This is a genomic window from Ferrithrix thermotolerans DSM 19514, assembly GCF_900128965.1.
Taxonomy (GTDB): Bacteria; Actinomycetota; Acidimicrobiia; order Acidimicrobiales; family Acidimicrobiaceae; genus Ferrithrix; species Ferrithrix thermotolerans.
In genome coordinates this window covers 1-57,671 of sequence record NZ_FQUL01000003.1, presented here as the reverse complement: position 1 = coordinate 57,671, position 57,671 = coordinate 1, and the positions used below count along the sequence as shown (strand labels likewise).

The following is a 57,671-nucleotide window of genomic DNA, read 5'->3' as shown; positions in this document are numbered from 1 at the left end:
CGTAAGTTACCTGTAGGGCCTGATAGCCGTCGGACTGTTCAGTCTTTGCCCGCACAACGCGAACCGGCGTCACCTTGACTACGGTGACCGGTATGAACCGATTCTTCTCATCCCAGATGTGGGTCATACCAACTTTTTCACCCACGATAGCCTTAGCTGCCATTTGAGTAATCCTCATCCAATACTGGTGCCAAATAGCACCTGACACAAATAATCCGCCAGAGAGGCGGAACTAAACTTTTGCCGATAGGTCCCCTGTGCAACAGGGCTCAACCGGACTTCAGAGTAAAACCTAGGTAATTCTAACCCGTCTTAATCAAAACCCCTACCCATCTAGGGCTATTTTGACTCCTATTGAATCTTGATTTCAATATCCACGCCCGCCGGAAGGTCTAGCCTTTGTAGTGAATCGACCGTCTTTGGGGTGTGGTCCACAATATCGAGCATCCGCTTGTGCACTCGCATCTCAAAGTGCTCCCTCGAATCCTTGTGTTTGTGTGGAGACCTGATGACCGTATACCTGTGAATCTCCGTCGGCAACGGCACTGGACCCACAACCTTGGCTGAGGTACGAAGAACAGTGTCCACTATCTTCTTAGTGGAACTCTCAATTATTTCATGATCGAACGCTTTAAGACGAATCCTTATTCTCTGCTTGCCTGACTCTGCCAATTTCATTCACACCTTAGATCAGTAAGAGGCCCAGGACAGATGCCCTGGGCCTCAGCATGTAAAACTAACTACTTAATAATCTTCGTTACGGCTCCAGCACCAACGGTGCGTCCGCCTTCACGAATAGCGAACCTCAGACCTTCGTCCATGGCTATGGGCTTTTGAAGTTCAACGGTCATGGTAATATTGTCGCCCGGCATTACCATCTCAGTCCCCTCAGGGAGAGTAATCGTTCCGGTAACATCGGTCGTTCTGAAGTAGAACTGTGGACGGTAGTGGTTGAAGAAAGGCTTATGACGCCCACCTTCTTCCTTTGAGAGCACGTACACGTTTGCTTCGAACTGAGTATGCGGTGTGATGGAACCAGGCTTGCAAAGAACCTGACCACGCTCCACATCAGTCTTCTTAACACCTCTCAAAAGCGCACCAATGTTATCACCGGCGATGCCTTCGTCGAGGAGCTTGTTGAACATCTCAACACCTGTGCAAACCGTCTTTTGGGTGTCCCTGAGACCGACGATCTCAATTTCATCACCAACTTTGAGTACACCTTGTTCAACCTTACCGGTTACAACAGTACCACGACCAGATATGGTGAACACATCTTCGATTGGCATAAGGAATGGACGATCGATCGGACGCTGAGGCTCAGGTATGTAATCATCTACTGCCGCCATAAGCTCGAGGATCTTGGCTTCCCACTCTTTATCACCTTCGAGAGCCTTTAGGGCCGATACACGAACCACAGGGGTATCGTCACCAGGGAAGTCATACTCATTGAGGAGTTCCCTTACCTCAAGCTCTACAAGATCTAACAACTCCTCGTCGTCGACCATGTCAGATTTGTTCAATGCCACGACGATGTAAGGAACGCCTACTTGACGAGCCAAAAGCACGTGCTCACGAGTCTGAGGCATAGGGCCATCGGTGGCGCTTACGACCAAGATAGCTCCATCTACCTGTGCTGCACCTGTAATCATGTTTTTGATATAGTCAGCGTGACCCGGCATGTCGACGTGAGCATAGTGACGCTTGTCAGTCTCATACTCGACATGGGAGATAGAGATTGTTATACCTCTAGCCCTCTCCTCGGGGGCGTTATCGATCTGGTCGAAAGGCTTGAACTTAACGTTAGGGTTGTTCTCCGCCAAGACCTTGGTGATCGCCGCAGTCAAAGTTGTCTTGCCATGGTCGATATGTCCCATGGTTCCTATGTTCAAGTGAGGCTTACTCCGCTCGAACTTTTGCTTGGCCATTTTATTGCTCCGTTATACCTAGTTGCGTCTCTCGACGGCATGCACGACTATTACAGGCTGATACAGTCTATTCACCACGTACTCGAGCTACGATCTCTTTTGCGATCGAATCTGGTACTATTTGGTAAGAGCCGAACTGCATTGAGTAGGTAGCACGTCCCTGGGTTCTAGACCTCAAGTCTGTAGCATACCCAAACATCTCAGAGAGCGGTACCTGTGCTCGAATAACCTGAGCATTACCCCTCTGATCCATTCCTTCGACCCTTCCACGCCTGGAGGAAAGGTCCCCGATAACGTCACCCATGTACTCTTCAGGGGTAACTACTTCAACAGCCATAATAGGCTCTAGAAGCACCGGGCTCGCAGCCCTGGCTGCCTTCTTGACAGCCATGGAACCAGCGATCTTAAAGGCCATCTCCGAAGAGTCGACCTCGTGGTATGAACCGAAGACCAACGTTGCGCGAACGTCTACCATAGGATAACCGGCTACCACACCACTTTGTAACGCTTCCTGAATACCGGCGCCAACCGCAGGAATGTACTCACGGGGAATCACACCCCCGGAAATCTTATCCACGAACTCAAATCCACCACCCGGACCGAGCGGCTCTAGATTGATGACGACATGCCCGTACTGACCACGACCTCCGGACTGGCGAACATACTTCTCCTCGATCTTCTCAACCGCTTTGGTAATAGTTTCGCGATAGGCAACCTGAGGCTTACCAACGTTCGCCTCCACCTTGAACTCCCGTAGCATACGGTCAACAAGAACCTCAAGATGGAGCTCACCCATTCCGGAGATAACCGTCTGACCGGTCTCCTCGTCTGAGCGGACCCTAAAAGTTGGGTCCTCCTCCGACAGCGCAAAGAGGGCGCGACTCATCTTTTCCTGGTCAGCCTTGGTCTTAGGTTCAACCGCCACGTGAATCACTGGCTCAGGGAACTCAAGCGCCTCCAGCACAATAGGGTTGTCAGGGCTACAAAGAGTGTCACCAGTGGTTGTGTGCTTCAACCCGACCGCAGCAACGATATCACCCGCATAGACGGTATCGATATCTTCCCTGTGGTTAGCGTGCATAAGCAGTATGCGTCCAATGCGCTCCTTCTTGTCCTTGGTAGAGTTTAGGACCGTAGCACCCTTCTCCAAGGTTCCCGAATAAACCCTAAAATAAGTCAACTTTCCAACAAATGGATCAGTCATGATTTTGAAAGCCAGAGCTGAAAAGGCCTCTTTGTCATCGGGTCTGCGTACCAGTTCATCATTCCCCGACATAGAGACACCCTGCGCTGGATCAATATCCAAAGGAGAGGGTAGAAAATCCACAACTGCATCAAGCATGGGCTGAACGCCCTTGTTCTTGAAGGCCGATCCACACAACGTCGGTACTGCATGACCGGCTATCGTTACCCTTCTAACCACCTGTCTCAAAAAATCAGGGGTCATGGGCTCTTCGGAGAGATAAGCCTCCATCAACGGATCGTCGTAGCTGGAGAGAACATCGATAAGCTCGTGATGCGCTGTCTCAGCCGCTTCTTTCAGTTCCTCCGGTATCTCAATAACTGTGTACTTCTCGCCAAGCGCATCTTCCCAGACTTTCGCCTTCATCTCTATAAGATCGACGATACCTTTAAAGTCACCTTCCGATCCGATGGGAAGCTGTATAACAGCCGGCACCGCCTCAAGGCGATCTTTGATCATCTCTACACATCGGTCGAAGTTGGCACCTACACGGTCCATCTTGTTTATAAAGCACATCCTTGGCACACCATATTTGTTTGCCTGCCGCCAAACCGTCTCCGTCTGTGGTTCCACCCCAGCTACTGCGTCAAAAACGGCTACCGCTCCGTCAAGAACTCGAAGCGATCTCTCCACCTCAACGGTAAAGTCAACGTGCCCTGGAGTATCGATAATGTTTATTCTGTGATCCTTCCAAAAGCAGGTCGTAGCTGCGGAGGTTATAGTAATACCGCGCTCCTGCTCTTGGGGCATCCAGTCCATTGTGGCTGCACCTTCGTGAACCTCGCCGATTTTATAGTTCTTGCCGGTGTAGTACAAAATACGCTCTGTAGTCGTCGTCTTGCCGGCGTCGATATGCGCCATGATGCCGATATTTCGTATCCTCTCAATTGGATACTCTCGCTTGGTGCTCATTTTTACTGTGCTTAATCCCTTTTCTTAAAATCTCAAGCTATCGCTCATACCTAAAACCCTGCCGAACAAGACGCCGGTTAGCTACCACCTATAGTGTGCAAACGCCTTATTGGACTCAGCCATCTTGTGCAGGTCCTCTTTACGTTTAACCGATGCCCCGATGCCCGAGGAAGCGTCAAGGATCTCGTTAGCCAACCTCTGAACCATCGTCTTTTCTCTTCTTGCTCGGGAGTAGCCCACGATCCAACGTATCGAGAGAGTCGTTCCTCTTCTGTTTTTGACGTCCACCGGAACCTGATACGTCGCACCCCCGACTCGCCGCGACCTGACTTCAAGCTCTGGTTTGGTATTTTCAACCGCTCTTTTTAGTACGGTCAAAGGGTCATTACCAGTCTTTTCTCGAATCTCTTCCAAGGCACCGTAGACGATGTGCTGCGCTAAAGTCTTTTTACCCCTGGACAGAACCTTGTTAGTCAACTGGGTTACCAGTACGGAGTGGAACACTGGATCTGGCGCCAACTCTCTGCGCTCTACTGGACCTTTCCGTGGCACGTCTTTACTTCTCCCTCTTTGCGCCGTAGCGACTTCTAGCTTGCTTTCTGTTCTTAACCCCTGCAGTATCTAAGGTTCCTCTAATGATCTTGTATCGCACTCCAGGAAGATCCTTCACACGACCACCACGAACAAGTACTATGGAGTGTTCCTGAAGGTTGTGTCCCACACCTGGAATGTAGGCGGTTACCTCGACACCGGAGGTAAGCCTCACTCGAGCTACCTTTCGAAGCGCTGAGTTGGGCTTCTTTGGTGTAGTGGTATACACCCTTGTGCAGACCCCACGCCTTTGAGGCGACCCCTTTAGAGCCGGAGTCTTCGTCTTAGTTCTCTTGGTCTCTCGACCTTTGCGCACCAGTTGAGCGATCGTAGGCACGACAATCCTCTCTCAAAATTTTCATTGAGTCTGCGGCAGACATCTTCCACCGCGACAAACCAAAGTTACATAATATGCGGACGGCCTACTCTTCGGTACAAAAACCGTGTCCGCCCGCATAATTTTATCCACAATTACCCTACAGTTCACCGGTAAGGTCCGGTGGAGTATCTTCGTTGTAGTCGAAGTCCTCGACATCATAAGACACATCGAACCCTTCGTCTACTACATCAGACGCCCTATACTCGCCGTAAAATCCGTAGTCATCATCGTAGTCCTGCGACGACCAGAAAGAAAGAGGCTTCGCATCAGGAGCACTCACCTGGAAGGCTCTGTAGCTCTTCATTCCGGTTCCAGCAGGTATTAATTTCCCTATAATGATGTTCTCTTTCAACCCAAGAAGAGAATCAGACTTACCTTCGATCGCTGCCTCCGTGAGAACCCTGGTGGTCTCTTGGAAGGAAGCTGCCGAAAGCCAAGACTCAGTCGCCAAAGACGCCTTGGTAATACCCATAAGCTCAGGCCGGCCTTCTGCAGGCTTTCCACCACGGGAGACAACCGCTCGGTTCGTGTCTGCATACACACGAGCATCCACGCGCTCTCCAGGTAGAAAATCCGTATCACCCGGCTCAGCCACCGTTACACGCCGCAACATCTGACGAACGATGAGTTCAATGTGCTTGTCGTGTATGGAAACACCTTGGTCTCGGTAGACCTTCTGCACCTCTTCTACGAGATACTGCTGAGTCTCCCGGATGCCTTTGACCTCAAGAAGTTGTTTGGGATCCTTTGGACCCTCTACCAGAGCGTCACCCGCTTCAACCTCTTGACCGTCAACGACCTCAAGGTGGGTACGAAGAGAGAGGTCGTAGCTCTCTTCTTCCCCTTCATCCGATACCACGGTCACCCTACGAACAGCTTCGCCCTCCTCAATACGCACCACACCCGAGGTGTAGGACAGGATCGCTGCGCCCTTTGGCGTACGAGCTTCGAATAGTTCAACGACTCTCGGAAGACCATGGGTGATGTCCTCACCTGCAATACCTCCTTGGTGGAAGGTACGCATCGTGAGCTGCGTGCCGGGCTCCCCGATCGACTGTGCAGCTACGACACCGATCGCCTCACCCAGTTCAATTTGACCTGCCCCAGCGAGTGCCTGACCATAACACATTGCACACACACCGTGTTCGGTATCACAGGTTAGAACTGAACGAACTCTAATTCGATTGACCCCCTCGTCGTTTCGAAGCTGGGCCACAAGCTTATCGGTCAGAAGCGTTCCAGCCTCCATCACCGAGCCATCCGATAGAGCCACGGACTCGGCTAAGACTCGCCCATACGCACGTGTCTCCAGATAGTACCGCTTTCCGGCCTCATCAGGTCGAACGTCTTCTATCCAGATACCGCGTGAGGTCCCACAGTCGAGCTCCCGTACGATCAGTTCTTGCGCCACATCGACGAGTCTCCTGGTGAGATAGCCAGAGTCCGCAGTCCTAAGCGCAGTATCAGCAAGCCCCTTTCTGGCTCCGTGGGTCGAGATAAAATACTCCAGGACCGATAGACCCTCTCGGAAAGAAGACACGATCGGTCGGGGTATCATCTCTCCGCGAGGATTAGAGACAAGACCCTTCATACCCGAGATCTGCCTGATCTGTTGTGCGTTACCACGCGCTCCAGAGTCAACCATCATATTTATAGGATTGAAGGTATCAGAAGCTATCATCTGATCCATCGCCCGGCCTATCTCCGAGTTGGCAGCCGTCCAGATCTCAATCTCTTTTTGCTTGCGCTCATCATCGGTGATGATTCCACGCTTGAACTGTTGTTCGGCCTTTTGGGCCTCTTTTTCATGTCGATCAATAATCTCAGCTTTATTTGCAGGAGTACGCACGTCGTTGATCGAGATCGTCAAGCCACTTTGGGAGGCAAACCGAAATCCAATCGCTTTGATTTTATCGAGAGACTCCTGTGCAACTCCCTTGGGATAGTTGTTGGCGATCTCTTCAACGATTGCACCGATCGGAGTCGCCTTCTTGCCGATAAGTTCATTGACGAATCGGAATCCTTTTGGAAGAGTTTGGTTGAAGAATATACGCCCTACCGTCGTCTCGATGGTCTCGTAAAGCGGCGTACCCTCCTCATCCTGCCCAACGGCTCGCCTGTATTTGACCTTAGTGTGAACGGTGACTTCCTTTGCTTCATAGGCCATCTCCACCTCATGCAGGTGTCTGAAGACCCTACCCTCACCGATAGACCCAGGTACCTCGGTCGTAAGGTAGTAGATACCAAACACCATATCCTGAGTAGGAACAGTGATCGGGCGCCCCGTAGCAGGAGAGATTATGTTGTTCGCTGAGAGCATGAGCACCCTTGCCTCAGCCTGAGCCTCAGGCGAGAGAGGTAGGTGTACAGCCATCTGGTCACCGTCGAAGTCAGCGTTGAATGCAGCACAAACGAGAGGATGAATCTGAATTGCTTTGCCCTCTACAAGCACAGGCTCGAACGCCTGGATTCCTAGTCTGTGAAGCGTGGGAGCACGGTTGAGCATCACAGGATGCTCTTTGATGACAGAGTCCAAAACCTCCCAAACCTGAGGTCTCCGGCGCTCTACCATCCTCTTAGCAGACTTGATGTTCTGCGCATAGTCCAGATCAACCAAGCGCTTCATCACGAATGGCTTAAATAGTTCCAAAGCCATCTGCTTTGGTAGGCCGCATTGATGCAACTTCAGCTTCGGGCCAACAACTATTACGCTTCTACCCGAGTAGTCAACACGTTTCCCAAGCAGGTTTTGCCTAAAACGTCCCTGCTTGCCCTTCAACATATCCGAGAGGCTCTTTAGAGGCCTGTTCCCAGGACCCGCAACAGGACGCCCACGCCTTCCGTTATCGAAAAGGGCGTCAACCGCCTCTTGAAGCATTCTCTTTTCATTGTTGACAATGATCTCTGGAGCACCAAGCTCAAGGAGTCTTTTCAATCGGTTGTTTCGATTTATAACTCTGCGGTAGAGATCATTGAGGTCCGAGGTAGCGAAGCGACCACCATCGAGCTGCACCATCGGACGAAGATCCGGTGGAATAACCGGAACGACCTCAAGTATCATTGCACCAGGGTCATTAATTCTTCGATTGTTTTCGTCGCGCCGATTAAACGCCGAAACGATCTTCAGTCTCTTGATCGCCTTTTGCCGCCTCTGAACCGACAAAGGTCTCTTACTATCGATCGGCTCTATCATCTCCCGGAGTTTTGCTTCCTCCTGATCAAGATCAAGCCTTTCGATCAGTTTAGCGATGGCCTCCGCTCCCATGCCGCCTTCAAAGTAATCACCGTAGCGATCCTTGAGCTCACGCCATAGAAGCTCATCCTCGATGATCATGCGACCATGAAGCTCTCTGAACTCTTCGAAGGCACGCCGATACAACTCTATCTTTCCATCAAAACGATCCCTGAGGTAAGCGATCTCCTTATCCGCCTGCTTTTGGCGGGCTCGTAAGTCAGCGTCTTTAGCCGACCCTGCCTCAAGCTCGGCTAGGTCTCGCTCAAGGTCTTGAAACTGCTTTTCGATCGCTAGATCTCTCTGACTTTCAAGTTCTTTGAGCTCCTCCAAAAGCTCCGCCTCTAGGTTGGGAAGATCCTCATGCCTGCGATCAACATCGACCCAGGTAACCAGGTTGGCAGCGAAATATATCACCTTTTCAAGCTGCTTTGCCTTGAGTTCTTCTTTGGTGGTAGTTCCCATCAGAAGATACGCCAGCCAGGATCTTGTGCCTCTTAGGTACCATATATGAACGACTGGTGCCGCCAGCTGAATATGGCCCATACGTTCTCTACGTACCTTGGAGCGGGTTACCTCAACTCCACATCGCTCGCAGATGATACCCTTGAAACGAACTCTCTTATACTTACCACAGGAGCATTCCCAGTCCCTTGTAGGACCAAATATCTTTTCGCAAAACAAACCGTCTTTTTCTGGACGAAGCGTTCTGTAGTTGATGGTCTCAGGTTTTTTCACCTCACCATGCGACCAGGTAAGAATATCCTCGGAGGTAGCTAGGCCTATACGCAGCTGTTCAAAGTTGTTTAAATCAAGCATTAAAGACCCCCGTCCTCGCTTCTGTAACCTTCACCGTAATCAGACCCTCTCTCTGGTCTTGAGATATCGATACCAAGTTCCTCAACGCTACGATAGGCATCTTCATCAAGTTCCCTTATCTGGATCTCTTCACCTTGCGCAGAGAGAACCTCTACATTTAGACAAAGAGACTGCATTTCCTTGATCAACACCTTGAAGCTCTCTGGAATACCTGGCTCGGGAATGTTTTCTCCCTTAACAATGGATTCGTACACCTTCACACGTCCCACCACGTCGTCTGACTTAATGGTCAAGAGCTCCTGCAGGGCGTATGCAGCACCATAAGCCTCGAGCGCCCAAACTTCCATCTCTCCAAATCGCTGGCCACCAAACTGAGCTTTACCTCCCAATGGTTGCTGAGTAATCATGGAGTAAGGACCAGTAGAACGGGCGTGTATCTTGTCATCCACGAGGTGAGCCAACTTCAGTATGTACACGTAACCGACGGAAATTGGGTTGTCGTAAGGCTCTCCGGTTCGCCCGTTAAATAAAGTAGCCTTACCATCGATCCCTATCTGACGTCGTCCATCGGCAGAGTCTGGGTGCAGATCCTCAAACACCTGTTGAATCGTTGGGTGTCGGCCCGATTTGCTTTCCTCGTCCCAGTGAGCTCCGTCAAACACGGGTGTTGCCACCCACGTAGAAGGCTCAGTCCGAGGTCTGGTCTTATACTCTGTACCTTTGACGGGAAGGCTCGCTAGTTCGTTTGACTTCCATCCCCAACGGGCAGCATATCCTAGGTGGGACTCAAGCACCTGTCCGACGTTCATTCTTGAAGGAACACCAAGTGGGCTCAAGATGATGTCGACCGGCGTTCCATCTGATAGGTACGGCATATCCTCGACGGGCAGAATCTTTGATATGACTCCCTTGTTGCCGTGTCGTCCAGCAAGCTTGTCACCTTCAGTAATCTTGCGCCTTTGGGCCACATACACTCTCACGAGCTGATTTACCCCTGGAGCCAGCTCCGTGGAGTCCTCTCTGGTAAAGACCTTTACGTCGATCACCTTTCCTGACTCACCGTGTGGAACCTTGAGTGAAGTGTCTCTAACCTCCCTCGACTTCTCGCCGAAGATAGCTCTGAGCAGCCTTTCCTCCGGTGTTAGCTCAGTCTCGCCTTTAGGTGTCACCTTACCGACGAGGATGTCACCAGGCCCCACCTCTGCACCGATCCTGACTATACCCCGTTCGTCGAGATCAGCAAGGATCTCCTCCGAGAGATTGGGGATATCCCGTGTGATCTCTTCCGCTCCAAGCTTGGTATCCCTAGCATCGGTCTCATACTCTTCGATGTGAATCGACGTCAGCACATCGTCCCTCACGAGCCTCTCCGAGAGGATAATTGCATCCTCATAGTTGTAGCCTTCCCAAGGCATAAAGGCAACAAGAAGATTCTTACCCAAGGCAAGCTCACCGTTGTGAGTTGCGGGGCCATCGGCCAAAAGGTCTCCCTTTTCAACCTGTCGCCCTACTTCAACAAGGACCTTTTGATTGAGGCAGGTATTTTGATTTGATCTCTTGAACTTCGATAGTCTGTAGACCTTTCTTCCAAGAGCATTTCCGTATCTGTCGCCTTGTCCTGGGGAGTATTCGACTACGATCGTCTCTCCCGAGACCTCTGTTACTACTCCTGTACCCTCCGCTAAGATCACATCCCCTGCATCTTGGGCAGCTCTGGCCTCAACACCTGTTCCGATATAGGGAGCCTCAGGAACAACAAGCGGAACCGCCTGTTTCTGCATGTTTGCCCCCATTAGGGCCCTGTTCGCATCGTCATGTTCGATGAAGGGTATCAGGGAGGTTGAAACCGAAATGATCTGCTTCGGAGAGACATCCATTAAATCTACTTCGGAGGCTGGCACGACATCTACCTCTGACGTAGATCCGTAGGACACTGCGTTTGCCCCAACCCTAACCACTGCTCCTTGTGGCGCCCTTCTGACCAAGACCCTGTCTTCCAAGAATCTGCCCTCTGAGTCTATCTTCGCCGACGCCTGGGCAATAACATACTCTTCTTCTTCGTCGGCAGCGAGATAAACGATCTCGTCGGTTACGCGCCCGTCAACTACCTTTCTATAGGGAGTCTCTATAAACCCATGGTCATTTACCTTTGCAAAGGTTGCAAGGGCTCCAATCAAGCCGATGTTAGGGCCCTCCGGGGTTTCGATTGGGCACATACGCCCGTAATGTGAGGAGTGGACATCTCGTACCTCAAATCCAGCCCTCTCCCTCGAGAGACCTCCGGGGCCAAGCGCAGAGAGACGTCGCTTGTGTGCAAGACCAGATAAAGGATTGTTCTGATCCATGAACTGAGACAGCTGAGAAGTCCCGAAAAACTCTTTGATAGCGGCGACGACAGGTCTTATGTTTATGAGAGTCTGCGGAGTGATCGCTTCTACGTCTTGAGTCGTCATTCTCTCTCGTACGAGTCGCTCGAGTCGAGATAGACCCATCCGAAGTTGATTTTGTATAAGCTCGCCAACGCTCCTTACGCGCCGATTCGCAAAGTGGTCCTGGTCGTCAAACCGATACCCTGGAACGCCAGAAGCCAAGTGAAGCATGTACGATGCCGTCGCAAGAATCTCCGCTCGCGACAGTACCGTGGGATACTCTGGGTCCGCAACAAGCGGAATCTGCAGTATCTCAGAGAGCTTTTGGATCTCGGGGCCTAACTTACGGTTGAGCTTGTATCTACCCACCTTCGTGAGGTCGTAGCGTTTCGGTGAAAAGAACGCCATCTCGAAGTAAGACCTAGCCGTATCGGCAGTAGGTGGCTCGCCCGGTCGAGCCCTTCGGAAGATCTCTATAAGCGCAGCATCCTCTCTGGCTTTAGCCAAATCTGCATCTCGATCCTTGTTCAGTAGCGCAGTTTCCTCTTTTGCGTAGTCCGCCTTCTCCTTCTCCCACTGTGCCTCAAGGAAGTCAAAGTGACGAACGAAGCGATCGATAATTTCAGGATCACCGTAACCTAGAGCTCTCAGTAACGTGAAGATGGGCAGACGACGTTTCCTGGCCACCCGAGCCCCCGCCGTAATATCCCGACCAGGCTTGCTTTCAACGTCAAACTCAATCCACTCCCCACGGTATGGATTGATCGTAGCGGTCACAATCGTCTTGGAGTCTCTACCTTCTTGGAACAGAACCCCCGGAGAACGAACGAGTTGCGAGACCACAACGCGTTCAGTTCCATTGATTATGAAGGTACCCCGATTGGTCATCATCGGGAAGTCACCCATAAACACGGTTTGCTCTTTAATTTCGTATGTGGCCTTATTAGAGAACCTCGCACGCACGAAGATAGGAGCCGAATACGTCATATCCTTTTCTTTGCACTCTTCGACAGAGTACTTCGGCGGGGGACGGAGATCCGGATCGTCCGGATCAAACTCAAGCTCTAAAGAGAGCTGCCCTGTAAAGTCTTCTATCGGGGAGATGTCCCTGAAGGTTTCGACCAGCCCCTCACGTAAAAACCACTCAAACGAATCACTTTGAATAGATACCAAATCGGGCAAGGGCAAAACCTCGTCCACATTGGCAAATGAATATCGTTCCGGAGACTTCGAACGGAAACTCAACGAGCAACTCCTCTAAATTTAATGAAAGTCACATCCACCTCATGGTCGTGAAAACCGAACGCGAGGGGGCTAGGCAAGAAAATAACCTAAAGACAGAGACTCTACGCACGACAATAGTAAGTATAGAACAACAACACTAAAACTCAGGCGCGCAAATAAGCAAAAAGCCGGAGGCTCAAGTAGAGACCTCCGGCTTTAACTTTAGCACAAACTACTTCAGTTCGACTGTAGCTCCGGCTCCTTCGAGAGCAGCTTTGGCTTTCTCGGCATCTTCCTTCGAAACCTTCTCTAAGACGGTCTTGGGAGCACCGTCCACAAGATCCTTTGCCTCTTTCAGTCCTAGATTCGTAAGGGTACGAACTTCCTTGATAACCTGAATCTTTTTATCTCCAGCGGACGTCAGGACCACGTCAAACTCATCTTGTTCCTCAACCGCAGCCTCTGCCGCTCCGCCACCTGCTGGCACAGCCGCTGCCACAGCCACTGGAGCAGCGGCAGTTACTCCGAACTTCTCTTCGAACTCCTTCAAAAGCTCCGATAGCTCAAGCACGGTCATCGACGCTATCGCATCCAAAATTTCTTCTTTACTTGCCAACTGAGATCAACTCCTTACACTGCCCCTCCGGGCCTACCAATAAAACAACTAAACGCTGAGACGAAGCGGAACTAACCCTGCTCACTCTTACTGTCGATTAACGCCTGAAGAGCATAGGCAAAGTTTTGAGGAACTGCCTTGAGAAGAGACGCAAACTTCTGCATCGGCGCACTAAGTGCTCCAGCAAACTGCGCAAGCAAAACCTCACGGGAGGGGAGATCAGCCAGAGCAAGAGTCTCTTCGACACCTAGCTTCTTCCCACCCATCAGGCCGCCCTTTAGAACTAGGGCTGGCTTTGCCTTTGCAAACTCCCTCAAAGATTTGGCGATAGCCGCAGGATCATCCTTGACGAAGGTTAGTGCTGTCGGACCCTCAAGCAGAGGCTCTACAACTGAGTTACCGCTTTGCGAGGCTGCAATTCTTACCAAAGTATTCTTGAATACTTTGATATCTGCACCCTTTGCTTTGAGCTCCCGACGCAACTCTTCAAGCTCCGACACCTTTAGTCCACGGTACTCGGTAACGAGAACCGCTGCTGAGCTGTCAAAGCGCTCCTTCAACTCCTCAACAATTGCCACCTTTTCAGGTCTTGGCTGTTCCATACTTCTCCTCGAGTGCTTCAATTGCCCACTCACCCGACTCGGAGAGATCGCTTCATCAGGCGGAAAACCTTTAAGCTCGTCGAGCACCGGACCTCTTCAGCGAATCAGAGCTGAGTTGAACGAAAAACTAATCTACCATAACGTGGAGCAAACCCCTGCGATTACGCAGCGCTTTGAGCCACATCTTCATCTGTCAACCTCAACTTGTTTGTGTCTACCTTGATACCTGGGCCCATAGTTGAGGAAAGACTCACGCTTCTAAAGTAACGTCCTTTCGCAGACGCTGGTTTAGCTCTTTGCAGTTCTTCGATGACTGCCCGGAAGTTCTCTGCGAGCTGATTGGTTGAGAACGAGACCTTACCAATTCTGACGTGTACGATCCCAACTTTGTCGGTTCTGTATTCGACGCGGCCTCCTTTGAACTCGGTTACCGCTCGGCCGACGTCGGTAGTAACCGTTCCGGTCTTTGGGTTTGGCATAAGACCGCGTGGACCCAGTACGCGACCCAGTCGTCCTACCTGGGGCATGAGATCGGGTGTCGCAATAGCAACGTCAAAGTCCAAAAACCCCTCTTTTTCTACTCTGGCTACAAGGTCGTCTGCTCCAACCACGTCTGCCCCTGCTTCCCGTGCCTCAGCCGCAGCGTCTCCAGCAGCAAATACTGCGACCCTCACATCCTTGCCGGTTCCTGAGGGAAGAGCTACCGTACCCCTAACTATCTGGTCTGCTTTTCTCGGGTCAACACCCAAACGTACGGCCATCTCGACAGTCTCGTCGAACTTGGCTTTCGCTGCCTTTTTGACAAGCTCTATAGCCTCGATAGGAGTGTACAGCTTTTCTGGGTCTACCAGCTGACTCTGAATCTTTTGAACTTTAGTAACTTTCATTATTTAGGATCTCCCAATCTTTCGCCGCGTCAATCGACGACGGCTATTCCCATGGACCTAGCTGTACCTTCTATCTGCCTGATAGCAGCGTCGAGGTCGTAAGCGTTAAGGTCCTGCATCTTGGTTCTAGCGATCTCAGCAACCTGCTCTTTAGTCACTGTACCAACTTGTGTTTTTTTGTTTGTAGCCGAGCCTTTCTCAATTCCAGCAGCCTGGCGCAAGAGAACAGGCGTGGGTGACGTCTTTAGGACAAAGCTGAATGACCGATCGTCGTAGATAGTAACCTCAACCGGAACGACCTGTCCCCTCTGAGCCTCCGTAGCTGCATTATACTGCTTCACAAACTCCATGGTCTGGATTCCATGGGGTCCGAGAGCTGTACCTACAGGTGGGGCTGGGGTAGCCGCTCCAGCATTAAGATTAATCTTCACAACCGCAGTTACTCGACGTTTTGCCATTTACCCTTCACTCACTTCCGAAATACAAGCCCTTAGAGCTTAGCAACTTGTGTGAACTCAAGCTCCACCGGAGTCTCTCGTCCAAAGATATTTACCAAAACCTTGAGTTTCAGCTGGTCTTCGTTGATCTCAGATATCTGTCCGGAGAAGTCAGCAAAGGGGCCTTCTTTGACTCGTACAGTCTCGCCGACTTCAAAGTCCACAGTTGGTCTTACCCGTTTGACCTCACGAATCCCTGTTGCACTAGTCCTGTCGAAGGCAAACATGGCCTCCACCTCTTTGCGTGGCAAGGGCGTTGGTTTAGAACCGAGACCGACAAACGAAGTTACCCCAGGTGTATTGCGAATCAGGGACCATACATCGTCATCCATATCGCAACGCACCATGATATAGCCCGGATAAACCTTCTTAGCCGATGTAACAGGCTTCCCGTTTTTGATCTCGGTTACATCCTCAACAGGAATAACCACCTCATAGATACGCTCTTCCATATTCAGCGACTTCGCACGTGCGAAGAGGTTAGATTTCACCTTGTTTTCGTAACCCGCATAAGAGTGGATCACGAACCAATCACCTGGGCGGTCATAGGGGCTCTCAACTAAGACTTCTTCTTCGAACTCATCGTCGCTCTCTGAAGCGTTATCGATGCTTTCAGGCTGTTCTTCCTGGCCCATAAACTCCTCCACTCCCCTCTTCACTAGGTCAGAACTACTCAAAGCCTCAGATCCGTTCTCACTTGAAAAGGAAAAACACTAATTTGGAGAAGACAAGGTTCAGACCAAAGATAAACGCTATCACTAGTACCAAGACCACAAACACCAGGGAAGAATAGCTGACTACGTCCTGTCTCGAAGGCCATTTCACCTTCTTCAGTTCACTTTTTACGTCGTTAAAGTACTTCTTGATGCCACCTCGGCGTGCTGGATCAGCCTTCGATCTTGCCTGAGCTGGTACAGACTTTACAGGAGCGGCGGGTTCACCGCTCTTATCTAGCTGTCCCTGTCTCTGCAGCATCCGCTTAGTTTCGCGGTTCACCTTCTACCTCTGTCTTAAAACTATAAACTATTACGAGCAGGGCAGGAGGGACTCGAACCCCCAACCCCCGGTTTTGGAGACCGGTGCTCTACCAATTGAGCTACTACCCTATGTCAACCAAAGTATCCTACCACTGCGTCAGGACAAATAAGTCATCTGTTCATTCCACGGAAAGAATAAGACCGTTACGACCCTTTAGGAAACTCTTTTATTCGACCTTGAACTGCCACGCTCAAGATCTTGGTAAAAGTCATCTTCGCAGTTTCTCTTGGCCACCAATACCTCTACGATTTTCTTTCTAGCGCGATGGAGCCAGACCTTTGCAGTTCCTTCCGTGATCGATAACCTCTCGGCTATCTCTCTATGAGACATCCCATAGAAGTCTCTCAAAATCACTACCGATTTGAATCTAGGGGGCAACTTCGCCATTGCTCTCTCAATGTCGATGACCGTGGCGCTGAAGGAGTCATCGTCAACGTTTTGGCTCTCTCCTGGTTCATCAAAGAGCTCGGAACCTTCCCGCACCGACCTCTTTGACCTAACAGCACGGAACGACTTAGCCGTGTTCACCACTATGGTGTGAAACCAGGTTTCAAAGGAAGACTCGCCACGAAAGTTACTTATACCCTTACAGGCTCTAATGTAGGACTCTTGGATGACGTCGCTTGCGTCCTCCAAGTTTCCAACAAATTTCAACGCCAAAGAGAGAGACGATTGGTAGCATGAAGAAAAAAGCTCCTCGAGCTTTGAACCCTTACCGCCTTCGATCAGCCTGAGTTCAGGCGACCTGAAACGATCTTGCTCATCGACGTTGTACAAAGACGTTCCTTAGCCTATCTGGTCTCTTTATGGAGCGTGTGTCGTCTGTCCCACTGGCAGTACTTCTTCATCTCGATACGCTCTCGATCGTTTTGGCGATTCTTCACCGTGATGTAGTTTCTTCGCTTGCACTCTTCACAAGCTAAAGTCACTTTGATTCGTTTCTCGTTCTTCGCCATCTACATAACTCCATTTCGCCGAGGACTGTCACGATCCTTGAGCCTACTTCTTGCCTACAAAGTAGCGGCGGTCGGACTCGAACCGACGACCACACGATTATGAGCCGTGTGCTCTAACCAACTGAGCTACGCCGCCTTGGAGCCCCCTGTCGGAATCGAACCGACGACACCAGCCTTACCATGGCTGTGCTCTGCCTACTGAGCTAAGGGGGCGACTTGGCAAAATACTAGTCTGAAATAGTGTACAGTCAAACCGAAATGTAACCTCTAGTTGAGACCTTTGAACCTCCTACAAAGATGAAATCTATCCAGGACATCTCCGACACTCCCATTTTCGTGTGAAACGGTCGAAGTTTTTGAAAGGGCCAACTTAGAGAGCGGGCTATAGGGCGACGGCAATCATCAGCAGATAGGCGTCATAAGGTCTCTGACTATTCGTTTCTTTAGTGCTTCAGTCGGAGCCAGATCACAAATGCCAACTGTCTCAGTCAGGCTAGAGATATCATCGGCAAAGGAAAGACGGTACTGAGCAGGGATAGCGCTCTGTGATCAGATCGGTCTCCCTGTAATTTCGACATTTACGTTTCTAGACGTCAAGATTGCGATCAGAGCCGCGCCTTAGCGGTGCCGACCGAGTGTCATCGGAGGCTCCTTATGCAATCTACTCGCTAAATTAGTTACGATGAACATAAGAACAGCGAAATGTGACGACTCCGAGCAGATTCGTCAGATATACAACCATGAGGTTTTGAACTCGATGGCAACGCTTGATCTTATACCTCGTTCTGAACTAGCCCAAAGAGTCTGGATGGACGAACATCAAGGAGTACATACCGTGATCGTAGCCACCGAGGGTGATCAGGTTATAGGCTTTGCGTCAATTTCTCCCTACAGGCCAAGACCTGGTTACTCCTCAACGGTGGAGAACTCTATCTACGTGCACAAAGACCACAGAGGCAAGCACGTAGGCACGAAGTTGCTGTTAGCCCTGATCGACGAGGCTGGTAGGCTGGGGTTTCATTCGATAATTGCGCGTGTCGTTGCCACTCAATCTTCCTCCATCGAACTGCACCGCAGATGCAGATTTGAGGTGATTGGTGTAGAGCGAGAGGTGGGTAGGAAGTTCGGTCAATGGATAGACATCGCACTTCTTCAGCTTCTACTATGACGGTCTCGAATCTACCTGGGTTCCTCTTGATTTAAATTCGCTCTCAAAAAACCATTTCGCCCTAATCAGGTATTCATCGATCACCAAGCGCATCTGATAGGGCAAACTCTGCTTCCGATACAACACAAAGACGATCAAGACGACTGCGAGCAGAAGATAGGTTACTAACGCTACGAAGGACTGGCCTCCCGGCATCGACAGCGGGAAGGCTAAGATAGATGAGCCAACGACTGCTGTTCCCCCATAACGTCCAACACTGCAGGCCAACAAAGCTATAGCCCAGCTAAGGTACCATGGCCATATGACCGGACCAAGAAGGACAACTACTAAGAGGCTTAGCCCCAAATTCCGCAACCAGTTCTTTTCGTTCGAGAGTAAAAGTAGGTAAAGAGCTATTACACCGGAGAGAAACAGAGCGAGCAGTCTCATCGCAGACAGGTAAAGGTAGGTCGAGACGGGGACTCCCACTAACGAACCCACCTCGTGAATCAAGGTAGCGGCGGCTGTAACGGGATCCGCAGGGGAAATAGATGCGCCCGGCGTTGACAGAGACCTAATCCACCCCACTCCCAGGCCGGTAGCTACACCCAGAACCACCGTCGTGATCGCCCCAATCAAAAGGGCGTAGCTGCCATAGCGAATCTTCCTCCTGAGCGACCCAAAACCACCCCAGAGCACACCGATAAAGACAAGAGCTGCAAACGCCGGTGCCTTGACAAGTCCAGCGAGGGTAACTACGACACTAGCCCAGACAAATCGGCCTGTGTAAGCAAGATAGACCCCAAACACCATAAGTCCAACCATCCAGGCGTCGTTGTGTCCGGCGGATGCCAAATCATAGAGAAATATAGGGTTTAGTGCAGAGAGAACAAACGCTGCATCCTTGGAGTATCCGTTTATGGATGCGATCCTTGGTGCATAGATCCCAGTAAGAATAACACCGGCGAGTGCGGCTACTCTGAGCAGAACAACAGTTCCAAGTGGGGAGTTACCTGCGAGATGAACAAAGAGGTCACCCACGTAGAGGAAGACCGGACCATAAGGAGCTGGAGCCCTCATCCAAAGTGGATCCACTGTCGGCAGAAACGGTGAGTGTCCAAGAGCTATGGGTCCTTGAAGATACGGTGAGATCCCGACACGCACCATCTCGGCCTGGGCCGCATAGGAATATACGTCACGCGATAGAAGTGGACCTGAGAGCATCAGAGGGGTTATCCACAAGGCAAACATGGTCCAGAGGTAAGTAGATCCGAAGCACTTACCGTTGTAGATATCAAACACCGTTTTCGACCAAACATAAAGCCCAATAGCCATCCCCAGATACACGAGCCACCGTGCGACAAGTTCCAAAATAGCGTTGCCCTGAGACGGAGAGTTTGAGACGCCTATGAACCAGGACCCAGGGATCTTAGAGACGAAGGGAGAGTTAGACTGCCAGGTCCCCAAGAACACCATCAACGAGCCGACAGTCCCCCACATCATGGGGTCGAACTCAAGGAACATCGATAAAATACGGTGCGGACTAACTCCACCAGGAACGAGCTTCTCTCGAGTCGACAGCCCCACCTAAATCCACCTTACTAAAGACGCCCAATATGTAATCGTCTTCAATGTAGATCAACGCTCATAAAAATAATCTAAACACCAAGAAAAACTGTGGGCCGGGAGGGATTCGAACCCCCGTAGGCTGAGCCGGCAGATTTACAGTCTGCTCCCTTTGGCCACTCGGGCACCGACCCTATGGGCAACATGATAGTCTGTTAAACCATGCCTACCTTCGATGTTGTTTCAGAAGTTGATATGCAAGAAGTAAAAAACGCTGTTGACCAGGCAGCTCGAGAAGTGAATACCCGCTTCGACTTCAAAGACACCAACTCATCGATCGAGCTATCGGGAGATGAGGTGAAACTCTCGTCATCGACAGAAGATCGGCTAAAGGCCCTTACCACGGTACTTGAAGAGAAGCTAGTGAAGCGTAAAGTATCCCTGAAATCACTTGAGCGGGGCAAGGTCGAGGAGGGTTCGAGAGGATCCGCACGGCAAACCATAAAGATCGTTGCAGGTATCGACCAAGAACACGCAAAGTCGATATCGAAAACGATCAGAGAACAGGGCCCCAAGGGGGTTACGGCCCAGATACAGGGGGACCGGCTTCGAGTCACCTCGAAGAAACGAGACGACCTCCAGCAGGTGATCGAACTGCTAAAGGCCCAAGACTTTGGAATACCGTTGCAGTTCAATAACTTTCGAGACTAGAGATCACCTAACCGAGATCTCCACAAATCCGTGATGCCCTTGGCACCGGCTGATTTGGCCTTATGAAGATCGCAGACAAAACACCCTTTGACGTCGCTTACACCTATAGCAAGTGCAACTTACTTTACAAAGCTACCGACAAAAAGTGATGTACCTGAGTTAGAGTATCCCCTTAGATGAACATTATCAAGCCTCTCGTCTGCGAAGTGCAAAAAGGTCAACGGCTGATGATCCTTGCGCATCTAGCCCTAACCACTCCGAGCAGTGAGAGCTCAGTAAAGCTTGGTTCCCTCACTTCACTATGCGCAGAACTAAGGAAGCAACAAGATCTTGACACCCTTATCTTCGCAGGTAATCTGTTTGATCTTACACTTAAAACTAACTCAGATCTCCTCGATATAGTGAGGGGCCACCAAGAGTTATTTGATACCTTGGGAGAGCTGAGAAATCATCTGGGCACCAGGTTCATCCTCATCCCGGGAACGCTTGACGCAAAGGTCGCCGATGCGCCAGATCTCCTAGAAAAAGCTGTAGAGACCTACGTCGAGATAGAGTTGGCTTCTTCAGTCACGTTGCGCCTTGAAAGCGGGGTAAATCCACAGGAGCTACTGATAACCTCAGATGCAGGTGGGTACGGGACGAAAGATGAGAACTCAATAGCCCAAACGGAAGCAGCCGTTCGACAGGTCACGAAGAAGATCGCTGACGAGTACAAGGTTCTCCATGGTGCTGACAGACTGGAGAATACCAACGATATCTCCGCTTTCGTTGTATCACGTCTGATCTACCGGAGGGGATTACGTTACCTACCTCTGGCCTTAGCTCCTATCTTTGTCGCTCTCGCCCTAAAGATTCCCTTAGTCCTAACTCTTCCACTCCTATCAAGACTAAAGTCTCACCGTCACCTGCTGAACCATCAACTCTTCACCGTCGGTGCAAACACCCTGGTAGACGCTTTCGTGATATCCATCCTCTATTTGATCTTTGCTCGAAAAATATTTCGCTCCCTCGAAAGAGCCACTGAGACAGTGCTGGAAGAGGGAGACTCCATTCAACAACTTGGACTAGTTGAAACCGAGGCTGTTGCTCGGGGGCTCATCAGCTCTAGGGGATTTTCCCCCTCGCTCCTTAGTGTGGGCGAGAACTCTTTCCTTGCATCCCCTGGTTCGGTAGGTTCAAGCTACCGCCGGTTCCACACCCGACTCGGCCTGCCTGACACGTTCCTTGAGGTCGGACGGTGTTCCTGGTTGGAGATATCTGTCTACGAAGAGTTCTACGTAAGATTGATGCAGATCGGCATTGAAGCACGGACAAGTTGGTTTACGCGACTTCTACTAAAAGACTCTAATCGTCAGGCCAAATTCGTTGAGGTTCTAGCTACGCACCCTGGAGGCAAAAATTACCCTCAGGTTGGAAAAGCTACTAGGAATGACACATATAGAGCTAGAAGGATCAGTTACGTAGCTTTGACATCCATGGGCTTCTTGGAGCTTCTATCGTCATTCACTCCTCCACTTCGAGCGAGGATACATGCAATCCTTGCACTTCTTCCAAGTGTGGTCTCAAACTATGCGAACTCTGCAACGGCCCTCATCGGAGTGGCCACTATCTCACTCGCTGCCGGAGTTAGACGGGGGTCGCGTCGCGCATGGGCTCTAACTATCGCAGCAATCGCAGCTGGAGTAGTATCAAACCTCATAAAAGGTGGTGATCTTGAGGAGTCGTTCCTGTTGATACTGGCGGGAATATACCTGTTTGCGAACAGGCGATCGTTTCAGGCAGCGCCGGCAAAAGAACAAAAAAGAATTCTGAGGGCGGCTAGACCATTGTTTGCAGTACTCTTCACCGGAGTGCTCTCAGTAGAGGGTTTCTACGCATTAGCCAAGAGGCAACTGCTCCCCATAGGAACTGTTTTCTTTGCCACAGCAGAGAGGATGGTAGGCGTGGCAACCGTAAACTTGGATCCAGACCTCAACCGGATCATCACACCAGCGCTGACCTATACAGGCATAGCGACGCTTGGAATAGTTGCCTACACCTTGTTCAACCCACTTGTTAGCTCAATCGCACACGACATCTTCGACTCGTCTTCTGCCAACGACCCCTTCTCTCTCGTAAGGATGTACGGCAACGGCACCCTTGACTACTTCGCACTTCGAGATGACAAAACTCACTTTGTAGAGAGGTCCACATTGATCGCCTACTCGGTCTTTGGTTCTACCTGCGTAGTCTCGCCAGACCCCGTAGGACCAAAAGGGGTCCGCGAGATGGTATTCGAGCACTTTTTGTCAGATATGAAACGAAGAGGTCTATCGATCGCTGTACTGGGCGCCTCAGCTGAGTGGATCGACACCTACCAAAGCCTTGGCCTTCATCCCTACTACATCGGGGACGAAGCCATCGTGGAGGCGCGAGAGATCCCCCTTTTGGGAAAGGCTAACAAATCTCTACGGCAAGCAGTCAACAGGATGAAGAAGTACGGTTACACCGTGGAACTAATCAAGAGCTCTAGCATAAACGACGACGACAAAGACGACGTCGTAAGGGTCCTTTCCGAGTCCCGTCGCGGCGGCGTCGAAAGAGGCTTTTCGATGACGCTGGGTCGCATCTTTGACCCACGCGACAAAGACCTTTTACTTAGTATATGCAGGTCCAAGGAGGGCCGAATCGTTGGATTCTGTCAGTGGGTACCAACCAACCATGGACAGGGGTACTCCCTGGACCTGATGCGCAGAGAGATTGGAGAGCATCCAAATGGGATGATGGATCTCTTGATCGTTGAGACACTTTCCCATCTGTCGTCGACGGAGGTAAGGTACCTTAGTCTAAACTTTGCTGCGCTTAGAGCAACCCTGGCGGGTGAGCGAGGAGGCGGACTTTCACAACGCATGGAAAGATGGGCACTTGAACGCCTCTCCGACTCCATGCAGATCGAGTCGCTTTGGCGGTTCAACTCGAAGTTCAACCCCACCTGGGCGCCAAGGTACCTAATATACGATAACGTAGAAGACATTCCAAACGTTGCTATCGCCATTGCCAGGGCAGAGTCTCTATGGGATATTCCTTTGATAGGTCGTCTGATCATGCACTAACGCTTCAACACTCTCCGTCAAGGAGATCGATCGGTGTCCCTTTCGCAAAACTACGATGATTTCCCGGTTCTAATAACAAGATCTGATATTTCAAGTGCTAGCTTGAAGTGCATGACCAATGACCCATACAGAGCTATAGAAGAGCTAGGGCTGAAGCTGCCTACACCCACATCTCCCAAAGGATCTTACGTTCCAATGAGGCTCCAGGGAAATATCGCATACCTCTCAGGAGCCCTCCCAATAGATCCAGAGGGTGCTCTATACGCCCCTGGCGTAGTTGGAAACACGGTCTCAGAGTCCGAAGCTGCAAAGGCAGCTCAGTTGTGCGCCTTAAACCTAATCGCAAGGCTGCATAGTGATCTGGGATCACTAACGAAGGTGAAGAACTGGATCAAGCTGACCGGATTCGTAGCCAGTACCGCAACCTTTACGCAACAACCACTGGTAATTAACGGTGCCTCGGACTTCATAGTTCAGGTATTTGGAGAGACTGGACGCCACGCCCGATCGGCTGTGGGAGTCTCTTCCTTACCCTTAGGCAGTTCCGTAGAGGTAGAGGCCATCGTGGAGGTGGACCTCTAACATAACAGTCCTACACCTCTCCTGGGCACCGACGTAGACGGGTTAGGCTAGTCTTACACCTGGTGTCACCGACAAATTGGTCAACATTTGTCTAACTCAATATTTACGAAGCCCCAATCGCTCTAAGAGAAGTTTGACAACCTCCCCTGGAGCGACCCCTAAAGCTATACCCATCATGACTCCAACAGACCCAACCACTTGGGGGACGGTCACTTGACGGCCACCGACAACCGCCTGCGCAACTAAGGCACCTATGGGTATCAGACCTACAAAGAGACCAGCAACTTGCACTGGAATCTTAGAGAGACCTCCATACCACAACAGAAAGGCTGCAGCTGAAACAAAAACACCCATGTAAAGGATGGACAAGTATGGCGTAGGAGTGTCACCAAAGTTGAACGGCTTCAAAGAGACGAGCTGCGTTATCACTAAAGCCGTGGCTGCTATCAGATTTGTCGTAAAGGCCAAGGAGACCGCACCAGTCTTTGCAACCAAAGGTGCAGAAAGAACAGAGTAAAGAGCGTCACACACAAGCGCAACAAGAGACCAAAGGAAACCTTTGGCGCTCCCTGTCCCAGAGCCCTCAACTAATGCAGTAGCGCCGACGACAATCAGAGCACCCAACAAAGTCTGAACAGCTGGTAGCCGTATCAAGATCGCCTCCGATATGAGCACGATCAAAAGGGGGGCACATCCAATCACCACACCGACTGCAGCTGCCGAGGATGATTTGGTCGCCTCGACCAAGCTCACGGAGAAACCGTATAAGCCCGTCGCACTAAGGGCAAGGATCATAAACCAGTTCCGAAACCCAAGTCCTCTAAGGGTACTCAATTTCTTGTAAGAAAATGGAAGTAGGATCAACGCCCCAACGCCATAGCGGAGACCTTGACCGAGAAACACCGGAAAGTGAGACAGAAACGATGCAGCCTCCACTCCGGTTCCAACGAGGAACGGGGCCGCAGCTAGATATAGATAGCCACGATATGGGCTTTGCTTTTGAGACAACTTCGTCAATGAGCTACCGCACACTTCCAGAGCTTTTGCGCAACCGATCCAAAAAGCAGAGAGACCGCCAATCTAGATAGACCACTTCACAACCACGAACGGGGCGCCGCCTATCGGAGCAGGAACGCCTTCGATGCGAACTGAACTAAGGGACTGGCATAAAGCCCAAAACCCACAGTCATCGCCACCGAAAGCCCCATCGCCAGGCCCGCAGCCACCGGTACCTTTGCGTCCACCTTCAGATCGGTATCCTCATCAACTCTTACTGCAACCGCCCCAAGAGATATCTCTGGATCCGTAGACACCCTGTCGATCTCCGCATCCTTGGTGAGAGGGGTATACATGGACAGTGTAACTCTGAGATAGAGTACGGCAGCGATTACAACCGATACCATAGCTATCACTGCGATAACGTAATGGTGAGCTTCTACCACAGACGAGAGAACCGAGAACTTTGCCAGGAATCCGATGGTAAAGGGAGCACCGGCCTGTGCTAGTAACAAGATCGCAAGTGTCAGGGCTATCTTTGGATACTTGCGACCGATCCCTCTTAGGTCGGCTAGAGACAAGGTGCCTTCAGTACGTCCCTCAAGATGAGCAATCATGGAGATCGCACCAAATGTACCCGAAGACATCACTGTGTATGCGAACAGATAGTACAACGAGTCCCCAATTGACGCAGCTGAAGCGACGTAGAGTCCTAGCAGGATAAATCCCGCGTGGTTGATCGAAGAGTAGGCGAGTGTCCTTTTGGCATCACTTTGAACCACTGCCAGCACCGCTCCCACGAGCAGAGTTAGGATTGCCACAATCTCAAGAACAGGTTGCCAGTCCGCACGCAAAGTGTTGAACGCGAAATAGAACACTCTAAGTAGTGCAGCGAATCCCGCTGCTTTGACCACGCCCGACATAAACCCGGTGACGGAGGTTGGAGCACCTTGATATACGTCAGGGGTCCAGAACTGAAAGGGGACTACCGCGACCTTAAATCCAAGTCCGCCTAGGATAAGGACCATCCCAGCTAACAACACGCCATTTGATGTAAGAGTATTCTTAGAAAGAAACGCTGCAATATTCCCTAGGTTTGTCGATCCAGTTGAACCATAGACAAGCGCCAGTCCATAAAGGAACAAGGCCGAAGCAAATCCTCCGAGTATGAAGTACTTAAAGGCGCTTTCCTTTGACACTCTCCTAGAGGTTGTATAGGAGACCATAACATATAACGAGATCGAAAGTATCTCAAGTCCGATAAAAAGCACCAGTAGGTCGTATGCAGACTCCATTAACATAGCGCCGGTCGCCGACAACAAGGTTAAGGCGACAAACTCCGGACCCCTGTGACTTACCTTATAAAGATAGGCTTCAGCCAAAAGCAACGTAATTAGGACTCCGACGGATGTAAGGATCATGAAAAAGGTTGAAAAACCATCCACAGCAAGTGATCCGCCCACAACTGCGTAAGCCCCACGAGCATTTACGTTCTGACTGAGATGATAGCTCCATATGCCGCCAAATAGCGCAGCCGCCACCCCAAGTCCAGTGTATCCATAGGTCTGATCACGCTGTCCAAGAACAGCTACCAACAGCATCGACAACACAGCAGCTCCAACGAAGACAACTTCAGGGAGTATTGAACTGTATGATATCGACGGGAACTGTATCGGCGCTCCGGAAAGCACCGTTGCGACCAAGTTCATCGTCCCACCTTTCCAAGAGAAGACTGGTATGAAGAAGCAGGAGTCGCCTCTGAAAGAACCTTGTGAACCGAAGGGTTGATCCTATTTAGAAGGAGACTCGGAAAAAGTCCAACACCCACTATCAGAATTACTAGAGGCACCAGTGTTGCCACTTCCGCTACGCTGAGATCCTTAAATCCACGCTGCTCAGGGTCCTTTCGATGAAACACCTTCTGGTAAGCCCAGAGCATATAGATTGCAGACAAGATAACGCCGCTCACGCCAACTACTGCCCACCACCTATGAGACACAAATGCACCTAGGAGTATCATGAACTCACCAATGAAGCCATTTAATCCAGGAACTCCTATCGAAGCAAGCATCACTACAGTAAAGATGCCGGCCATAACCGGGGCCTTGCTCTGCAATCCCGCGAGTTTAGAGGTGTCCAAAGTATTGCGCCTTGAGTAGATCATGCCCAACAACAAAAACAGGGCGGCTGTATATATACCGTGATTAAACATCTGAAGTACGGCACCCGACAGTCCAATCGTGGTAAATGCGAACAGTCCAAGGACGATGAAGCCCATATGAGACAGAGACGAGTACGCCACGAGTCTCGAGAGATGACTCTCCCCTGCAGCGGTGATAGCACCATATCCTATACCAACGACAGCCAGCGTCAGAATAAGCCAACCTAACGACCTTGACGCCTGGGGAAAAAGTTGGAAGTCAAAGCGAAGTATACCGTAGGTCCCTAACTTTGCCATGACTCCACCGAGAACTATCGCCGTAGAGATAGGCGACTGAGAATAGGCATCAGGAGACCAGGTATGGAAAGGGAACACGGGAGCCTTGATCAGAAATGCAACGCTAAAGGCTAGGAAGAGTAACCGACCCGCCGTAGACGACATCTGCGTGTGGGCTAAGGCTGAGATAGAGAAGGTAAGTTGGCCCGTTGAAGCCTCGTGTATAAACACAAGGGCCAATATTCCTACCAGGAGAAAGGCTGAACCAAGAAAGGTATAGACGAAAAACTTTACGGCCGCTCTACCACCTAACGAAAATCCCCAGTTAGCCATCAGGAAGTACGTGGGAATCAGTGTGAGCTCAAACATCAAGAAAAAGTCGAACAGATCGGTGACCAAGAAACTTCCAACACACGCAGCTTCCAAGACCAGCATCCATGCTATAAAGGACTTGGGATCCCTCGTCTCTTTCGATCCGAAGATGGCGATGGGAAATAGAACCACGCTAAGGATCACCAGAAATAGCGAGATACCGTCGACGCCTAAGGACCACGAGATCCCAAAGCTGGGAATCCAGCGGTAAGAAGACGTCATTTGATATCCTGCTACACCGGTCTTGAACTTTAGCAGCATTACAACAGCAACAACTAGTTCCGCCAGCGAAAGTGACAGGCCCAGTCTTCTATAGTATCTCGCAGGAAACTCGCTAGGAAAAAAGAATAGCAGCACCCCTGCAATCGCCGGAAGAAAAACCAGAACCTCTAGGTAGGGGAACATATCTATAGCCCTCCTGACATCAATACAAGAAGAAATAATGCGCTGATTACCACCTGAACCACCCTCTAGCCACTAGCTCTGGTCAACATATAACCGAGTAGAACCACCACACCCAAGGAGACTGCAAGAGCATAAGAACGCACATATCCGCTTTGCAGCTTTCGCGCATAGACGCCAACTCCAGCAACGATAGCCGTCACCGCACGGACCGCTCCATCGATGACCTTTCGATCCACCACATCGTTTGTCTCAAGAGCTAGCTTTGTACCGGAAACAGCAAAGGCTTTATCGTAAATCGAGTCGATGTAGTATGCCTTCTGCAAAACTCTCGGCTCCAGGGAGGGTTGAACCCACCTACTACGCCACAGTGAGGTGGCTAGCCCAACTCCGCCTAGAGCAACCAAAGTATCAACTGCTCCCAAAATAAGCTCCAACGAAGTCGAAACGTGTGGAGGGGGCGGAGAGACGGCGAACACTGGAGCCAGCCATTTACTTAGGAACTCCAGCTTGACACCAAAGGGCAGATTCAAAGCACCACCCAAGACAGCCAGAGCGGCTAGGACCACAAGAGGTATGGTCATAACCTTTGGAGACTCGTGAGGTTTATGTTCTTCTCGCTCATCCGTGCTCCACCTACTGGGACCATAAAAGGTTAGATAGGTCTCTCGTCCCATGTAATAAGCAGTAAGTAGCGCTGCGACTATCGCAACGACCCACAGGAACGGGCTCTTCACATAAGCAGCATCGAGAACGTCGCCTTTGGACCAAAATCCAGAGAAAGGAGGAACTCCCGCTATCGACAGCCACCCTACAACGAAGGTTACAGAGGTGACTGGCATGAAACGCCTGAGAGCTCCCATCTTCTTTAGGTCTTGTTCATCATGCATTCCATGTATCACAGAACCAGCACCAAGGAATAGAAGTGCCTTGTAGAACGCATGAGTAACCATAAGAAAGATGGCAGCGACGTATGCTCCTGTACCGATCCCTAGAAACATAAAACCAAGTTGCGATACAGTAGAGTAAGCGAGTACCTTCTTTATATCGCTCTGCGATGTAGCAGCCGTTGCCCCAAGCAGTGCGGTAGCGACCCCAACGACAGCCACGATCATGGAGGTCGTCTTGGATAGTGCCAGGAACGGATTGAGCCTAGCCATGAGGAATACCCCGGCCGTCACCATGGTAGCTGCGTGAATCAGCGCAGAGACCGGAGTAGGACCTTCCATCGCATCCACAAGCCACACGAAAAGCGGTATCTGTGCGGACTTACCGACCGCTGCGACAAAGAAAAGTAACGATATCCAGGTTGCAACCTCATGGGATGTACCAGCGGTATGAGACAGTATGTGGCTATAGCTCAAGGAACCAAAGTACTTGTACACCATGAATGCACCGAGCAGAAAGCCAGCGTCGCCGATTCGGTTGATTATGAAAGCCTTCTTGCCTGCGCTCGCTGCACTTGGCCTTTCAAACCAAAAAGCTATTAGGAAGTAGGAACACGTGCCTACCCCTTCCCACCCTAAAAACGTTAGGGGGATCGATCCACCTACCACCAGGACGAGCATTGAAAATACGAACAAGTTTAGGTAGACGAAAAACTGATGGAATCTATCGTCATGCGACATGTAGCCTATCGAGTAAACATGGATCAAAAAGGCAACGCCGGTTACGAATAGCACCATAGTCATAGACAGAGGGTCGAGGTATAAAGAAACGTTTACGTGCAATGAACCAGCCGCAAACCAGGTGTACAGTCTGTCGACATATACCCGAGTTCCAGATGGTCTAGATAAAAGTCCGATGTAGACAAACACCGACAACACGAAGGCCGCTCCCACTGTAAGCGATCCAATCACACCCGCACCAGGGCGACCCAATCGTCGGCCAAAGAACAAAAGTACGATGAATCCACCAAGGGGCAGCCCGACCACGTAGGGCAACAAGCTCAACATCTCTATCCTCTCAAGACATGAAGGTCATCAGCCGTAACCTGCCGTTTGCCGCGAAAGATTGCAACGATCAGCCCCAACCCCACTACGACCTCTGCAGCGGCAACAACTAGGACGAAGAACACGCTCACCTGTCCCGCTATATCGTTGAGCATCCGTGAATAGGTAACAAGCGTTAGGTTCACGGCATTCAACATGAGCTCTAGACACATAAACATGATCAAAATGTTTCGCCTAACCAAAAGTCCAAAGGCACCGACACCAAAAAGGACCGCGGCAAGAATTAGGTACCAGCTTCCAGGAACACTCATCTCGCATTCACCTCCCCCATCTCGTCCTCCAAAGCCGACTCTGACGAAATATCCTCCTGTATCTTTGAAACCCGAGCGAGTACAACCGCACCAAGCACCGCTATTACAAGCAAAACCGAAGTCGCCTCGAAGGGCAACAGATAGGTTGTAAAAACTGCCCTCGCTAATACTCCAACGTTCGAATGGCCGTTAGGAGCAGCGGTAACCGAATGAGCTCCAGTCGCCCAGACCCCTTTTGCCAAAATAGAAAGCTCCACCAAGATTGCGATCGAGAGAACAAGACCGGCTGGCAACTTCCACGACACCGAATCTTTGGGAAAGACGGTCTCTTTCTTGTCCACCCCTAGCAACATAATCACAAACAAGAACAGCACCACAATTGCGCCCGCATAAACGATAACCTGAACCGCAGCGAGGAACTGTGCTCCTTGCTCAACGAATAATACTGCTATAGCAAAAAACGTCATAACGAGCATAAGCGCGGCATGAACAGGATGTCTAAGCGTAACTACGCCTATAGCGCCCGCAACAGCAGCAATCGCAGCGGCTGCAAAGGTAAAGAAATCTGGCGCAGATATTGCTGCGAACACTTAGTGAACCTCCCCACCGTATCGTCTTAGAATTTTTGAAGCCGCCACTTCGCGCAGAGAGAAGTGGTTCACTTCTGCGGGTTCGACGTCCTTGTTTTGACCGCTTTCTGGAGGCCTTACTCCGAAGCCAAGTTCGCCGCTCCACGACACAACTCCCTCAAACTCTGGATCACCCTGAGGAGCCGTTGCTCGCATCCACGCCGAGGTCAGCTGCTCCTCACCTTCTCGCCAGTCCTCCCAGGGAAGCTGTCTAGGCATTCCGTTGTCATCAACCAGAAGCTCTTTTTTGGTATAGATCGCATCTTCTCTGTTGGTAAATGAGAACTCAAACATCTTTGACTCGGTTATAGCTTCAGTTGGACAAGCCTCCACGCAGAGGTCACAGTGGATACACCTGAGATAGTTGATCTCATATACGAAGCCGTAGCGTTCACCGGGAGATACGGGACTGTCTGGAGGATTATCCTTACCACGAACGTAAATACAGCGCACTGGGCATACAGCAGCACACAGCTCGCATCCGATACACTTCTCAGCACCGTCTTCATAACGGTTCAGTACATGCCTGCCGTGAAACCTCGGTGGTTTTTCGCGCTTTTCCTCAGGGTACTGTTTTGTAACGCGAGGCTCAGCTATCTGCTTAAAGGTCAGTCGAAAACCTTTCAAACCATCAAGTACGCCCATCTGGATCTCCTCCACTTTTCGAACTGACAACGCCCTCGGCGCTGATACGGGTAACGACACGCTTGCCTGACACTACATGGGTATCGCCAAACTTCGCTCGACTATCTAAGGCATCTTTTGGCGCAACCTTCAGGCTCGCACTCATAGCGTTCGTCGCGTTGCTCCTTTGGCCAACTGCCATGGCCCGATAAAGTAGACCTGCACCAACGATAAGAGCAGCCAGCATAGAAAAGCCTGCAACCTTTGATATCTGCATACCGGCTATGACTAGAAGCCAGCCAAGGGAAAGAGGTATCAAGACCTTCCAGCCCAGATCCATAAGCCGGTCGTAGCGCAAACGCGGTAGAGCCGCTCGCAGCCACACGTAGATGAATGCGAAAACGCCCGTCTTTATGACAAACCACAGTATGGGCCATAACCAGTGCAGCGGTGCAGGATCAGGTCCGTCTGGACCTCCAAAGAACAAAGTCACTATAATCGCCGACATCGTCACTGTGTTCATAAACTCAGCTAGGTAGAATAAGGCAAACCGTATCGACGAGTACTCGGTATTGAATCCTCCAACCAGCTCTTGCTCCGCCTCCACTAGATCGAATGGGGGTCGGTTGAGCTCAGCAGTGATTGCGATTAGAAAGATGACAAAGGGTATGACACCGAGCCTCAAGATATTCCAGTGTGGAATGACACCGAAGAATGAACCCTGCTGAGACAAGACCATGTCTCGGGTCGACAGCGATCCCGTCACGAGAACTACGGCCACGATGGATAGACCCATCGCTGCTTCATAAGAAATCATCTGAGCCGATGCACGCACGGAACCGAGCAACGGATACTTCGACCCCGAGGACCAGCCTGCCAACATTACCCCATAGACAGATATAGACGACATTGCAAGGAGTAACAAGATTCCCATAGGCGGATCAGCTACCTGAAGTTCAGTAGAGTATCCAAATACCTTGATGTACCCTCCGATCGGGACAATCGTAAAGGTCACAAACGCTGGTACCATCGCTAGATAGGGAGCAAGTTTGAATACAAATGAGTCCGATCTATCGGGTACTAGGTCTTCTTTGAAAAACAGCTTGATACCGTCTGCCAGAGACTGCAAAAGACCGAAAGGGCCTGCGCGATTTGGACCAATACGATTTTGCATATCGGATATGACCTTGCGCTCAAACCAGATCATAAGCATCACGGTTACCAGCAGAACTGCGAAGGCAACCACTACCTTTACAACGACAAGGACTAGCACCCCGAGGCTAATCTTGCCTAACAATAAGGGATCAGCCCCCACTATGCCTTCACCACCTTCACGAGAACTCCCCCATTCAACGACCCGAACTTATCAAGCTCGTATCCTTCAACAAACTCTGCCACCAGGACTCCCGGCACAACATCGTTAGACACCTCTAGTTGAAACTCACCGCTAGAGAGATCACCCGAGATGATCCTCACGACATCTCCATCTTCGACGGAAGAAACTCTGGCGCTCTCGCTCGAAAGCCGCAACTTTGGCTTTGACACCAACGAACTAAGGGTCGGCGAACTGGCGACCTCTACTCCGTAGCCGTATAGTTTCCTCGCCAAATGTAGCCTTAGCTTATCTGGCTCTTTCCTCGACGCAATAGAGGCTGTCGGCCTCTCTTTCATTACATCAGACAACTCATCCAAGGAATCCGAGGAGTCATTAGAGTCAACCAACTCGCCATCTGGGTTAAAGTCATAGATAGCAACCGGTTCTGACAAAGGAGCTGCCTGTCTCTTTACCGAACTAATTCCCGGTGTTGCGACAGGATCCAGGACTCGTCTTCCCGCTATGTGCACCTTTACACTACGTGGCACAACCACGCCTTCAACCTCAGTCGACAACAAAGAAGGAGAGAACCCCCGATGGATTTTAGATATCGCCTGGATCTCCTCCCATATGTCGCTCTCGCTCTCGAAACCTAGGTCGTACCCGATCGATTCAGCGAGCGCAACTGCAATCTCCCAACCCTTTTGAGACACTCCGGCTGGGACAAGACTCTGTCCTAGCGGCAGGACCCTGCTCTCTGCGTTGGTAATCGATCCAAAGTACTCGCCATAACCAGAAAGAGGTAGCACGACATCTACGTACTCTGTCCACTCTCCAAAGTGGCTATCTATGGCCACAACCATAGATGACCTCTCAAGCGCCTGCCTAACTAAAGACTTATCAGGGAAACCTGAGAGTGGATTTGGTCCCAAGAGAAAGATAATCTCGATATCGTCCGCAGCTGCCGCACTCAAAACATCAGCGGCGTTTCGACCCAACGACTTAGGTGGATTTGGCCATGGAAAGTCTTCTGGTACCTTTCCTATGACCCTTCCACCTGGAAGGAGTCCTGGGGACATTCCCATCTGGACCGCGCCCATGGTGTTAGCACCCTGGAGCAACGGCAAGATCTTCGCATTTGGATACCTCTGCAAAACCTTTGCAACAAGACCACTCCTCCATGACGAAGAACGCAACAGATCTGCCTGCCCGACTACCACTACCACTTGCTCGTCACTTAGATCCTTGACCTTCACACCCGCCAATGCGGATAGGTCTATTGACTCGATTTGACTCAAAACCTCGTCAGCTTCGATCAATAAAGATGAGCTTACAAGAGTAGACAAGGAGGTCCGACGCTCGATTATCTCAACCGCAGAGGTTGTTTGCGCAAGAAGAGCCTCCCGGAGTCTGAGATACAGCACTGGCATCTCCTCTTCTACATCCGCTCCGAGTAGCAGAGTCAACTTAGAGTTAACCACCTCATCAAAGGTCGCTATCTTTCCCCCAAGTAAAAGAGAAGGATCAACTCCCCCCTCTGGTTGACAGTCCAGGGAGTCGACCGAGAGGTATCCTTTTAGCAGCTTAGCCCAAGCAAAGGCGTCTTCATTTGATATCGAGCCTCCGCCGATAGCGGCCACCGTAGCGGGACCAACTTTTTCTAGTGCGGCGGTTAACGTCTTAGCAACTTGCGTTAGGGCTTCGAACCACCCGACCTCCACTAGGTTATCGTTCTTGCGCAGATAAGGCGCTAAGACTCTATCTTCTGAAGAGGTTGCTTCGAACGCAAACCGCCCTTTATCACACAACCACGAGTGGTTTATCGCATCAGAGTCGATACCGAGCACCCTAGTCATCTCGTTCTGGGAAGACTGAAGTACCACCCGGCAGCCCATCGCACAACTTGTGCACGTAGACTCAGTCTGTTCTAGATCCCACGGCCTAGCCTTGAAACGATAGGACTTAGAGGTGAGAGCCCCCACCGGACATATCTGGATAATATTTCCCGAGAAGTAGTTATCGAAGGTCCCGCCAGGAGCAGGAGCAACCTCTATATTGGCTCCCCTTCCCGCAAAGTCGATAAGTCCCTTACCTACCACCTCACCCGCAAATCTGGTACAGCGACCGCACTGGATACAACGTTCTCGGTCTAACAAAACGATGCTTGATATCTCTATAGGTTTTGCGAAGTGTCGCTTTTCTTCTACGTATCTGCTTTCACCAGGACCATGCGCCAAGGTTTGATCCTGCAAAGGGCACTCCCCACCTTTGTCACAGACCGGACAGTCGAGAGGATGATTGGCGAGCAGATACTCTAGGACACCGTCTTGTGCCTTCCTTACTGCCACCGAATCAGTAATAACCTCCATGTCAGGGGAGACTTGTACAAAGCAAGCTGGTTGCAGAGTAAATCCACGCGGACCCTTTATCTCAACCAAGCACATCCTACACATACCAACGGCCTTCATGCGGGGATGGTAGCAAAACCTAGGGATGTAGGTTCCGGCCTCCTCTGCTGCTCTTATGACGGGATCACCCTTTCTCGCCCAAATCGGCCTGCCATCTAGGACAAAGGATATTGCCTCCTCCCGCTCCTTACTCAAAGGGACACCCTCCTTCTTTGATATGGGTCAGAAACTCATCTCGAAACATACGAATGCCCACAGCTACCGATGATGGGATTGAGGGTCCTAGTACGCATATCGTTGTCTGTGCTGGCGGCCAGCTGACTCCCGGGACGATGTTGTCACATAGATCCATGAGCAGTTCGAGGTCCTCTTCCCTGCCGGCTCCTGCCTCAATGCGAGCCATAACCTTCTCGATCCAGTTGGAACCTTCACGGCATGGAGTGCATTGACCACACGACTCACGCATAAAAAACCTGGAGATCCTCCACGCAGCCCTTACCATACAGGTAGAGTCGTCCATGACAATTATCGAACCAGATCCAAGCATGGAACCCGCTTTAGCGACTTCATCCTGACCCAAAGGGAGATCTAGTTGATCTGGCGTTATCCACGGAGCAGAGACGCCACCTGGGATAACGGCTTTGAGTGAACGTCCTTCATAAAGACCCCCTCCAAGATCGTCCGAAAAGATTAGCTCCCTGAATGTGGTCTTGACCATCTCTAACTCATACAGACCGGGCCGCTTGACCGCTCCAGAGAGAGCAAATATCCTAGTTCCAGTCGATCTGCCAGATCCTAGCGCCTTAAAGGCAGCACCTCCTCTGGATACAATCCAAGGAAGATTGGACACCGTCTCGACGTTATTCACTATGGTTGGTTCACCATACAGTCCGATGACCGCTGGAAAATAGGGAGGCTTTATACGGGGGAAACCTCGCTTACCTTCTAGTGATTCGAGCAGAGCGGTCTCTTCACCGCAGATGTATGCTCCCGCCCCCGGATGAACGATAAGATCTAGAGAGAAGCTCGAGCCAAAGATGTTCCTTCCGAGTGCGCCTATCTTGTATGCATCGTTAACCGCACTTTGCACTCTCTCTAGACCTAGTGCAAACTCGCCCCTTATAAAGATGAAGGCACGGGATGCACCTATCGCATAAGCTGCGATGATTGTTCCTTCAACCAGCTGATGCGGATCGTTTTCCACGAGAAAATGGTCTTTGAAGGTTGCGGGTTCGCTCTCGTCTCCGTTTATCACCAGGTATCGTCTCGTGGACTTCTTTAGCATCGACCATTTACGGCCCGCCTCAAATCCGGCTCCCCCACGGCCCAAGATATTTGACTCAACTACTTGAGCAACTATCTCCTCGGGGTTCATGGCTAGAGCTTTGCGAAGCCCTTCATATCCACCCGTCTCGAGATACACGTCCAAAGTATGTGAGCCTTCTACACCTCTTCGAGAAAGAACAATAGACTCTGCCGCCTCAGGCATCTCCACCTCCTTTTTGAGCCATCCGGCTTGATCTTTGTTCATCCTCAACAAGTCTCAACTCATCGATCTCTTCGAGAGGGATTAGCTCCGGAGCGCTTCTTTTTATCCTGGAGATCACACCGTGACTGGGTACCTCGTCCTCTAACCGACCTTCAATTAGGTCTGACTTGAGCCTCTTGACACCTTCTTCATCCAATGGACCAAAGTACCTGTAGTTCACGTGCAGACAAGGAGCCCTATCACACAGCGCAATACACTCAACCTCTTCAACGGTAAACAGCGAGTCTTCGCTAGTCTCGCCGACTGAAGCTCCCATGGTCTCTTCAACAGCCTCGAGTAACTCATATCCGCCCTGCAGCATGCATGCGATGTTGGTACATACCCCAACGACGTAACGACCAACTGGGTGGAGCTGGATCATATCGTAAAAGCTCGCAGTTCCGTGCACTTCAGCCGGTGTCGTACTCGTAAGCTCTGCGATGTGCTCTATGGCGTCGGGTGCAAGGTAACCATCTACCGACTGAGCAAGATGACACAGGGGAATCGTCGCGGAACGCGCTTCAGGGTAAAGCTTTACAAGCTCTAGCGCTTCTTGCAGAACTTCGTCTTTAAATCTGCTCACTACCTATCAACCTCTCCCATAACTGGATCCACCGAGGATATGACGGCAACTGCATCGGCGATGAGACCTCCATGTAACATCACAGGCAGAGATTGAAGATTCACGAACGAAGGCGCTCTGACATGCATGCGGTAGGGGCGATTCTCTCCGCTTGATACTATGTAGCAGCCGAGTTCCCCTCGTGGCGACTCGATAGCCACATAGTTCTCACCAGCGGGAACACGATACCCTTCAGTATGAAGCTTGAAATGGTGAATCAACGCCTCCATCGACTCGTCTATACGGGCTCGAGGCGGTGGAGTTACCTTCCTGTCTAAAGACTTGTATTCGCCCTCTGGCATCTTTTCTAGAATCTGTTCGACTATACGAACAGACTCAAGGATCTCATTCAGCCGGACAGAGTAACGGTCGTAAGTATCGCCTACAGTGCCAACTATCACATCAAAGTCCACCTGGTCGTAGAAGAGATAAGGCATAGTCTTACGAAGATCCCACGGCAGACCCGTTGCCCTAAGTATCGGACCGGTTGCAGAAAGAGCCATAGCCTGTTGTTGAGTGATTACTCCGACACCTTCAACGCGCTCACGGAAGATGGGTTGACCCGTAAGTAGTTCCTGATACTCCTCCACTCTAAATGGCATGGTCTCGCAGATAGCTGCCACGTCATCAAACCATCCATCAGGAAGGTCAGCAGCAACTCCGCCGGGTCGTATGTAGTTGTGGTTCATGCGCAGTCCAGTGACTTTTTCAAAGAACCCCAGGATCAACTCCCTCTCCCTGAATCCGTAGATCATCATTGACGTAGAGCCAAGATCCATACCGTTTGTCGCCATCCACATGACATGAGACGAGATTCTGTTCAATTCCGACATCAGCATGCGGATCCACGTTGCTCTGGGAGGAATCTCAATATCCATAAGCGACTCAACCGCAAGGGAGAAGACCAGTTCGTTGTTGAGGGGAGAAAGATAGTCCATGCGGGTAACGTTGGTCGAGCCCTGCATAAACGTAAGCATCTCCGCCGTTTTCTCCATTCCGGTGTGCAGGTATCCTATGACTGGCTTTGATCTTAGAATCGTCTCACCATCGAGCTCCATCATTATTCGTAGCACCCCATGGGTAGATGGGTGCTGTGGACCCATGTTGATGATCATGGTCTCGTCCGCTGGAACGGAAGCTAGATCTACCTCATCGATGTCTACGGCCTCTTCCTCTGGTACTCGAAGAACATACCCTTCCTCAAGGTAGAACTCCTCGATTGGAGTGTGCTCTCGTGGAAGAAGTTCCTGAACACCCTCTGAAGTCTCTTCAACAAGCAGACTGAGATGATCGGTGTTTGAGACCTTAGAGTCTACGTCGTTTTTCATCTGGTACTCTTCACCTCCTTAAACTGTACGGGCACACGCTGTGGTGCGTAGTCTTTGCGCAATGGGTGACCCTCCCAACCCTCCGGAAGCAGGATACGCGTCAGATCGGGGTGACCTCTGAATAAAATACCGAACAGATCGTAGACCTCTCTTTCCATGGCTTCTGAACCTGGATACTGACGAAAGATTGAGTCTATCCATGGGTCGTTCTCAGGCACTTGGACACGAAGTCTCACCCGCCTAGCCTGAGAGATCGAGAGCAGATTTACAACCACCTCAAAACGTTCAGGCTTTATCTCCTTTGGCAGAGGTCTTTCTTCAACGTCGAGATAGTCCACTGCAGTTAGGTCCGCACACACCTCAAAACCCTGCCTGCGCAGATCACTAACAAAGCTTAGGTACTCCACTCTCGGTAGAAAGAGAACCTCGCCGCCTCTTTCTTTTACCTCACTCACCTTTTTGCTCCGAACGAACCAACGACTTTATACTTACCTTTCGCACCTTCTGTGGTGAGACCGCCAAAGTTGACTCCACCCCATCAGAGAGGAGGACTGCGTCTTCATCGCGTCTTGTGATCGCCCCATTACGAACCTTTTCGTGCAAAGTCAATATTGCGTGTATCAGCGTCTCAGGACCAGGAGGACACCCGGGGGCATACACATCGACTGGTACAATCTGATCTACGCCTTGAACTATCGCATAGTTGTTGAAAATTCCGCCAGTAGAGGCACAAACACCCATTGAAATGACCCACTTTGGCTCCATCATCTGATCGTAGACCTGTCGTAGCACCGGAGCCATCTTCTGCGACACTCGTCCAGCCACTATCATTAGATCCGCTTGCCGGGGAGATGCCCTGAAGACCTCCATGCCAAATCTAGCGAGGTCGAAGTCAGCCGCTCCAGCAGACATCATCTCGATTGCGCAACAAGCAAGACCGAAGGTGGCTGGCCACATCGACGCCTGGCGCGCCCATTGAACTACGTTCTCCAGTTGCGCGGTTAGAAAATTATGACTGAGATCCTCTAGACCCATTGTCTAAGCCGCCCTTACACCGCTAGATGAACTACCTAAAGAGTCTTCGTTACTTACATCAAGATCCACTTGCGGTTCAACGCGCTTTTGAGGCCCCCAGTTCAACGCCCCATTTCCGATTAGATATACGAACGATGCAAAGACAATGACGGCAAAGACCACCACCTCTGCAAAGCCAAAGGCCGCTAACTGCCTAAAGTCTGCCGCCCAGGGATACAAAAACACGATCTCAATGTCAAAGACTATGAAGATCATCGCTACGAGGTAGAAACGCACAGGGAATCGCTCAGCCGCTGCGTTCCGTGGAACAATCCCACACTCATAGGGGGCTCCCTTCGCCTTAGTCGGGCGCTTGGGGGCAAATATAGCTGACGCTACAAATGAACCTGCGGCAAAAAGCGTCGCAAGAACTGCCATCACCAACACCGGTAAGTACTGCGCCAATGTCCCTCCTTCAAAGAAATACTCTTTATGACCTAACCACCGACTCAACGCCGGCCACGCCACAACTACACCCTACATACTTCCAAAATTTGACGTACGCACCAAATTTGCATAATTTATCACACTGGAGCGTTGTGTATCTCGGCAAATAACAGTACCGTCACCATGTTGGCATAGCCCGTGCCATCACTTAGGTTATAGGTGTGAACAAATCCAGAATCGATACCACCGTTGCTGTTATAGGAGCAGGTCCTTCAGGATCAAGCGCCGCCTACTGGCTATCGCTAAGAGGCATAGACACAGTAGTGTTAGAAAAGAAGCACTTCCCAAGAGAAAAGGCCTGCGGAGACGGTTTGACTCCCAGGAGCGTCGTCCAACTGGAATCTATGGGTCTGAGCAACTTCCTTAGTAAAAAACATAGGTACCTTGGACTTAGAGCCAACGCTTACGGTAAGTCACTGGAGATACCATGGCCAAGCAGCCCAGAGTATCCTTCTCATGGGTACGTCGTAACGCGTTACGAACTAGATAAAGCAGTGGCCGAGCGCGCCGAAGCTTTGGGGGCTAAGGTCTATCAAGGGTTTGAGGTCACTGGGGCGGCCCTTTCTAGCGATGAAGCGATTGATTTCATAAGCGCCACAGATGAACGTGACGGATCGGTGTTTGAGGTTCACGCAAAGTACTACGTATTGGCCGAGGGAGCAAACTCGCGCGTCGCAAGGTCAATTGGTGCCGTTCGAAACCGCAATGAGCCGATGGGAATGGCTGTCCGAGCCTACTTCGAAACTGATCGCTCCGAGGAGCCCTGGATCGAGTCTCAGATGGATCTGAGGAACGATGACGGCGATATCATTCCGGGATATGGATGGATATTTCCTTTGGGAGATGGAAGGGCCAACATCGGCTTTGGACTTCTCACTAACTCCCACCGCTGGAGGTCTATAAATACAACAAAGGCTCTAGAGAGCTACGTAAGACAGATAGGACCCAGCTGGGGGATAGATCCCAAGAGTGCCCACTCAAAGTTCATAGGTGGCAAGCTTCAGATGGGACACGTAGTAACTCCGCGTGCAGGCAATAACTATCTACTCGTTGGAGACTCAGCAGCCTCTATAAATCCCTTCAACGGAGAAGGCATAGCTTATGCACTCGAAACTGGCAAGGTAGCAGCTGACGTAGTAACACTAGCGATCGGATCGCCCTCCATAGACCTAGCCAAGGTGTACACAAGCCGACTGGAGGAGAGATACGGAGAGTACTACAGTATCGCAAGAGCCTTTGTAAAGCTGATCTCGGAACCCCGGATCATGGCTCCAGCGATATGGCTCGCAACGAGAGAGCAACGTCTTATGACTCCTATCGTTACCGTGATGGCTAACCTGATGAGCGCACAGGACCCAAGGCTCGGCGACCACCTCTATAGCTACGCAGATAAAGCTTTCAAGGTACTGAAGGCGGTACAAAGATCTAAAGAGGTTTTCTATCCGACCACTCCGTAAAGGCCTGATTCGCCGCTGCAGACGCCAGATCGACGCTCAGCTCAATGTCGTCCCAACTATGCGCCAAAGAGGGAAACATGACCTCATAAGGTCCAGGAGCCAAAGCCACGCCGCGCTGTAACATGGCGTGGAAGAAGTAAGGGTAAGCGCCCAGCGCAACCGATTTCTTGGCACTTAGGTAGTCGGTCACTGTTAGGTCTCCAAAGAAAATGGATAAAAGAGGACCAAAGCGATGTATCTGAACGTCAAATCCAGCCTCCGAGATAACTTTTTCTAGACCCTCTGCAAGGTATTTGCTCCTACCTTCGAGCATCGAATAAGAGTTTTCATCTAGGGCCCTGAGCACGGTCAGTCCTGCTGCTGTTGCAACGGGGTTACCCGACAGCGTGCCAGCCTGGTAAACGGGTCCTGTAGGTGCTAGCTGCCTCATTATCTCGCTTCGTCCGGCCAGGGCACCGATTGGCAACCCTCCGCCCATGACCTTCCCAAAACAATAAAGGTCTGCATCGACATCGAAGAGGTCCGAAACTCCCCCCTTAGCTACCCGAAATCCAGTTATAACTTCGTCAAATATGAGAAGTGCCCCGACCCTGTCACACTCACGTCTAAGGCCGGATAAGAAGCCTTCCTGAGGAGGGATCAATCCCATATTTGCTGCAACAGGCTCTACGATCACACACGCAGTCTCATCGTCTAACACAGGAACCTGATTGTATGGAACCACAAGTGTATCGGACACCGCGTTGGCAGAGACCCCCACAGACCCCGCTAGTCCCAACGATGCAACCCCTGATCCCGCAGAGGCAAGCAGCTGATCGGAGTGGCCATGATAACAACCGTCAAACTTTACCACTTTGTTCCTGCCGGTTACACCCCTCGCAAGCCGCAAAGCGGTCATAGTCGCTTCGGTGCCTGAGGAGACAAGCCTCACCATCTCAACACTGCGGACTCTTTCAACTACCTCCTCCGCCAACAAGACCTCTCCTTCAGTCGGAGCTCCGTAGGTTGTACCTAGTTCTGCCGCCCTTGACACAGCCACAGTGACTCTAGAGTCTGCATGACCAAGTATCGAAGCCCCGTAAGATTGTACGTAGTCGATATATCTCCGACCGTTCAAATCGTATACGTACGCTCCCTTGGCGCGTTGCACAAAGTAAGGCGTACCCCCCACTGACACAAACGATCGAACTGGGGAGTTGACCCCGCCAGGAATTACCTTCACGGCACGTTTCCACATCTGCAAGTTAGTATCGTTCATAGTCTCCACTCACCCAAGTCGGGTTCTATAAGTTCACCAATTCCCTCTAGCATCGCTGCATGGTTTTTGCCAGATCCTTGGCAAAGTAGGTAATTACCATATCTGCGCCAGCCCTTCGTACCGCATACATCTGCTCGAGCGCTACGGCTTCACCGTCGATCCACCCCTTTTCCGATGCTGCCTTTACCATCGCATACTCCCCCGAAACGTGATACGCGCATAGCGGGACAGATGAGACCTCACTTACCTTTGAGATAATGTCGAGATAGCTTATAGCCGGCTTGACCATCACCATATCCGCACCCTCTTCGATATCTAAAAGAACCTCTCTTATCGATTCGGATGCGTTCCGATAATCTTGCTGGTAAGCCTTGCGATCACCACCGCCTCGTATTTCGACGTTGACTGCGTCACGAAAAGGTCCGTATAGCCCTGATGCGTACTTCGCCGAGTAAGCTAAAATCCCTACCTCTGACATGCTCTCCCGATCGAGAGCCTTCCTTATGGCGTCTACTTGACCGTCCATCATCCCAGAAGGTGCCACAAAGTCCACTCCTGCTAGTGCCTGAGAGATCGCTATCTGAGCGTAAAGCTCCAGCGTAGAGTCGTTGTCCACATGGCCTTTAGCGTCAATCAGTCCACAGTGACCGTGATCTGTATATTCATCCAGGCAGAGATCTGCAAATACAACTACCTCATCACCAAATGCGTCCTTCACCTGCGCTATGGCCCTCTGGACAACTCCGTCTGAGGCGTATGCACCTGATCCGACTGAATCTTTGTGCTTAGGGACTCCAAATAGAATTACGGCTCTTATCCCCAGCGCCTTTATCTCCTTGATATCAGCCGACAAAGAGGACAAGGTGTGTTGATACACGCCAGGTAGGGATGGTATCTCCAGCGGCTCGGGTGCGTCTTCAAGCACAAAGTACGGCATTATAAAGTCACTTGGTGCTATCGAGGTCTCGGCAACTAAGTCTCTCAACGCAGAGTTGGATCGGAGTCTTCTAGGGCGGTGTGTGGGAAATCTCATTAGAGTTAAACCTAGCAAGGCTCAAGAGAATTTGGATGCCTTACCAGCACTCCCGAACTTCTTCGTTTCAGGTTCTCACCAGTCTCGAGATCTCCACCACGAAACCGTTGCATCGATGAGACCTTCGAAGTTGTACACGTCACCGATAAAGTCCACCCTTAGTCCCAGCGCAGAAGCCCTACGCGCCGTTATCGGACCGATAGCCCCTATCGACAACGAATTGAGTCGCTCTCCAAAGCTCTGAAAATACGCATCTACAGCCGAGGGGGAAGCAAAAAGTACAAGATCATAGTCCTTTAGATACTGATCCGAATCGTATCGCACGCTCTTAGTCTCATAGGCTTCTACCACCGAGACGTTCCAACCCTTATCCATAAGCCCTTGCGGTACAACGTCTCTTGCGACCTTGGCTCTTGGTAGTAAAACGCTGCCCGACTTTGATTGGGCCTTGGGAAACTCTTCTGCAAAGCTCTCACCGACGTAGCTCGTGGGCACAAAGTCGACGCCTACCTTGTAAGACAACAAGGTATCTCGAGTGCCCGAGCCAATCGCTCCCAACTTTACCCCACCCAGTCTTCGCAGATCCCCAAGTTCTTCAAAGGTTTTTCTTACTGCGTTAGAGGAGGTGAATATGAGCCATTCAAACTCCTGGACTCTCTCTAAAGCCGACCGTAGCGCCGCACCAGAGTCAGAGGGCTCTCCTATCTCGATAGCCGGGAGATGAGTGACCTCCGCTCCCAGGTACTCAAGCGGTGCGACGAGATCTTCTTCTGAGCTTGGTCGAGTAACGACTACACGAAGCCCAAACAAGGGACGGCTTGACAACCACGAAACATCGACGGAAGCTACTTCGCCGATCACGATAGCCGAAGGGGAAGTTACCTCCAGGCCTGGAAGTTCACAGAGAGCGCAACGTATAATCTGCTGCGACGCAGTCGTAGCTCTTGTAACAACCGCCGCTGGGGTCTTTGGATCCATACCAAAGCGGCAGAGACTCTCTGCGATCTCTAATCTGTGGGCCACTCCCATCAAGACAACGATCGTGAGCCGACTCCTAACAAGTGCCTCCCAGTCGTAGGAGAGCGGCATCCCCTCCCGACCGTGACCCGTGATGACAGTGTAACCTTGCGCAACCCCTCGATGAGTAAGAGGAAGACCGGCAAAAACTGAGGCGCCGTTTACAGACGACACACCTGGAACGATCTCAAACTTGACACCGTGACGTTGAAGAAACTGTGCCTCCTCCGCTCCCCGTCCAAATATGAAGGGGTCACCACCTTTTAGACGGACTACACGGCTGTATCTCTGCGAAAGTCCTAGCAGTAGATCATTGATATCGCCCTGGTTGGTGGGGCGCCCAGGACGCTTTCCAACGTCATAAAGAACAGCGCTTCTACTGGCGAGAGCCAAAACGGAATCCGAGACCAGGTAGTCATATACAACGACTTCCGCCTCCTTGAGCAACTCCGCAGCACGCAGAGTCAGAAGCTCTTTGCGCCCAGGTCCCGCCCCGATAAGATAGACCATCGGATCTTCAAGCACCTAACCCGTCGCTCGTTCTACTGTCGCTTCACCAAAACGAACCCCTGACATCTGAAGAAGCTTCTCGGCTAGCTCCCTACCAGCTCTTTGCGGATCTGTACTAGACGCAGAGGCCCGCCAAAGGCGTGATCCATCTTCCACTCCGATAAACCCATTAACCGTCGTTAGACCCTCAGCGCTAACTGCGTAGGCTCCTACCGGCATCGTGCACCCAGCACCTAGACGACTCAAAAAGGCGCGTTCACACATCAGGGCATCGAAGGTCTCCAAATCCGTTATGCCTTGTAGGAGATCTCCTATCTCATCGTCTGATCTAAGGGCTTCAACGGCCAAAGCTCCCTGCCCAACTTGAGGCGTAAAGCTTTCTAGTGGCAAAATCTCACCGTCAAATTTAGATATACCGAGCCTGTCAAGCGCTGCTTTGGCAACAAACACAGCAGATCGATGACCGGCAAGCTTCATTCTGGTCGCAATGCTCCCCCGAGCCCCTCTAACCTCTATGTCAGGCCTCAAAGATAGAAGCTGAGCCTTTCGACGGTTAGATGATGTATAGACTATCGATCCCTCAGCCAAATCGCTTAGCCTTGAACCGATTAGAACGTCTCTTACATCCTCTCTCTTTGGAACACCTCGAATCGCTAGATCGATATGAGTTGCTGATGGTAGATCTTTGGCAGAGTGGACCGCTATGTCTGCCATGCCGTCCAATACCGCTCTTTGAACCTCTTTAGTAAAGATGCCCTGACCGCCAATTACAGATAGAGCGCTTGCCTGATCCCTGTCTCCTTGGGTGGTGACATAGACCAGTTCAAAGTCACTGTTCAGCAATGATCCTACATATGTGGCTTGGGCAACCGCCAACTCAGACCGCCTGGTCGCAATCTTTACTGTTCGCATCTAAAACCTAACTAGTAATCGCCATTGGCTCAAAGGTATCAGAGCCCAAAGAGTACTTTAGCGTCCTCTACGATGTCTGTGTTTTGGGACCCGTCAACGACCTTTCTAAGTTGCGTGGCTGGGGTATGCAGAAGTTTCTTAACTATATGATCCGTCAGCCTGTCGATCTCAGAAGCGAGCTTTGGATCGAGACCACGATGCCTTTCGAAAAATACTGCGAGCTCTTCCACTCTAATAGTTTCGGCTCTTTGATAAAGCGAAGCGATAACAGGGGAGATCTCTTTGGTCGCCGACAACGACGGAAAGCGTTCCAGATAGGCGCTGATTTTAGCTTCTACCTCTGCTACGGCATCCAATCGAACACTCATGGACCTTTCGATCAATTGGTTAACACCCTCTAAGTCTGTTAGTTTAATCCCGTCGTACTTCGCTACGTCCGGTTGCACATCACGAGGAAGCGACAGGTCTACGACAACCAAAGGGCGAGGGTCGACTCTAGCGGATCGTACCCGCACAAAGTTACTAGTACTAAGGAGGTAAGTGGGGGAGGTCGTTGCAAAGATTGCCCCATCAGCGCCTGCAAGCACGGTCTCAAGATCTTCTATAGCGGCAAACTTGCCCCTAGCGGATTTAGCAAGGAGCTGTGCTTTGCTCGGATCCCTGGCAACTACAGTCACCACTGCACCTGAGTCTGAGAGGATCTCGACTACCTCTGTAGCTATTGCGCCCGAACCTACTACCGCTACGTTGGGATCTGCAACTTCCTCGAGTTCTGACAGCAAGATCTTTACCGCTGCAGAACCAACGGAGGTCGACCCAACCGATAGCGAGGTCTCAGCACGGGTCCACTTCCCGACTTCGATCGCCTCCCTAAACAGACGATTCAAGACCGGGCCAGAGGTTCCCTTTTGTACTGCTTCTTCTATTGCCTCTTTCACCTGGGCTAGTATCTCGCTCTCGCCCACTATTCGAGACTCAAGACCACACGCTACCCGATAAAGATGCTCAGCGGCGCCGTCTGCGTAGTGTACCCTAGCGTACCTTTGAAAGTCACTCTGAGAGACACCGAGCTTGGAAGATATCACCTCTGCTATCGCCTCGACGGTCCTATGGAACTCCTTCGCCTGAACGTAGATCTCGGTTCTGGCACAGGTGGAGAGAACGACTGCCTCGTCCACTAAAGAGCCCCGTAACTCAGACAGAGCGGACACTATCGACTCCGTCGTGTCACTAGAGAGGGCAAAACTCTCGAAATCCAACTCATCAGTCTCGTCACTATTTGAGACTACAACCGCCATAATGGCCACGAAAGGCTCCCTACCGCCAACCCAAGGGCAATAAACCTACTAAGAAATACTTTCTCTTATCAAGGTTACTACCTTGAATGCAAAAATTCATAGACGGGAACAACTCACCCTCTTTATGATCTGCATATCTTAAGATGATATATCTCGTTCTGTCTCTCAGTGTGATTCAGGGATACAGCCGTCACAGTCGTCTAGAGCTGGGTCTTTTTACCTATCTCTTCTGCCCGTCGAATTGCCGCTCTAATTGCGTCATACACCGCAGCCCTCAAGCCACATCGTTCTAACTCTATAAGGGCAGCTGCGGTGGTTCCACCAGGAGAAGTAACCTCTCTTTTTAGGACCCTGAGATCCTTGCCGGTTTCTAGGTACATATGCGAGGCACCAACCAGAGTCTGTTGCACCAGTCGACTCGCAAGCTCGAAAGGAAGTCCCACAGATACCGCAGCGTCCTCAAGTGCCTCAGCCAATAGGTACAGATAAGCAGGTCCGGAGCCCGAGACGGCTGTAACCAAGTCGATCTTTGACTCGGAGATGAACACGACGTCGCCGACGGATCTAAAGAGTCGCTCTACGAACTCCAGCACCTCGCCTGTGGTACCATCATCCACTGCGACCGCCGATATCGATCTTTGAAGGGTAGCTGCAGTGTTCGGCATAACCCGAACGCAGGTCGATGACTCAGACGAAAGTTCGTGCAACGTCTCTAGCGTCACACCCGCTGCGATCGAAATGAACACCGCTTCCCTGTTTGCCCTGTAAGCGTCCTTGACGGCTTGTGGCAGATCCGAGGGCTTCGTCGCAATGAGGTAATAGGTTGCCTTGGGCGCTGTATCGATAACTGCCACATGGGTACCAAAATCAGACCGTAGAACCTCTGCCCGCAGTTCATTGCGCTCCACGACCGCTAAAGTTCCAAGGACCTCGGATCTTCCCGAATCCAAAAGACCCCGCAAGATGCCAGCGCCCATCTTTCCGCCACCGATAACTGCTAGTTCAAATTCCATGGCTAAAGCATAGATATAATAGCTAGATATTCCATATCGCCCACAAAGATCAAAGTATCCGCCTCATTCCAATAAAGGCGTTTGAAGATCATCCCTAAGAGATCTACCCACAAAGGACTAGTTCATTACTTTGACGGTCTTCCAAGATCTCTAGCAGATACTTCGCCGAATTACTCCAAGTAAAGCCACGTGTGTGATGGTAAGCGTTGCGCCCCATCGCTTCTCCCCTATCGGAATGGGCTAGGACCCCTGATATCTTGGCAGCAAAACCCTCGACAGATCTATCTCTGACAAGATGTCCAGAGCGGCCGTCTTTGACAAGGGTTGTCAAACCTCCCACCGCTGACGCAACTATAGGCTTAGCGGTGGCTGACGCCTCCAGAGCAACCAACCCAAAACTTTCCGTTCTTGAGGGCACCAGCACAACATCACTAGCTCGGTAAAAAGAAGATAGAATCTCGTGGGGCTGCGGAGCAAAAAAATGCATCCTGCCCTTTAGGGTTCCTCTCCGACTCATCGCCCGTAACCGAGCTAATTCATCCTCACCCTCGGGACCAGAGGGACCTCCTACGAGCACGAAGTGAACATCCATCTCTTCAAGGACCCGCTCAACCGCCTTGGCTCCAAGTAGGAAGCCTTTTAGGGGTTGGACCCTCCCGACGGATAAGACGATTTTATCGTCTCGGGGAAGTCCAATAGCGCTCCTCGCCATCTTCTGGTCGCCTGGGGCAAAAAACGCTCTATCCACCCCTAGCGGGACCACTCTGATCTGAAAAGGATCTACGTTATAGAGCCTAGTTATCCACTCCGCCTCAGGACCACAAGAGGCCAGTATGGCGTCTGAACATCCCATGACCCGTTGCTCATGCCATATGCGCACAGTGGAGTCGTACCCGTCATCTGGAGACTCCCGTCCAATCTTCTTAGCCTTCTCTAGCGTGTGAAAACTGGTAAAGAGGGGTACGTTCAGCTCGTGTTTGATCGTGTGGCCCGCAATTCCCGAGAGCCAGTAATTAGCGTGAACAAGGTCGACGTGGCCGTTTCGTTCGGTGAAAATATGTCTTAGAACGCCATCAGTAAAGTGACGCACGTACTGCAAAAGACGCTCCTTGGGGAGATCCCTCTTCGGTCCAGACTCAATGAAGTGCACCTCGAAACCAGGCTCAACCCTGACAGAGCCAACGTCATCTTTGGAGTCAGCCCGAGTATAGACGTCACAGTGAATGCCCAATCTTGCAAGTGCCGTCGCCAGCTGCCTAACGTACACATTCATTCCACCTCCATCACCAACTCCTGGCTGTGCCAACGGTGAGGTATGGTAAGAGATCATGGCAATACGCAATGAAATGGTTTCCTTCCCCTAAACTTCACGTGCCAGTACACATTGACATAATCAAACCGGCTTCTCCCCTAGCACGGTGTCGATCGAAGCCTCACCCCTTATGTATCGACCCTTGACCTCAGAACTAAGAACGTTCAGCACTTCATGCAACTGATGTCGTTTGGACGATATTCCCGCTTCAGCCTCCTCTAGTCGGATGAGAAGCTCAATGTTCGAGAGGTTTGAGTGCGGTTCAACGACCGCTTCGATCCATTGATCGGCTAAAGCCTGTAACTCCTCCGATAGTTCAACCTCGACGTGTCGAGTAGCAGTTTCGGGTCCCTTCACGCTACGTGCCAGAGTTTGGGAAAGCTGCTCGGTGACTACATCTCCCTCGCTCGAATTCTTGGCGATATCGATACGCGCCTGAAGAAGCCTCCTAGCGTAGGATAAAACAGACTCCAAGCGTCTCGCGTACTCTCGCCTTGATCTGAGTTCTTCTATGTCTATATCGGAGACGTCTTGTACGTAGCTTCGTTCCAGAACCTTTGAAATCGCTTCATCTAACGATCTTTCCACTTAGCTCCTCCTCATGGCTTCTCAGAGACTCCCCGAAGCTCCTAAGGGATAGTAGCGCATCTTTACACTTCCAACAATTAAATCTAAAGGAACAGGCCCAAAGTGCCTTGAGTCAGTGGAAGAATCCGGGTTGTCACCGACGACATATACCTCTGTTTCACAGATATCTTGAACTCGCTTGACGATCAGCGAACGTCTATCTCTGGGATCCGACAAAACAACCACGTCACCGACTCTGCACCTACGGTTCTTCCCAACGATCACCTTATCGCCGGGTGTTAGAGTCGGATACATCGAATCTCCAGTAACCTCAAATCTAATGTATCTCTGCTTAACTGCCAGGATTAAAACCACGCAAAGCAATAAGGTAACTACTAGAGAGGACTTCGCCTTGGATCCTCGGCCTCTGTTCACTCTCAACTGCAACACATATTAGAAACTACCTTCTCCGACAAGGTGCCAGTCTCAAGTAGGTTGACTAATGTTATGGATAGAAAAGAAAATATCTTCAGAACGAAGGAGAGCCAATGCGCATTTTCTATCGAGTGCTAAACACAATCGATAAAATCTCACGTCCGACACAAGTCTCTGCCCACTGTGACCTACCCTGCGGCGTCTATGACCCCGCCCAAGCGCGAATAGAGGCACAGTCAGTAAAGTCAATTATGGAGAAGTTCAACGCGTCAGACGATCCGGTATTCAAAGAACGCGCAGTTACCATAAAAGAAGAGCGCGCAGAGTTGGTAAAGCATCATCTATGGGTACTGTGGACAGACTACTTCAAGCCAGAGCATCTAGCTAAGTACCCTCAACTTCACGAGCTGTTTTGGAAGGCGACCAAGACTGCTGGCGAGTCGAAGAAAACAAACGATGTAGCGGTAGGCGACCGGCTTCTCTCAGAGATCGACCAGATCGCTGAGATATTCTGGGAGACAAAGAAGTAAATACACCACAGACCAAAGTAGGTATTTCTCAAATCAAAGCCGACCCCCCCCAAGGAGTAATCTCCTTGGGGGGGTTCAATATTTTGCAACCTTTAGTGCTTGTACATCCCCATTGCCAATTTCCGCAACCGTTCTAGGGCATCGTAGACCATGGTAAAGCTTGTGTACATAGGAGAGGGTGTGAAACGAATTCGATCCGGGACACGATAGTCTGTGATGACTCCATAACGCTTGACTAAGTGGTCGTTTATCTCTTTCGCATCTTTGTGATATAAAGAGATATGTCCTCCTCTTCCATTGGGGTCACTCGGCGAGGCCAACATGAATCCCAAATCGTGCAGCCACTCAGCGATCAGTTCTTGGGCAAAGGTAGTCAGGGATAAAGACTTCTCTCTAATCGCTGAAATAGTCGCTTCAATTAGAGGCTCAAGTGCACCCGAGAGAGCCGCTACGGACAAAATTGGAGGAGTTCCAACTTGGAACCGCCCCACCCCATCTTTTGGAAGATAAAGGTCACCCATCTCAAACTGATCTGCAGTAGAGAACCATCCCCAGATCGGCTGGGAAAGCTTATCGATCAACTCGTCTCGGATGTACAGAAACGCAGGAGATCCTGGACCTCCATTTAGATACTTATAAGTACATCCGACAGCTAGGTCACAACCCTCTTCGTCAAGATCGATAGGAACCACTCCCACCGAGTGCGAAAGATCCCAAAGCGAAAACGCTCCAACACCGTGAACAGCTCGATTTATCTCTCTCATATCGGACAAACCTCCAGAGCGATAGTTGACATGAGAGAGGCTCACAAGTGCAACGTCTTCATCTAGAACCTCCGCAAGGTCAGCTTCTGTCACTGCACCGTCTCGGTCTGAGTGCACTACCGTAAGTTCAAGTGACATCTGCTCGGCTATGCCAGTAAGGATGTACCGGTCGGTGGGAAAATTTTGGTCATCGGTCACGATCCTCCCCCGGTTTTTTTGCACAGACACTGCAGCAACTGCGAGCTTGTAGAGATTGACAGAGGTCGAGTCGGAGACGATAACCTCTCCCTCTTCAGCCCCAAGAAAGCCACTTCCTATTGCGTTACCGACAGTCTCACAAAGATAGAGCCACCGATCCCAGGCTGCGACTTTGTCTCTACCCCACTGCAGATCCAAGGTGTCTATAACTGCGCTACGAGCACTTTTCGACAATTGGCCCAAGGAGTTTCCATCCATATAGATAGTGTCATCTACATGCAGTTCGTACTCGTCTTTATACTTAGCCAGAACGTCTCGTTCATCAAGTTCTAAAGCTCTGTCTCTTAGTAACTTCAATCCGATCATCCTTCCGATCGACAACTAGCTGAGACTAAGTTTCACTTAAGTGAAATCACAACGAATTCCTTACTAGTGAGGCTAGCAAAGCTCATATCGCCACTTCCACTCACAACGGGGTATCCTACTGAGATATCAAGGCGTTAAAGCACCCACACCATGCTCAGTAAACCTAGATGGACATCGGGTACGGGCTGTATAGATAGCCCTCCCTGGGCGACAGTAGTTAAAATCTCGCTTGTTACGTCTTTAGCAACCTCCGATTTGAGTTCTACCCCAAGAGCCCTCAAAGGTTGCGGGCTAGAGATACGATACTAGGGCAGGACAGGTTCAAAGTACTAAAGTCCTTTGCTAACATATGCCAATTCACTCAACGAGTCCCGATGTACTTACCTGCGGCGGATCTCGGCACTAAAGGTAGAGGTCATCACCCTTGGATTTGCGACAAAGCTACTCATCGAAGGCTGTCTTTGGCATAAGACGGACTCTAAAGACACTCCATATGAGCGTCTCAACAAGTAACGACACGAAGTAGCTCAAAATACCACCTTGCATTTTTTAGTAATTCACTCACCTTCAGGAGGATTTCGATGCTCGATTCACGTAGCAAAGATCGCTATTGACTCCTACACCTAACTAACCTCCACGACCCTCTGTCGATGTAGATAGTGTCGATAGACCCTGCCATCAATAAAACATTTAGGCGATCTATAGTGCATGGCACTCACAGATCATCTGGGATTTCAGAAAACCAAGAGCATCTATGGTCTCGATTGAGACTCTTTCTCTAGGCGTCTCTGACTACTAGAAGTGAGGAACGGACTCCATCTAGCTACGTTCATCTGAAGCAAAACGGAGTTAGGGGATAGAGGCTGAAGATGACTTACCTAGCACATACTTTCCTGCTCCACCCGCCGATCCGGAGCTTGCAGTAGGGTTCAGCTGACTCGTGCCGCTTAGAGTAGAGGTAATCGTTGAGCTCACAGCGCTCGTCGAAGTGGTAGAAGGGGCTGCGGTTGTGGAAGTAGCCGACGACGGCACGGACGACAAGGTGCCCGAGTTTGACTTTGCAACCGATGAAACAACAGTAACCGCCGTGGTTGCGCTTACCGCAACGCTCAACGCCGAAGAGGATCCGCCATTGACAGGGGTCTACCCCGCAGAGCGACTGTTCGGCGACGCCTCTGTCGACGCATCGATATTTGAAGTAGTACTTGTTGTTGAGGCAGATACGGAGGCGGCCGTCGAAGTAGTAGACCCTTGTGGTTGCTTGGCAGTGGTACTGGTCGCTCCATCGAAGGTGGAGTTTGCTAGAGCAACCGTTACGCCGGCGCCTCTCGAAGTGTTGTTAACAGCCGGGACCGACGGAGCTGCAGGAGTCGGGGAAGCCGAAGATGCGCTGAATAGCAACGTAGGAGCAACACTGTGTGCAAACCCCACCAGTGCGAGAGGCCATCTGACCGCACCAGCTGCCGTTCCAACGTTGAGCGGAGCGGTCCAGCCAAGAAACGGGATCTGAGATATCCAGGACATCGGTCCGGCCACGAGTTGCATACGTCCTATAGACACCCCTAAAAGCGCCCTCACAACCCGAGGATCGAGGTGAGTGCCGGAACAACTCACCAACTCAGTGCGAGCTTCCTTCGCAGACATTGGCCTTTTGTAAGACCTTGTCGCATTCATAACCTCAAAGGCGTCTGCTACTGCCACTATCCTTCCAGAGAACGAGATCTCGGTGCCGTACAGACCCAGAGGATAACCCGTGCCGTCCCACCTCTCGTGATGCTCCCATGCAGCATTTGCAAACTGACCCAACCCACCGGAAAGTGGATCCAAAAGTCTCTTGCCTTTTAGTGGATGTCCCTTGTTCCGACTCCACTCCTCTTCTTTTTGGACGTCCTTTTTTGTTCAGAATTTCAGAAGGAACTGAAAGCTTTCCAACATCATGTAATAGTACTGTCCACTGGAGTTTGTTTGCATCCTCCTCGTCCAAACCGATCTCTTGTGATATTAAGTATGCGTAACCTTTGACTCTTTGGAAATGCCCTCTTGTGCAACGATCGTGGTTAGTTAATGCAGCCACAAGTTCAAGCACCTGAATGGCAGCCTCGTTGTCAGAGATCGGACCGCCTGCTTCTAGACGTCCTACGGTTTCTTCGAGTCGCCTGACAGAGCTCGCCTTCATAGCCAAAGCCAGGCGTGAAGGAGCCTGATCTGGAAATATCATAGAAAGTTTCAAAAGCGCAACCAAAGGCAGAAGCCTTCGCATAACTTTGTCAAGAAAGACCAAGACCACGGCCGATCATCCAAGAATGGAGACTATCCAAAGCATCCTGTAAAACGGATCATTGGCTCTTTAACTACGTGGCCTTAACACTACAGAGAGCAAGATAGTGCTGAGAGGAGCAGAAACGCCCCTACAGATCTAAGCATGAAAGCAAGAACAGGGTTCCTCGCCACCGATCCGACAGCTGGGGGTACAAAAACCTGAGTCTCACTGCACGAATCCTTTCCTGCAACAAAAGTCAAGCCTGTGACATCGCGTTTGTCGGACTTCTAAAGAGTAAACTTTAGCGATAGTCAAAAAGTTTTTGTGAAAACTTCTAGAGCCAAAGTGACTATGTCGGTCCCGCTGTGATCTGTTTGAGCCTAAAGGCCTCACTTCTGCGGTCGCCTTCGGTCGGATCAGCTCTAACCACAGAACGGGGCCACAGTCGCTTGTCCCGCACCACATCGGCCTCGGCACAGAGCAGGGTTAGATACGCTTGAAGATACATCCAGGTACAAAGCCCAATTACGATCGCAAAAAATCCATAGGTACTGCTGGCGTGCGAAAGATCGCGTTCGATCAGGACTGCGCCAAAGGCCTGCAACAAGCCCCAGAGAAACGCTGCGAGCACCGAACCCACAAGGTGCTGACGGACACTAACCGCCTTACCCAAGATTACTCTTGCAGCCAGAGTAAATGTAAGAGCGTTTATCCCAAAGGCCACAGCTACGCCAACAAAGAGAGGCAGAGAAGCATATGTTGAAAAAAATGTGGATACTGTTACACCGACCCCTACAGTAACGGTCCAAAGCAACTGATTCAGCACCGATTTAGGAAAACCCATTCGTCTACTATCTGGTACATTCCAAACGTCGTTCAAAGCTCTTATCGCCAAAGAGGCTAAGCACCGCGAGGCTAGAAGGAGCGTTACGGTCCCGATGCCGATACCGACTCCGTTTCCCGTAAGACTGTGAACACTTGACTTTAGCTGAGGTCCAATTATCGGGAAGTTGGCAAGTGCAGAGTTGACTATCTGCGTACGCAGCGACGAATCCTTGGTCAAAAGCACTCCGAGCACCGAGACCATGACCAATAGAAGAGGAAATATCGAAAACAGTGCATAGTATGCAAAAAGAGCGGCTAGCGATGAAACCTTGTCCTCGCTGGACTTTTTATACACGGCATAAATGAACGCCAACTGACTATGTTCACGTTGAAAACGATCCACCTTCTGGATCTGCTGTTCCAGCAAGTTCCGGCTCCTAACCTTTTTCCAGCGAACTCTACATGTCACTGTGGTCCCTAGCGAGTCAGATCCACCTTAAGTGTAGTGCCATAAGGTTATGGCAAAACCTAACTTATCGGTCTCAAGCCTCTACCACTTCTCGCAAGCTGGACCCAAAGCCTTAATTTCTAGACGGCAGAGCAGCTCCGCAAGGCCAAACAGTTACTGGTTTGGTTATTTAACTAGATTCCTCCAACATCTCTTCCACCTTCGACCTAAGACTAGTGACAACTTCAACCGAACTCGGAGGTGTCTACGTGACGAAGAAGATGAAGTTAAGGCGCAGAAGCAGCGCCGTAATTGCAACCACAGTGGCAGCTATAACTCTGGCTGCTTGTGGCTCTGGGTCGTGGTTGTGTCCCGATAGTTGTGCAAATTCCACGAGTGAATTGATTTGCTAGTGGTGGCCATGGTATCTAGGAATTATTAGCAAACTAGAACCTCAAGGAGGTAGACCATGACCACCACAAACAATACTAAAGCACTTATCGAGTCAGTAAAAGAGACACTTACCCAAGATGGAGATCTGCTAAGAAATATTATCCAACAGGTCCTACAAGAGATGCTAGAAGCAGAGATGGATCAGGTGCTTGGTGCGTCTAAGTCCGAGCGCTCCGACA

The 57,671-nt window shown here is 50.8% G+C and carries 53 protein-coding genes, 4 tRNA genes and 2 pseudogenes (1 of these 59 running past the window's edge); 9 read left to right on the top strand and 50 right to left on the bottom strand.

The window, feature by feature from the left end:
• The 19 genes from rplC to BUA24_RS01680 form a co-directional block, all read right to left on the bottom strand.
• Window positions 1–163, bottom strand: the 5' portion of a protein-coding gene (gene rplC, locus BUA24_RS01770) for a 50S ribosomal protein L3 (RefSeq protein WP_072788128.1). 479 nt of this gene lie to the left of the window's left edge; the window shows 163 of its 642 coding nt (coding positions 1–163); it begins with the start codon at window positions 161–163; the stop codon falls past the left edge of the window.
• A gap of 188 nt (window positions 164–351) precedes the next feature.
• Window positions 352–672 (bottom strand): 30S ribosomal protein S10, encoded by a 321-nt coding sequence (gene rpsJ / locus BUA24_RS01765; protein ID WP_245790243.1) that lies wholly within the window; start codon window positions 670–672, stop codon window positions 352–354.
• Between the two features lie 68 nt (window positions 673–740).
• Window positions 741–1,928, bottom strand: coding sequence for an elongation factor Tu (tuf, locus tag BUA24_RS01760; protein ID WP_072788124.1), 1,188 nt, complete (start codon window positions 1,926–1,928; stop codon window positions 741–743).
• A 67-nt stretch (window positions 1,929–1,995) separates the two neighbouring features.
• Window positions 1,996–4,083, bottom strand: coding sequence for an elongation factor G (fusA, locus tag BUA24_RS01755; protein ID WP_072788123.1), 2,088 nt, complete (start codon window positions 4,081–4,083; stop codon window positions 1,996–1,998).
• 81 nt (window positions 4,084–4,164) lie between these two features.
• Entirely contained in the window at window positions 4,165–4,635 is a 471-nt protein-coding gene (gene rpsG / locus BUA24_RS01750) for a 30S ribosomal protein S7 (protein WP_072788112.1), read from the bottom strand.
• Between the two features lie 4 nt (window positions 4,636–4,639).
• Window positions 4,640–5,011 (bottom strand): 30S ribosomal protein S12, encoded by a 372-nt coding sequence (gene rpsL, locus BUA24_RS01745; protein ID WP_072788110.1) that lies wholly within the window; start codon window positions 5,009–5,011, stop codon window positions 4,640–4,642.
• A 139-nt stretch (window positions 5,012–5,150) separates the two neighbouring features.
• Entirely contained in the window at window positions 5,151–9,104 is a 3,954-nt protein-coding gene (locus tag BUA24_RS01740) for a DNA-directed RNA polymerase subunit beta' (protein ID WP_072788108.1), read from the bottom strand.
• On the bottom strand, window positions 9,104–12,718 hold the full coding sequence (gene rpoB / locus BUA24_RS01735) for a DNA-directed RNA polymerase subunit beta (RefSeq protein ID WP_072788106.1): 3,615 nt from the start codon (window positions 12,716–12,718) through the stop codon (window positions 9,104–9,106). The genes BUA24_RS01740 and rpoB overlap by 1 nt, the downstream gene beginning before the upstream one ends.
• Before the next feature lie 211 nt (window positions 12,719–12,929).
• Window positions 12,930–13,313: a 50S ribosomal protein L7/L12 gene (gene rplL / locus BUA24_RS01730; RefSeq protein ID WP_072788104.1), complete on the bottom strand. Its 384-nt coding sequence runs from the start codon at window positions 13,311–13,313 to the stop codon at window positions 12,930–12,932.
• Window positions 13,314–13,384: 71 nt separating this feature from the next.
• Window positions 13,385–13,915 (bottom strand): 50S ribosomal protein L10, encoded by a 531-nt coding sequence (gene rplJ / locus BUA24_RS01725; protein WP_072788321.1) that lies wholly within the window; start codon window positions 13,913–13,915, stop codon window positions 13,385–13,387.
• A 161-nt stretch (window positions 13,916–14,076) separates the two neighbouring features.
• The gene (rplA, locus tag BUA24_RS01720; RefSeq protein ID WP_072788102.1) at window positions 14,077–14,802 is read right to left on the bottom strand and encodes a 50S ribosomal protein L1; all 726 of its coding nucleotides are present in this window, start codon (window positions 14,800–14,802) and stop codon (window positions 14,077–14,079) included.
• A 29-nt stretch (window positions 14,803–14,831) separates the two neighbouring features.
• Window positions 14,832–15,260 carry a 50S ribosomal protein L11 gene (gene rplK / locus BUA24_RS01715; RefSeq protein WP_072788100.1) on the bottom strand — a complete coding sequence of 143 codons (429 nt, stop codon included), beginning with the start codon at window positions 15,258–15,260 and terminating at the stop codon, window positions 14,832–14,834.
• A gap of 32 nt (window positions 15,261–15,292) precedes the next feature.
• Window positions 15,293–15,976, bottom strand: a complete 684-nt coding sequence (gene nusG, locus BUA24_RS01710) for a transcription termination/antitermination protein NusG (protein WP_245790242.1) — start codon at window positions 15,974–15,976, stop codon at window positions 15,293–15,295.
• A gap of 16 nt (window positions 15,977–15,992) precedes the next feature.
• Window positions 15,993–16,274, bottom strand: coding sequence for a preprotein translocase subunit SecE (gene secE, locus BUA24_RS11835; protein ID WP_084660089.1), 282 nt, complete (start codon window positions 16,272–16,274; stop codon window positions 15,993–15,995).
• Window positions 16,275–16,332: 58 nt separating this feature from the next.
• Window positions 16,333–16,405: transfer RNA gene (locus BUA24_RS01700), tRNA-Trp, on the bottom strand.
• Between the two features lie 85 nt (window positions 16,406–16,490).
• Window positions 16,491–17,114 (bottom strand): RNA polymerase sigma factor, encoded by a 624-nt coding sequence (locus BUA24_RS01695; protein ID WP_072788097.1) that lies wholly within the window; start codon window positions 17,112–17,114, stop codon window positions 16,491–16,493.
• Between the two features lie 14 nt (window positions 17,115–17,128).
• The gene (gene rpmG, locus BUA24_RS01690) at window positions 17,129–17,293 is read right to left on the bottom strand and encodes a 50S ribosomal protein L33 (protein ID WP_072788095.1); all 165 of its coding nucleotides are present in this window, start codon (window positions 17,291–17,293) and stop codon (window positions 17,129–17,131) included.
• A gap of 62 nt (window positions 17,294–17,355) precedes the next feature.
• Window positions 17,356–17,429, bottom strand: a tRNA-Met gene (locus BUA24_RS01685).
• A gap of 1 nt (window position 17,430) precedes the next feature.
• Window positions 17,431–17,506: transfer RNA gene (locus BUA24_RS01680), tRNA-Thr, on the bottom strand.
• Between the two features lie 469 nt (window positions 17,507–17,975).
• Between BUA24_RS01680 and BUA24_RS01675 the strand changes: the two genes are divergently transcribed.
• Window positions 17,976–18,461: a GNAT family N-acetyltransferase gene (locus BUA24_RS01675; RefSeq protein WP_072788094.1), complete on the top strand. Its 486-nt coding sequence runs from the start codon at window positions 17,976–17,978 to the stop codon at window positions 18,459–18,461.
• Here BUA24_RS01675 and mptB read toward each other — a convergent pair.
• Both mptB and BUA24_RS01665 read right to left on the bottom strand, forming a co-directional pair.
• The gene (mptB, locus tag BUA24_RS01670) at window positions 18,456–20,027 is read right to left on the bottom strand and encodes a polyprenol phosphomannose-dependent alpha 1,6 mannosyltransferase MptB (protein ID WP_072788092.1); all 1,572 of its coding nucleotides are present in this window, start codon (window positions 20,025–20,027) and stop codon (window positions 18,456–18,458) included. The genes BUA24_RS01675 and mptB overlap by 6 nt on opposite strands.
• 91 nt (window positions 20,028–20,118) lie before the next feature.
• Window positions 20,119–20,200: transfer RNA gene (locus BUA24_RS01665), tRNA-Tyr, on the bottom strand.
• A gap of 28 nt (window positions 20,201–20,228) precedes the next feature.
• Here BUA24_RS01665 and BUA24_RS01660 point away from each other — a divergent pair.
• From BUA24_RS01660 to BUA24_RS01650, 3 genes are all read left to right on the top strand, one after another.
• Window positions 20,229–20,717, top strand: coding sequence for a YajQ family cyclic di-GMP-binding protein (locus BUA24_RS01660; RefSeq protein ID WP_072788090.1), 489 nt, complete (start codon window positions 20,229–20,231; stop codon window positions 20,715–20,717).
• Between the two features lie 176 nt (window positions 20,718–20,893).
• Window positions 20,894–23,809 carry a bifunctional lysylphosphatidylglycerol flippase/synthetase MprF gene (locus BUA24_RS01655; RefSeq protein ID WP_072788089.1) on the top strand — a complete coding sequence of 972 codons (2,916 nt, stop codon included), beginning with the start codon at window positions 20,894–20,896 and terminating at the stop codon, window positions 23,807–23,809.
• Between the two features lie 111 nt (window positions 23,810–23,920).
• Window positions 23,921–24,391, top strand: coding sequence for a RidA family protein (locus BUA24_RS01650; protein ID WP_072788317.1), 471 nt, complete (start codon window positions 23,921–23,923; stop codon window positions 24,389–24,391).
• A gap of 96 nt (window positions 24,392–24,487) precedes the next feature.
• On the opposite strand, the gene BUA24_RS01645 is transcribed toward BUA24_RS01650, so the two are convergent.
• The 15 genes from BUA24_RS01645 to BUA24_RS01575 form a co-directional block, all read right to left on the bottom strand.
• Window positions 24,488–25,399 (bottom strand): DMT family transporter, encoded by a 912-nt coding sequence (locus tag BUA24_RS01645; RefSeq protein ID WP_143146329.1) that lies wholly within the window; start codon window positions 25,397–25,399, stop codon window positions 24,488–24,490.
• 110 nt (window positions 25,400–25,509) lie between these two features.
• Complete coding sequence (locus BUA24_RS01640; RefSeq protein ID WP_072788085.1) at window positions 25,510–27,096, bottom strand: NADH-quinone oxidoreductase subunit N; 1,587 nt, start codon at window positions 27,094–27,096, stop codon at window positions 25,510–25,512.
• A complete protein-coding gene (locus BUA24_RS01635) occupies window positions 27,093–28,601 on the bottom strand; it encodes a complex I subunit 4 family protein (protein ID WP_072788084.1) in 1,509 nt (502 codons plus the stop codon). The genes BUA24_RS01640 and BUA24_RS01635 overlap by 4 nt, the downstream gene beginning before the upstream one ends.
• A gap of 65 nt (window positions 28,602–28,666) precedes the next feature.
• Window positions 28,667–30,553 (bottom strand): NADH-quinone oxidoreductase subunit L, encoded by a 1,887-nt coding sequence (nuoL, locus tag BUA24_RS01630; RefSeq protein WP_072788082.1) that lies wholly within the window; start codon window positions 30,551–30,553, stop codon window positions 28,667–28,669.
• Window positions 30,554–30,555: 2 nt separating this feature from the next.
• Window positions 30,556–30,861 carry an NADH-quinone oxidoreductase subunit NuoK gene (gene nuoK / locus BUA24_RS01625; RefSeq protein WP_072788081.1) on the bottom strand — a complete coding sequence of 102 codons (306 nt, stop codon included), beginning with the start codon at window positions 30,859–30,861 and terminating at the stop codon, window positions 30,556–30,558.
• A complete protein-coding gene (locus BUA24_RS01620) occupies window positions 30,858–31,451 on the bottom strand; it encodes an NADH-quinone oxidoreductase subunit J family protein (RefSeq protein ID WP_218587382.1) in 594 nt (197 codons plus the stop codon). Before BUA24_RS01620 ends, nuoK begins: the two co-directional genes overlap by 4 nt.
• Window positions 31,452–32,135, bottom strand: a complete 684-nt coding sequence (gene nuoI / locus BUA24_RS01615; RefSeq protein WP_084660087.1) for an NADH-quinone oxidoreductase subunit NuoI — start codon at window positions 32,133–32,135, stop codon at window positions 31,452–31,454. It lies immediately after the preceding gene.
• A complete protein-coding gene (gene nuoH / locus BUA24_RS01610) occupies window positions 32,122–33,429 on the bottom strand; it encodes an NADH-quinone oxidoreductase subunit NuoH (protein WP_084660086.1) in 1,308 nt (435 codons plus the stop codon). The genes nuoI and nuoH overlap by 14 nt, the downstream gene beginning before the upstream one ends.
• Complete coding sequence (nuoG, locus tag BUA24_RS01605) at window positions 33,429–36,032, bottom strand: NADH-quinone oxidoreductase subunit NuoG (RefSeq protein ID WP_072788079.1); 2,604 nt, start codon at window positions 36,030–36,032, stop codon at window positions 33,429–33,431. Before nuoG ends, nuoH begins: the two co-directional genes overlap by 1 nt.
• The gene (gene nuoF, locus BUA24_RS01600) at window positions 36,025–37,368 is read right to left on the bottom strand and encodes an NADH-quinone oxidoreductase subunit NuoF (protein ID WP_245790240.1); all 1,344 of its coding nucleotides are present in this window, start codon (window positions 37,366–37,368) and stop codon (window positions 36,025–36,027) included. The genes nuoG and nuoF overlap by 8 nt, the downstream gene beginning before the upstream one ends.
• Complete coding sequence (locus tag BUA24_RS01595; protein ID WP_072788075.1) at window positions 37,319–37,948, bottom strand: NADH-quinone oxidoreductase subunit NuoE family protein; 630 nt, start codon at window positions 37,946–37,948, stop codon at window positions 37,319–37,321. The genes nuoF and BUA24_RS01595 overlap by 50 nt, the downstream gene beginning before the upstream one ends.
• Entirely contained in the window at window positions 37,948–39,315 is a 1,368-nt protein-coding gene (locus tag BUA24_RS01590) for an NADH-quinone oxidoreductase subunit D (RefSeq protein ID WP_084660084.1), read from the bottom strand. Before BUA24_RS01590 ends, BUA24_RS01595 begins: the two co-directional genes overlap by 1 nt.
• Complete coding sequence (locus tag BUA24_RS01585) at window positions 39,312–39,770, bottom strand: NADH-quinone oxidoreductase subunit C (protein ID WP_072788073.1); 459 nt, start codon at window positions 39,768–39,770, stop codon at window positions 39,312–39,314. Before BUA24_RS01585 ends, BUA24_RS01590 begins: the two co-directional genes overlap by 4 nt.
• The gene (locus BUA24_RS01580; protein WP_072788071.1) at window positions 39,763–40,350 is read right to left on the bottom strand and encodes an NADH-quinone oxidoreductase subunit B; all 588 of its coding nucleotides are present in this window, start codon (window positions 40,348–40,350) and stop codon (window positions 39,763–39,765) included. Before BUA24_RS01580 ends, BUA24_RS01585 begins: the two co-directional genes overlap by 8 nt.
• A gap of 3 nt (window positions 40,351–40,353) precedes the next feature.
• Window positions 40,354–40,794, bottom strand: coding sequence for an NADH-quinone oxidoreductase subunit A (locus BUA24_RS01575; RefSeq protein WP_072788070.1), 441 nt, complete (start codon window positions 40,792–40,794; stop codon window positions 40,354–40,356).
• A gap of 203 nt (window positions 40,795–40,997) precedes the next feature.
• Here BUA24_RS01575 and BUA24_RS01570 point away from each other — a divergent pair, with 203 nt between their 5' ends.
• Complete coding sequence (locus tag BUA24_RS01570) at window positions 40,998–42,293, top strand: geranylgeranyl reductase family protein (protein ID WP_072788068.1); 1,296 nt, start codon at window positions 40,998–41,000, stop codon at window positions 42,291–42,293.
• On the opposite strand, the gene hemL is transcribed toward BUA24_RS01570, so the two are convergent.
• The 9 genes from hemL to sodX all read right to left on the bottom strand — a co-directional run bounded on the left by hemL (window position 42,262) and on the right by sodX (window position 51,663).
• A complete protein-coding gene (gene hemL / locus BUA24_RS01565; RefSeq protein ID WP_072788066.1) occupies window positions 42,262–43,551 on the bottom strand; it encodes a glutamate-1-semialdehyde 2,1-aminomutase in 1,290 nt (429 codons plus the stop codon). The two genes, BUA24_RS01570 and hemL, sit on opposite strands and share 32 nt — an antisense overlap.
• Before the next feature lie 46 nt (window positions 43,552–43,597).
• A complete protein-coding gene (gene hemB, locus BUA24_RS01560; RefSeq protein ID WP_072788065.1) occupies window positions 43,598–44,584 on the bottom strand; it encodes a porphobilinogen synthase in 987 nt (328 codons plus the stop codon).
• A gap of 75 nt (window positions 44,585–44,659) precedes the next feature.
• Entirely contained in the window at window positions 44,660–46,111 is a 1,452-nt protein-coding gene (gene cobA / locus BUA24_RS01555; protein WP_072788310.1) for a uroporphyrinogen-III C-methyltransferase, read from the bottom strand.
• A gap of 15 nt (window positions 46,112–46,126) precedes the next feature.
• A complete protein-coding gene (gene hemC, locus BUA24_RS01550) occupies window positions 46,127–47,023 on the bottom strand; it encodes a hydroxymethylbilane synthase (RefSeq protein WP_072788063.1) in 897 nt (298 codons plus the stop codon).
• A gap of 38 nt (window positions 47,024–47,061) precedes the next feature.
• Window positions 47,062–48,321 carry a glutamyl-tRNA reductase gene (gene hemA / locus BUA24_RS01545; RefSeq protein ID WP_245790252.1) on the bottom strand — a complete coding sequence of 420 codons (1,260 nt, stop codon included), beginning with the start codon at window positions 48,319–48,321 and terminating at the stop codon, window positions 47,062–47,064.
• 200 nt (window positions 48,322–48,521) lie between these two features.
• Window positions 48,522–49,334 carry a pyrroline-5-carboxylate reductase gene (gene proC / locus BUA24_RS01540; protein ID WP_072788060.1) on the bottom strand — a complete coding sequence of 271 codons (813 nt, stop codon included), beginning with the start codon at window positions 49,332–49,334 and terminating at the stop codon, window positions 48,522–48,524.
• Between the two features lie 103 nt (window positions 49,335–49,437).
• On the bottom strand, window positions 49,438–50,676 hold the full coding sequence (locus BUA24_RS01535) for a glycosyltransferase (protein WP_143146328.1): 1,239 nt from the start codon (window positions 50,674–50,676) through the stop codon (window positions 49,438–49,440).
• Between the two features lie 51 nt (window positions 50,677–50,727).
• Window positions 50,728–51,234 carry an RsiG family protein gene (locus BUA24_RS01530; RefSeq protein WP_072788057.1) on the bottom strand — a complete coding sequence of 169 codons (507 nt, stop codon included), beginning with the start codon at window positions 51,232–51,234 and terminating at the stop codon, window positions 50,728–50,730.
• 21 nt (window positions 51,235–51,255) lie between these two features.
• The gene (gene sodX, locus BUA24_RS01525) at window positions 51,256–51,663 is read right to left on the bottom strand and encodes a nickel-type superoxide dismutase maturation protease (RefSeq protein ID WP_084660081.1); all 408 of its coding nucleotides are present in this window, start codon (window positions 51,661–51,663) and stop codon (window positions 51,256–51,258) included.
• A gap of 98 nt (window positions 51,664–51,761) precedes the next feature.
• On the opposite strand from sodX, the gene sodN reads away from it, so the two are divergent.
• Window positions 51,762–52,178 (top strand): superoxide dismutase, Ni, encoded by a 417-nt coding sequence (gene sodN / locus BUA24_RS01520; protein WP_072788055.1) that lies wholly within the window; start codon window positions 51,762–51,764, stop codon window positions 52,176–52,178.
• A gap of 92 nt (window positions 52,179–52,270) precedes the next feature.
• Here the strand turns inward: sodN and kynU are convergent, their stop codons facing one another.
• Entirely contained in the window at window positions 52,271–53,497 is a 1,227-nt protein-coding gene (gene kynU / locus BUA24_RS01515; RefSeq protein WP_178138669.1) for a kynureninase, read from the bottom strand.
• Window positions 53,498–53,845: 348 nt separating this feature from the next.
• On the opposite strand from kynU, the gene BUA24_RS12375 reads away from it, so the two are divergent.
• Window positions 53,846–54,019, top strand: a complete 174-nt coding sequence (locus BUA24_RS12375; RefSeq protein WP_178138668.1) for a hypothetical protein — start codon at window positions 53,846–53,848, stop codon at window positions 54,017–54,019.
• A gap of 427 nt (window positions 54,020–54,446) precedes the next feature.
• A complete protein-coding gene (locus tag BUA24_RS12370) occupies window positions 54,447–55,016 on the top strand; it encodes a hypothetical protein (protein ID WP_178138667.1) in 570 nt (189 codons plus the stop codon).
• A gap of 80 nt (window positions 55,017–55,096) precedes the next feature.
• On the opposite strand, the pseudogene BUA24_RS13285 reads toward BUA24_RS12370, so the two are convergent.
• From BUA24_RS13285 to BUA24_RS13065, 4 genes and pseudogenes are all read right to left on the bottom strand, one after another.
• Window positions 55,097–55,378 (bottom strand): annotated as a pseudogene (locus tag BUA24_RS13285) (HD-GYP domain-containing protein); the annotation flags it as partial.
• Between the two features lie 31 nt (window positions 55,379–55,409).
• Window positions 55,410–55,682 (bottom strand): annotated as a pseudogene (locus BUA24_RS13280) (HD domain-containing protein); the annotation flags it as partial.
• 433 nt (window positions 55,683–56,115) lie between these two features.
• Window positions 56,116–57,018, bottom strand: coding sequence for a YihY/virulence factor BrkB family protein (locus BUA24_RS01500; RefSeq protein WP_072788050.1), 903 nt, complete (start codon window positions 57,016–57,018; stop codon window positions 56,116–56,118).
• Between the two features lie 286 nt (window positions 57,019–57,304).
• Window positions 57,305–57,433 (bottom strand): hypothetical protein, encoded by a 129-nt coding sequence (locus BUA24_RS13065; RefSeq protein ID WP_272867269.1) that lies wholly within the window; start codon window positions 57,431–57,433, stop codon window positions 57,305–57,307.
• Between the two features lie 75 nt (window positions 57,434–57,508).
• Here BUA24_RS13065 and BUA24_RS13275 point away from each other — a divergent pair.
• Window positions 57,509–57,671, top strand: a 163-nt coding sequence (locus BUA24_RS13275) for a transposase (RefSeq protein WP_178138665.1), incomplete at its 3' end; no start/stop codon positions are given.

What these genes read in the sequence shown, in the direction of transcription:
- BUA24_RS01655 (WP_072788089.1), top strand. Translation starts at nt 20,894, where the DNA reads ATGAACATTATCAAGCCTCTCGTCTGCGAAGTGCAAAAAGGTCAACGG.
- BUA24_RS01650 (WP_072788317.1), top strand. Translation starts at nt 23,921, where the DNA reads ATGACCAATGACCCATACAGAGCTATAGAAGAGCTAGGGCTGAAGCTG.
- hemA (WP_245790252.1), bottom strand. Translation starts at nt 48,321, where the DNA reads ATGGCGGTTGTAGTCTCAAATAGTGACGAGACTGATGAGTTGGATTTC.
- proC (WP_072788060.1), bottom strand. Translation starts at nt 49,334, where the DNA reads ATGGAATTTGAACTAGCAGTTATCGGTGGCGGAAAGATGGGCGCTGGC.
- secE (WP_084660089.1), bottom strand. Translation starts at nt 16,274, where the DNA reads ATGCTGCAGAGACAGGGACAGCTAGATAAGAGCGGTGAACCCGCCGCT.
- nuoI (WP_084660087.1), bottom strand. Translation starts at nt 32,135, where the DNA reads ATGGGCGTACTTGATGGTTTGAAAGGTTTTCGACTGACCTTTAAGCAG.
- rpmG (WP_072788095.1), bottom strand. Translation starts at nt 17,293, where the DNA reads ATGGCGAAGAACGAGAAACGAATCAAAGTGACTTTAGCTTGTGAAGAG.
- nuoL (WP_072788082.1), bottom strand. Translation starts at nt 30,553, where the DNA reads ATGTTGAGCTTGTTGCCCTACGTGGTCGGGCTGCCCCTTGGTGGATTC.
- tuf (WP_072788124.1), bottom strand. Translation starts at nt 1,928, where the DNA reads ATGGCCAAGCAAAAGTTCGAGCGGAGTAAGCCTCACTTGAACATAGGA.
- hemL (WP_072788066.1), bottom strand. Translation starts at nt 43,551, where the DNA reads ATGAACGATACTAACTTGCAGATGTGGAAACGTGCCGTGAAGGTAATT.
- rplJ (WP_072788321.1), bottom strand. Translation starts at nt 13,915, where the DNA reads ATGGAACAGCCAAGACCTGAAAAGGTGGCAATTGTTGAGGAGTTGAAG.
- rplK (WP_072788100.1), bottom strand. Translation starts at nt 15,260, where the DNA reads ATGGCAAAACGTCGAGTAACTGCGGTTGTGAAGATTAATCTTAATGCT.
- hemB (WP_072788065.1), bottom strand. Translation starts at nt 44,584, where the DNA reads ATGAGATTTCCCACACACCGCCCTAGAAGACTCCGATCCAACTCTGCG.
- nuoF (WP_245790240.1), bottom strand. Translation starts at nt 37,368, where the DNA reads ATGAACAAAGATCAAGCCGGATGGCTCAAAAAGGAGGTGGAGATGCCT.
- BUA24_RS01640 (WP_072788085.1), bottom strand. Translation starts at nt 27,096, where the DNA reads ATGAACTTGGTCGCAACGGTGCTTTCCGGAGCGCCGATACAGTTCCCG.
- sodN (WP_072788055.1), top strand. Translation starts at nt 51,762, where the DNA reads ATGCGCATTTTCTATCGAGTGCTAAACACAATCGATAAAATCTCACGT.
- BUA24_RS01635 (WP_072788084.1), bottom strand. Translation starts at nt 28,601, where the DNA reads ATGTTCCCCTACCTAGAGGTTCTGGTTTTTCTTCCGGCGATTGCAGGG.
- BUA24_RS01675 (WP_072788094.1), top strand. Translation starts at nt 17,976, where the DNA reads ATGAACATAAGAACAGCGAAATGTGACGACTCCGAGCAGATTCGTCAG.
- BUA24_RS01660 (WP_072788090.1), top strand. Translation starts at nt 20,229, where the DNA reads ATGCCTACCTTCGATGTTGTTTCAGAAGTTGATATGCAAGAAGTAAAA.
- nuoK (WP_072788081.1), bottom strand. Translation starts at nt 30,861, where the DNA reads ATGAGTGTTCCTGGAAGCTGGTACCTAATTCTTGCCGCGGTCCTTTTT.
- fusA (WP_072788123.1), bottom strand. Translation starts at nt 4,083, where the DNA reads ATGAGCACCAAGCGAGAGTATCCAATTGAGAGGATACGAAATATCGGC.
- BUA24_RS01580 (WP_072788071.1), bottom strand. Translation starts at nt 40,350, where the DNA reads ATGGGTCTAGAGGATCTCAGTCATAATTTTCTAACCGCGCAACTGGAG.
- hemC (WP_072788063.1), bottom strand. Translation starts at nt 47,023, where the DNA reads ATGCGAACAGTAAAGATTGCGACCAGGCGGTCTGAGTTGGCGGTTGCC.
- BUA24_RS01740 (WP_072788108.1), bottom strand. Translation starts at nt 9,104, where the DNA reads ATGCTTGATTTAAACAACTTTGAACAGCTGCGTATAGGCCTAGCTACC.
- cobA (WP_072788310.1), bottom strand. Translation starts at nt 46,111, where the DNA reads ATGGTCTATCTTATCGGGGCGGGACCTGGGCGCAAAGAGCTTCTGACT.
- rplA (WP_072788102.1), bottom strand. Translation starts at nt 14,802, where the DNA reads ATGAAAGTTACTAAAGTTCAAAAGATTCAGAGTCAGCTGGTAGACCCA.
- BUA24_RS01590 (WP_084660084.1), bottom strand. Translation starts at nt 39,315, where the DNA reads ATGAAAAACGACGTAGACTCTAAGGTCTCAAACACCGATCATCTCAGT.